The organism is Stagnimonas sp. FW305-C-60, from assembly GCF_058782965.1.
The window spans coordinates 837112-893175 of record NZ_JBYSYF010000001.1 but is presented as its reverse complement, the minus strand read 5'-3'; the positions used below and the strand labels follow the sequence as shown (position 1 = coordinate 893175).

Below are 56064 nucleotides of genomic sequence, written 5' to 3'. Positions count from 1 at the left end.
TGCCCAGGGTCTTGTAGAGCTGCGCGGCCACCAGCGGCGGCACGCTGAGGTCGGTCGCCAGCACCTTTTCGGTGTTGGCGAGAAAGCCTTCCAGCGTGCGCGGCGCGCCCGGGCTGGCGAGCATCGGGTCGGGCGTGGCGAGCGCGTCTTCCAGAAACTGGTTGACCGCACGCAGCTCGGCGGAGCGGCTCTCGGCCTGGCTGCGCGCCTCGGCCTCCTGCAGGCGCGCCGCCTGCTCGCTGAAGGCAAAGCGGGTGCTGACCACGCTCGCCGCCACCAGCGACAGCAGCGCCACGCCCAGGGCGGCGGACAGGCCGCGATGCCGGCGCATGAAGCGCGACATCACATAGGTCGCGGTCGGCGGCCGCGCCTCGATGGGGCGGAAGTCGAGATAGCGTTGCAGATCGCCGGCGAGATCGGCGGCCGACTCGTAGCGGTCGCGCGCCTCGAAGGCCATGGCCTTGTGCAGGATGGTTTCGAGATCGCCGCGCGCCTCCGGCAGATGGCTGGACAGCCGCTGCGGCGCGCTCTTGCGGCGCTGCTCCAGCACCGCCGTCAGCGAGGGCAGCGCCGGCATCGGGTAGGGGCGCGTGCCGGCCACCAGCTCGTAGCCGATCACGCCGAGCGCGAACACGTCGCTGCGCGGGTCCAGCGCCGCCGCCTCGCCGCCGAGCTGCTCCCAGCTCATGTAGGGCAGCGTGCCCAGCACCTCGCCGGCGCGGGTCAGCGAGGTCTGGCCTTCGCTATCCATGACGTGGGCAATGCCGAAGTCCAGCACCTTGGGCTGGCCGTGGGCATCCACCAGCAGGTTGGCGGGCTTGAGGTCGCGGTGGATCACGCCGCGTGTGTGCGCAAAGTGCACCGCCCTGCAAACCGTCACCAGCAGCGCCAGCTTGTCGCGCAGCGGCAGCGCGCGGGCGTGGCTGAGCAGGTCGGCGCCCGGCACGTACTCCATCGCCAGGTACGGCTGCGGCCCCAGCGGAGTGTCGGCGACATCGGCGGCGTACAGGCGCGCGATGTTGGGGTGCTCCAGCAGCGCCAGCAGGCGCGCCTCGCGGGCAAAGCGGGCGCGCACGTCCGGCAGCGCCAACGCGCCGCGCAGCAGCTTGAGCGCCACCGCGCGCTCCGGCTGCTGCTGCTGCGCCAGCACCACCCGGCCCATCGCGCCCTCGCCCAGCAGGCGCTGCACGCGGTAGGGGCCGATCTGCTCGGGCAAGGCGGTATCGGTGGACATGGGGACGCGGCGGCTGGCGGTGGGGTGGCGCGGCAGTTTCCGGTGCCGGGCGGGATTCGGCTAGCCTGCGGCGATGGAACACCCGATCGCCATCCCCCGATTGGCCCTGGTCATGGACGACCATGCCGGCGCCCGCGCCTGGCTGACCGCCGCCGTGACCGAGGCCTTCCCCAGCGCCAGCGTGGTCGCCTGCGCCAGCGTCGCCGAGGCACGCGCCGAGGTCGCCGCCCGGCGCTTTGACCTGGCCCTGCTCGACCTGAAGCTGCCGGATGGCAGCGGCCTGGAGCTGCTGGCGCCGCTGCAAGCCCAGCCCGAACCGGCCCTGTGCGTGGTGGCCACCATCTACGACGACGACGAGAACCTGTTCGCCGCCCTCAAGCGCGGCGCCCAGGGCTATGTGCTGAAGGAGCAGTCCCGGGACCAGCTTGCCGACATGCTGCGCGCCATGGTCGGCGGCCAGCCGCCGCTGTCACCGGCGATCGCGCGGCGCCTGCTGCGGCAGTTCAGCGCGCCACCGGCCGCCACCAAGGCCCCCGCCCCCGACAACCCGCTGAGCCCTCGCGAACGCGAGGTGCTGTCGCTGATCGGCAAGGGCTACTCGGTGGCCCAGGCCGCGAGCGCCCTGGAGATGAGCCACCACACCGCCCACGACCACGTGCGCGCCATCTACCGCAAGCTGGCGATTGCCAGCCGCGCGGAGGCGGCGATTGCGGCTAGGGATTTGGGGTTGGCTTGAGGGGGCTTGTAGTCCCAGCATGACAGTCGCGTACCAGCCCATTGCGGTCATTCGGATGCGATGCGATTTCATGAACCCTCTTAAGCTTTCACAAAGAGAGTGCCTACGCCGACAGGCAGCTCATGGCGAACGGTCAATGCTCGTGAATACATCCCAGCTTCAAGATGTCGGGCACCAATGCAGCAGATGGTCACCAACCTCCGCGCAACGCAGCAACTTGGGGAAGAAATCACACGAATGCACTTTGTAGATCCGCAAGAGGCCTGCCGAAGTTACAAACGGGCGGCATATCGACTCCGTTTTCTCAACCCACGTGGCCATTACCTGGGTGGAAATATCAGTTCGCAAGATTGTCTTTATTCGGCGAACACGAACATCGCCTTCACGGTAGTGAGATGTCAGCCGTTCGATCAGCTGGACTCGGATTTCCCGCATTCCGAGATGGATTGGGCAGCTCCTGATGAGCTGCGCTTCTGGGCCTCAATACTTTTATGCGAGGTCCAGTTTGGTCCGCAGCTATCGCTATATCCGTCTTCACAGTTCTATGTGCTTGATGCGGTTTGGCTCGACCTGAGCAGCCCAGAGTCATTGGCGCAGATTTCGACTCTAGTCGAGGAATTGTTCAATGAAGCAACCCCGTTCTGGGGCGCTGACGTTAAGGCTTACCGCACGGACGAATACAGTCTGTTCTATGCGGACTACAGCGTCGAACGACAGCCGGCCTTTTGGAGCGCAATCGATCTAAATAATCATTGCCTACTCCGCGGCATGGCCTGTTTGATCAAGGCTGGCATGCTCGCCTCTCACCGAGAGTTCTGTGAAGAGGCAGGGCTCGTCATGTTCATCGCGCTGGATGCTTCTCACAGCTTGGTGCTCGATGTATTGAAACAGGAAGGAATCAAGAGCCCGACGACACACGATGCCGGCGATTGGGTTGATCGGACCTTCAACGAAACTCTAGGCCAGCCTACCGAGCCTTGGAGATATTTTGAGCAGGATTACGAAAAGAGAATTATGAGTTTCCACCCCCGCAGCAGGTTTGGTGATGCGCTGTATGCACCTTTCATCAATGATGACTGGATACATCTTCGAAGCAATCTGTTGCAAATCTTCGCCTACCTAGTATTGCGATCCGATAGCCCTGAGAAGTCCAAGTCCGCTACAGCAAGGTTGATCTGAAGGAGCTGAGTGCAAGCGGCACATTGTGTCGGTCGATGACCAGCCCAAAGCGACCGATCGCCGTTGCTTGGCTCTTGACGGCAAAAATGAGGCGGGTGTGAAGTCTTGATCATCCGCGGAGGGGTCTGCGGCATAACTCGGCGAGCCCTCGATGCCGGCTCGCTCAAACGGACTGATGCCAATGAAGAATTCTTTTTCGCCAACAGCTTTGCAGCAATCAATCGCCGCACTTCGGCGGTCTAATTATTGTTGGGCGACACGGGAGCGTCACGATGTCTAGTCAGCCAGAACGTTTATTGGTGCGGATTCCGTTTGCGCCGAGCGACGACGAAGATCTTCAGGCACTTTCCATTAGGCTCATTCAGAAGCACGAGTCCGATTTTCGTCCATTCCTAGATCGTCACATTCAGGAGGATGCACGCTACACATATATCGAAGGGTCGCTCGAAGTGACTGATATAGAAATCGATAGCAACGGTGGGGGCGCATCGATAACCTTCATGTCCGATTTCTACGCTGGATGCAGAGACCAAAACGGCACAGAGGACCACGACGCTTTTCTCCCGTTTGAATGTCGAGACGGGCACATGCTTTTCGATCTCGAATTGCCACCGCGATGGTTGATTCAAGACTAGCTTTCCCGTGAGAGCACGAATGTCGCCCAACCATGTCTTCCAGCCGACGTATTTGCCGCCGCCTCGCGTCGTCAAATCCGCGGCTGAAGGCGGGCGTTTGGCGTCATGAGAGGCTTCGTTCACATCTTCGACCGGATTTTCCGAAGGTCCCCAATGCGACCAGCCCAGCCTTGGCATCCGCTTCCGAAGGCGCCGAGCGTTTCCGCGCTGCGGAAGAACGCACGAGACACTTTCGCAAGTTTGAGCATGGCTTCGCTGATCGGAGGCGGCATCGGCTCGATGCCCGCAGTTGGCTTGCTCCGCAACATGGTCCGCCTGCTCGTAAGAGCAGCAGATGAATACGAGGCAGCGATCTCACTGCACAAACAGGCGGTAAAAGATGGATCCCCAATCGGTCTCATCTTGGTGTCGACGCACTGGGAGGGCTGCATCGAGGCATTGCATCGATGCATGCTCATCGCTGAGACGTTTCGCACGCAACTAGGCCGATGGGCACCGGAGGATCACAATCTCCGGATCAACAAGGCCGCTCGGTTCACGGTGGACGAGCAGACACCGATTCGCGAAATTCGCCATGCAGTGCAGCACATCGACCAGGAACTCGGCCGATACGTCAAGCCGGAGGGAAGCACTGATCGGGGCGACGGAATTTTCATCGCGTGCGACGCAGACGGCATTCGGTTCCACGCGTATTCCGTCACGTACGCGGAGATGGCCGACTACATCAAGCGTCTAGCTGAACTGAGCCACTGGCTCAACATGCAAGAACTGTCGGTCGGACATCCGCTCGCCGACCCTGAGCGAAAAGCCGAGGTGAAATTCGAAGGATCCGAGGCCTATCGTAGGCCTTTTGGGTAGGCGCCAATGACGCCAAACAACCTGCACCCGACGTCCCAGCCTCCGCGGCTTTGCCGCTCCGGCAGTGCCGCCGGTGGGCGACGGTGTTCCGGCCGTCCGCTTCTGGCACTGAGCCGTCCCTCACAGAAAGCGCCAATCGCCCCCCATCCACCACGTTCATGGGATAGGCCCCACTAGCGAAGCGCCCCACCCTGCACGCACCCCAAGAGCCTCACCCGGAGTGCGCATGAACCTCAACCTCAGCCTCAGTCCCCGTCTCGTCTCCTTCCATCGACAGTTGCGGCTGGCCGCGCTGGCGGCGGCGGTTGTTGCGGCTCCGTTGGGGATGGCGGCGACGACGACGGGGGCGGAGTTCCGGGTGAATACCGACACCACCAATGCTCAGAGCCCCATCGGCGTGGCGGTGGCGGCGGATGGCGGCGCGGTGGTGGCCTGGACCTCCGGCAGCCCGAGCGGCACCGGGCTCTACGGGCAGCGCTATGCCAACGACGGCACGGCCATCGGTAACGCCTTTCGGCTGGATACCGGCAACAGCGCGGCCAGCTTGCAGACGCCGCAGTCGAGCCTGGCGCCCACGCCCGGCGGCTTCGCGATGGCCTGGAACGGCCAGAAGCTCGGCCTGAGCGGACGGCAGGCGGGCGTGTATCTGCGGCTGTTCGCGGCGGATGGCGCGGCGCTCACCGACGCCATCAACGTCAACACCGCCAACGGCGGCAACTTCGGCTTTGCCAATGCGCGGGTGAGCAGCGATGCCGACGGCAATCTGGTGGTGGCCTACACCGCCAACAGCCGCAGCGCCGACAGCACGCTGTCGCCAACGGTGCGCTTCCAGCGCTTCAATGCCGAGGGCCTGCCGCAGGGCGGCGAGGTGACGGTGAGTGCCAGCGACGACAGCAATCTGGCGGGCTTGAGCCACCAGCCCGGCGGTGGCTTTGGCGTGGTGTTCAGCTCGTCGAGCAGCGGCCAGTCGAGCCTGCAGCGGTACTCGGCGGAGGGCGCGCCGGTGGGCGAGCGGGTGACGCTGACGGGCGTGGTCAATGGCAACAACCCGCTCTGGCTCAGCGACAACGAATATCTCTACGGCGAATACCGGCAGGACCCGACCGGCCAGGGCAACACCACGGCACCGCACTTCACCCTCGGCCGCTATGGCAGCGATGGCGTGCTGATCGGCGAGCGTGTCGAGGTCTCGGCCTGCGGGCCGCTGTATGGCGAGGGCGAGTTGCGCCTGGCCCGCCTCGCCGACGGCCGGCTGCTGACCGCCTACCACTGCCCGCTCGATGGCGGCACGAGCAGCAGCAGCAACCCGTTTCAGCAGATGCGCGCGCCGGAAGGCGTGTACCTGCGCGAGTTCAGCAGCGCCCTGGTTGCGGTTGGGCCGGAGGTGCAACTCAACAGCTACATCAACGACGTGCAGGATCTGCCCAGCCTCGGGCTCGATGCCAGCGGCAATGGCTTTGTGGTCTGGCGCAGCGAGGGCCAGGACGGCAGCGACCTCGGCGTCTACGCGCGGCGGGTGGCGCTGGAGGGCGGCGCGCCGGTCGCCGACACCACGCCGGAGGCCTTCACCTTCACCGATGTCAGCGACGCGGCGCTCAATACCGAGTCGCGCTCCAACAGCATCACCGTGGCCGGCATCAATGCCCTGGCGCCGATCAGCGTGCTGGGCGGTGAGTACTCGATTGGCTGCGGCGGCAACTTCACCAGCGCCGCTGGCAGCATCGGCAACGGCGCGACGGTCTGCGTGCGCCACACCACGGCGGGCAGCGGGCGCACCCGCACCGACACCACGCTGAGCATCGGCGGCATCAGCGACACCTTTACGACCGTGACCCGGGAAGACCAGCAAGGCGCGGCGGCGGACCTGAGCCTCAGCGTCACCGACGACCCCGATCCGGTCACCGCCAGCACGCTGCTGAGCTATGCGGTGCGGCTGCGCAATGCCTCGGCGCAGACCGCCTCGGCGCCGGACACGGTGGTGGAGCTGCGACTGAGCAGCGCCGCCAGCGATTTCCGCGCCTCGGCGGACGGCTTTGTTTGCTCGGGCGACTCGCAGGAAATCCGCTGCGTGAAGGCGGCAGGCTTCAGCGGTGGCGAGCAGGCCTTCCTCAGCGTGCTGCTCACCGCGCCGGCGCAGGCCGGCAGCATCAGCCTGACGGCCACGGTGATCGAGCCGCGCGACCCGGTGCCAGACAACAACACGCAGACCCAGACCACCACCATCAATGCCGGCGGCGGCAATACCGGCAGCGGCGGCACCGTCACCGACCCCAGCGGCCGCAGCGTGGCGGTGCAGTTGAGCGCCGGCCGCCTGGAGAACCTGCGGGCGGTGAGCACGCCGGGCAGCGCGCCGGTGGCGAGCTACGGCCTGGGCTTCTTCGCCTTCGAGGCCAGCGCGGTCACGCCCGGAGGCAGCCTCACCGTTACCGTCACGCTGCCCAGCGGCACGGCGGCGAGCGGACTGGTGAAGTGTGTGGCCGGCACCTGCGCGATCTTCCCGGCCACCGTGAATGGTCAGACGCTGCAATTCACCCTGGTGGACAACGGCGCCGGTGATGCCGACCCGACGCCGGGGCAGATCAGCGACCCCTTCGGCGTCGTGACCTCGGCGCCGACACCGACCACGCCGGTGGTGGTCACCACCAGCCAGGGTGGCGCGCTCAACCTGGCACTGCTGCTGCCGCTGCTGCTACTCGGCGTCCGGCGGCGGACCCCCCCCATGTCCGTGGGATACGCGGCGGCGCGGCCGGCCGGGACACTGCGCTCCTCACCCCGCCGCCCGCTTGCCGCCATGAACAAAGCCCATTCGCTCTGCCTCGCCGGTCTCGCCCTTGCGTTCAGCGCCTCGGCGCAGGAGACCGCCCCCACTCCGCCGCCGGCAGTCTCGGCCGCCGAGGCCAAGGAGGTTCTCAAGCCCACCAACGCCGGTTCGGCGGCCAGCATCGGCAAGCTCGCCATCACCAGTTGCAACGTGCTGTTCGGCACCGAGACCAGCGCCAACTCGGAAACGCAGGCCGGCTTCGGCGAGCCCAGCCAGGGCCGGGTCGACGCCTTCGTGTCCAGCACCTACGAGCTGCTGGGTGTGGATGCCAACGCCCTGCAGACGATGACCGAGGCGATCTGCGCCGACGCCGAGGCGCAGTTGGCGGCCCGCTACCCGGTGATCCCCGCCGCCGAGCTGGCGGCGCACCCGGCCTTTCAACGCCTGCACGCGGGCGGCAAGCCCACCCCCTTCGCCTTGCAGCGCGCGGATGCCAAGTACGCGGTCTATGCGCCGGCCGGCCAGTCGATCGTCGACCTGATGTACCAGAACTCCACCGACACGGCAGCCGGCGCGCTGGCGATGTTCGGCTCCATCGCCAAGACCATCGCCAGCGGCGGCGGCAGCGAGGCCGACGAGGGCGTGCTGCTGAGCGAGCTGGGTGCCTCGGGCGCGCGCATCAACGTGATGGTGGACTTCGCCAAGCAGAAATCGAACAAGGTGAAGGGCTTTCTCGGCAAGATCACCGGCAACGACAGCGCCAAGGTCGAGACCCTGTTGCAGCTCAGCGTCTCCGGCTTCGTGCGGATGACCCCCCACGACAAGCTCAAGACCTACGCCGGCGGCAAGGTGCTGATCGATGGCGACCAGTTCGTGCGCTTCACCACCGTCAAGCCGCTGCTGGCCAATAGCAACGCGGTGCTGGCGGTGCGTGACATCCAGAGCCGGGGCAGCAAGGCCGGCGAGATCGGCGCCAACGTGCTGGCGGGTGCCATGGCGCTCTCCGGCATCAGCACCAGCACGACCAGCATCGAGCGCAATGGCGTGGACGTGGACCCGGCGCTGTACGCCACCGAGGTGCGCGCCCAGGCGCAGCGGCTGGTGGCGATGGCGGCGGTGCTGGCCAAGCCCTGAGCGGCGGAAGGCCGCGTTCCGTCAGGGCGGCGAAGCTAGCGGTAGTGCGCCGCCGCGCGCACCACCAGGCCCTGGGCGTCGAAGTGGAAGGTTTCCACCGCCGGGCCGCGCGCGCCCTGGTAGTGCAGGCTTACGCTGTCGGCACCGAGGTAGCAGTCGATCAGCGTGAAGTGCAGCTCCGGCATCAGCGCCAGCGCCTTGGCCCAGTAGGCGCCCACCGCCGCCTTGCCGCGCAGACGACCGCTGGGCTCGCCGGCGAGATCGACGATGCGCGGCGAACTCATCTCGAAGTCCTCGTGATAGTGGCTGAGGATGCGTGACAGGTCGTGGCTGTTCCAGGCGGCGATCCACTCCGCCGCGAAGTGCTCGGCGAAGGCGCGGCTGAGCGGCAGCACCGGCTCCTCCAGAGTCTGCCAATGGTCGTGGCGCTCGCGCCGCTCCTGCCGGTAGTTGGTCAGCTCCAGATGCAGACCATCGGGGTCGTGGAGATGGCTGGCCCAGTAGTCCGGCGCGTAGTCGGGGTAGCAGACCGGCTCGCTGGCCTCGATGCCGGCGGCGAGCAACGCGTCCACTGCCGCGCGCAGCTCGTGCACCGTATCGAGGCGCAGGCAGAGATGGTGCAGGCCGGGCGCGTAGGGATCGTGCTCCGGCCCGCCACGCGCCGGCCGCAGCACATAGCCGAAGTGGCGGTTGTAGTACTGCACATGCCGTTCCTCGCCGATCAGGAACTCGTTGCGGCGAAAGCCCAGGGCGGTCATCGCCCGGTCGTACCAGACGCAGGAGCGGTCCAGGTCGCGGACGGCGATGTAGAGATGGTCGATGCCGGTGATCTCGTGCATGCCGACATTGTCCCTCCTCGCCGGCGCCGGCGACAGCGGTCGGCGACTGCCACTTAATTAGCCGACCAGCCGGTACACTAATTGCTACTGCATCCTAAGCCGGCGCGGCGCGCTTCCCCGCGCCGCCGGCCGCTTCCGCCAGCCACCGCCATGCCCGCCAAACCCGCCACCCGAGGCCGCCCCAGTTCCCGCGATGCCATGCTCGAGGCCGCCATTGCGGTGGTCACCGAGCAGGGCGCGGCGCGGCTGACGCTGGACGCGGTGGCGCGCGCCGCGAAAGTGAGCAAGGGCGGGCTGATGTACCACTTCCCGACCAAGGAAAGCCTGTTGCAGGCGCTGGTGACGCGCGCCATCGAGCACACCCAGCAAAGCTGGGAGCAGGCGCAGCAGCGTCTGCCCGATCGGCCCGGCCGCGGTCTGCGCGCCTATGTGCAGGCCTCCACCGCCGAGCGCCCGGACCTGGACCCGTTCAGCAGCGCACTGCTGGCGGTGGTGCCGGGCGATCCGCAACTGCTGGAGCCGGTGCGCGCCTACTTCAAGGAGCGCATGCCGGCGCTGAGCGAGGGCGTGCCCTTCGAGCGCGCGGCGCTGGTGTACCTGGCCACCGAAGGACTCTGGCTGCTGGAGCTGGTCGGCGCCAGCCCCTACACCCGCAGCCAGCGCAGCAAGGTGCAAAGCCTGCTGAAGCGGCTGGCTGCCGAGGGCGGCAGCCTGCCCTGAAGAACCCTTTCCCCAACCCTTCCCCATCCGTACCGCCTCAAAGAGAACCTCATGCAGAACACCACCGGAACCCTGATCGGCGCCCTGGCGCTGGCCTTCAGCCTGGGCCTCGCCGCCTGCGGCAGCGACAAGAGCGAGAAGGTGGCCGCCGCCAACGCGGCCGCCAGCAGCGCCGCCACGATCGCGCCGGCCGACCCGGCGCTGGCGCAGATCTACGACACCAGCTGCAAGAGCTGCCACACCAGCCCCGCCTCCGGCGCGCCACTGTCCGGCAACGCCGAGGCCTGGGCGCCGCGCATCGCCCAAGGCAAGGACACCCTGCTCGACCACACCATCAACGGCTATCTGGGCATGCCGCCGATGGGCATGTGCATCCAGTGCTCGGAAGAAGAATTCCAGGCGCTGATCGAGTTCATGTCCGGCGCCAAGCTCAACTGATCGCCTCCGCGAGAACGAACCCATGAAACTCACCCGACGTCAGCTCATCCAGCAGCTCGCCGTGGCCGGCCTCGCCGGCGCCGGCGGCGGCTTTTCCGCCATTGCCCGCGCCGCCGCGCCGCGCATCATCCCCTGGCGCAACTGGTCCGGCGGTCAGTCCTGCATCCCGCTCGCGCGGCTGGCGCCGAAGAGCGAGGACGAACTCGCGCAGATCATCCGCAACGCGCCCTCGGCAATTCGGCCGGTCGGCTCCTCGCATTCCTTCAGCGGCCTGGTGCCCACCGACGGCACCCTGGTGTCGCTGGCGCATCTGCACGGCATGCTCGGCCACGACGCCGGCAAGCTGCAGTCGGAATGGGCCGCCGGCACGCCGATGACGCAGATGGGCGCGCCGCTCAAGGCCGCGGGCCTGGCGCTGTCCAACATGGCCGACATCGACTACCAGACTCTGGCCGGCGCGATCTCCACCGCCACCCACGGCACCGGCGTCAATTTCGGCTCCTACTCGGGCCAGGTGATCGGCCTGCGCCTGGTCACCGCCAAGGGCGAGGTAATCGACTGCGACGCCGAGCACAGCCCGGAAATCTTCCGCGCCGCGCAGGTCTCGCTGGGCGCGCTGGGCGTCATCAGCCGGGTGCGGATGCAAAACCGCAAGGCCTTCCGCCTGCGCGAGAAGATGTGGATCGCCAAGACCGAGGAGTTGCTGGAGCAGGTGCCGCAGCTCACCCGCGACAACCAGCACTGGGAGATGCAGGTCATCACCCACTCCGACTACGCGGCGGCCATCGCGCTCAACGAGACCACCGATCCGCTGACGCCGCCGCTGGACCCGGCCGAGGAGGGCGGCAACGAGTACGTCAAGGCCATCGAGAAGCTCGACAAGTACGGCAGCGACTGGCCGGCGGCGCGCAGCGCCATCCTCAACCTGATCGGCAAGACCGCCAGCTTCGAGGACCGCGTCGGCGACTCTTATGAAATCTTCGCCAACGTCCGCAACATCCGCTTCAACGAGATGGAGTACTCGGTGCCGGCCGAGCAGGGCCCGGCCTGCCTGCGCGAGATCCTGAAGCTGATCCACGACAAGCAGCTGCCGACCTGGTTCCCCATCGAGTACCGCTACGTCCACGAGGAGGCGATCCCGCTGAGCATGTTCGAGGGTGGGCCGCGTTGCGCGATCTCCGTCCACCAGCACTACACGATGGACCACCACAACTACTTCGCGGCGGTGGAGCCGATCTTCTGGAAGCACGGCGGCCGCCCGCACTGGGGCAAGCTGCACAACCTCGGCGCGCGCCAGTTGTCGGCGCTGTATCCGCGCTGGAAGGAGTTCACCGAGGTGCGCGCGGCGCTGGACCCGCAGGGCAAGTTCCTGAACGGCCATCTGCGCACGGTGTTCGGGGTCTGAGACTCCGCGCGCGGAAGCGGTACTGCGCGACTCTGCGGAGCGGCTGGCTGGTCTCCTTCCCTGCGTAGCGGGGGAAGGCCGGGATGGGGGCGTCGGCCGTGGCGGGAACGCCCCCACCCTAGCCCTCCCCCGCAAGCGGGGGAGGGGACTCCAGGCCTGAGACGGCGCCGCTAAGCAGCGCCGCGCACCAGGGCGTCCAGCGCCTCCGGCTGGCGGATCAGCACCCGGCCGTAGTCGAGGCGGATCCAGCCGCGCGCCTCCAGGGCGTTGAGCTCCTTGCTCACCGTCTGCCGCGAGGTGCTGAGCATGCGGCCCAGCTCCTCCTGCGGCAGGTGCAGGGCGATCAGCACACTGCCATCGGCCTGGGTTTCGCCGTAGTCCTGCGCCAGCTCCAGCAGGCGCGCGGCCAGCCGTGCCGACATCGGCAGAAAGGCGGCGTACTCGATCCAGGCAAAGCTGCGCCGCAGCTTGCGGCAAAGCATGCGCATGAAGTGCGGATACAGCACCGGCTGCGCCGCCAGCAGAGCGTGGAAACGCGCACGCGGAATCAGCAGCAGCTCGCTGGCGCCGACCGCGCGGGCGTTGTGGGTGCGCGGCAGGCCGTCGAACATCGAAATCTCGCCGAACCAGTCGCCGGGCTCGAACAGGTTCACCACCAGATCGCGACCATCGCTGGTGGTGGCGCTGATGCGGATGCGGCCGGAGAGCAGACCGTACAGACCGTCGGCGGCATCGCCCTTGGCGAACAGCAAGGCGCCGTCGGCGAGCTGACGCCGCTGCGCCAGCGCCGCCAACTGGCTCACCAGCTCCGCCGGCAGCTCGCGGAACCATTCGCTGGCGGCGATGGCCTGGTGCAGCTCGGGTGTACTCATGGGCGGCGGAAGAATGTCGGCAAGTTGACAGAGTCAGGAGCCGGGGCTGGCAACAATGGCCGCACCTTAACCGACCGGAGTCCGCCATGCGCAGCCTGCAAAGCTATCTCGACGAGTACCGTTCCCACCACAGCAATCCGGTGAACGAGCTGATCCATTTCATCTGCGTGCCACTGATCACCTTCACCACGCTGGCCATGCTCTGGCTGGTGCCGGTGGGCCGCTGGCTGGGTCTGCCGGAAGCGATCGCGCCCTATGTCAACGCCAGCACCCTGGCGGCACTACCGATCTTCGCGTTCTATCTGCGCCTGTCGCTCAAGGGCGCGCTGCTGATGGCCCTTTGGTTCGCCGCCACCGTCGCCGGCATCCTGGCGATGCAGGCGGCCGGCTGGCCGCTGCTGGGTCTCTGCGCCACGGCCTGGCTCATCGCTTGGGCGGTGCAGCTCTACGGCCACAAGCTGGAAGGTCACAAGCCGTCCTTTTTCGGCGACCTGCTGTTCCTGCTGATCGGCCCGCTGTTCGTCAACGACAAGCTGGTGCTGCGCCTGGCGCGCTGAGGGCCGCGCTCCGGCAGCGAAAGGGCTTGAAGTCCAGGAGGCGCCAAAATCGCGGCGACTGTCGCTACAGTGGCTACTACCAGCCCCGTGCCGTCGGAGACCGCCTTGACCACCGCGATTGATCTGGACTTCGTCCGCGCCCAGTTCCCCGCCTTCGCCGAGCCCAGCCTGCAAGGCCAGGCTTTCTTCGAGAATGCCGGTGGCTCCTATGCCTGCGCGCCGGTGATCGCGCGCCTTACCGAGTACTACCGGCGGCTCAAGCTGCAACCCTACTACCCCACCGCCGCCTCCACCGAGGCCGGCGAGTGGATGGACGCCAGCTATGCGCGCCTGGCCGAGTACCTGGGCGTGCCGGCAGACTGGCTGCACCTGGGCCCGTCCACCTCGCAGAACAGCTATGTGCTGGCGCAGGCCTTTGGCAAATGGTTGCAGGCCGGTGACGAGATCATCGTCACCGACCAGGATCACGAGGCCAACAGCGGCGTCTGGCGGCGGCTGGCGGCGCTGGGCGTGAAAGTGCGCGAGTGGCAGGTGGACCCGGACAGCGGCGCCCTGCATCCCGAGCAGCTCTGGCCGCTGCTCAACGAGCGCACCCGGCTGGTGGCGTTCACGCACTGCTCCAACATCGTCGGCGCGATCAATCCGGTGGCGGCAATCACCGCGCGGCTACGCGCGGCCGGCGTGCTCAGCGTGGTGGATGGCGTCTCCTACGCGCCGCACGGCTTCCCTGAGTTGGGCTCACTCGGCGCCGACATCTACCTGTTCTCGTTGTACAAGACCTTCGGCCCGCACCTGGGCCTGATGGCGCTGAACCCGGCGCTGGTGCAGCGTCTGCCCAACGAGGGCCATTTCTTCAACGAGGGCGTGCTGCGCAAGCGCCTGCTGCCGGCCGGCCCCGACCACGCGCAGATCGCGGCGGCGCGCGGCATCGCCGAGTACTTCGACGCGCTGGACGCCCATCATCATGCCGGTGCCACGCTGAGCAGCCGGCCGGGCCGGGTGCGGCAGCTGCTGCGTGGCGCCGAGCTGGCGCTGCTGGAGCAGCTGCTCGACTACCTGGCGCAGCGCAAGAACCTGCGCCTGATCGGGCCCAGCGTTGCCGGCGAGCGCGCCGCTACCGTCTCCTTCGTGCCGCTCAAGCAGGAGCCGGACGCGCTGGTGCGCGCGCTGGCGGCGCGCGGGGTGATGGCCGCCAGCGGTCATTTCTACGCGCTGCGCCTGCTCCAGGCTCTAGGCCTGGACCCGGCGCGCGGCGTGGTGCGGCTGTCGTTTGTGCACTACACCAGCGCCGCCGATCTGCAGCAGCTGCTGCGGGCGCTGGACGCGGTCCTGAGCGTCGACTGAGCCGCGCTGGCGCACCGCCTTGGAGAAGAGCGCATGAAGGTGGAAGGCAGGATCGAATTCGAGCTGCTGGAGCAGAGCGCCAACAAGGTGGTGGGACGCATGCCGGTGCAGGCCGGCATCCTCAACCCCTTTGGCACCGTGCACGCCGGCGCCACCCTGTGGTTCGCCGATGTCTGCGCCACCGTGCTGGCCTTCGGTGGCAGCGAGATCCAGACCGGGCAGGCCGGCTTTCCGCTGGCGATCAACCTCAACGCAAGTTTGCTCGGCAACCAGACCAGCGGCCACTTCGAGGCCACCGCGGTCTACGTGAAGAAGGGCAAGCGCCTGAGCGTGGTGCGCACCACCGTGGTCGGCAGCGACGGCCGGCTGATCGCCGAGGTCACTACCAGCCACGTCCCTGCGGGTTAGGCCTCGTACAGCAGGCCCGGCAGCAGCTGCCGCAGCCGGGAGATGCGCTCGGCCGCCGCCGCTGGCTCGTAGGCCTGCGCCGGAAACTTGCCCCAGACCGGCGCCGGCCAGGCCGGGTCACCGCGATAGCGCGCGATGTGGTGCACGTGCAGCTGCGGCACCATGTTGCCGAGCGCGGCGACGTTCATCTTGTGCGGCGTGAACGCCGCTTCCATCGCCCGCGCCAGGGCGGTGGACTCGCGCAGCAGCTGCAACTGGTCGGCGTCGTCGAGCCGGTGCAGCTCCTTGGCGCCGCTTCGGCGCGGAACCAGGATGCACCAGGGATAGCGCGACTCGTTCATCAGCAGCAGTCGGCAAAGCGGAAAGTCGCCAACCAGCAGGGTGTCGGCGGCAAGTTGGGAATGCAGGGTCCAGGTCATGCTGGCTATTGTGCGGCTTGGAACAGGTCGATGACAGGCCGTCCATGTCGCGCCGGAAAGCGCCGCCGCCGAGGCCAGCACGAGTCGCCAATTGGGTGCCGAGCCATCCAGTCACGGCCGCGGATCGCAGGCCGCGTCCGGCGTTCAAGGATGATATTCTTAGCGGCAACCCAGGGCGGCGCGGCTACGATCCTGCTCTCGAAAATCGCCAGACAGGAGCAGGCATGACAACCTCGTTGGTCACCGGCGGCAGCGGCTTTATCGCCAGCCATGTGATCGCCCATCTGCTCGCGGCGGGAGAGCAGGTGCATGCCAGCGTCCGCGACCTGCGCCGGCAGGACAAGCTGGCGCCGCTGCTGGCGCTGCAAGCCCAGTATCCGGGGATGCTGCGGCTGTTCGAGGCCGACCTGCTCAAACCCGGCAGCTTCGACGCCGCGATGGCCGGCTGCGAGGTGGTGCATCACGTCGCCTCGCCGTTCCTGATGCCGGAGAAGATCCGCGACGGTCGCAGGCAGATGCTGGAGCCGGCGCTGAACGGCACCCGCAATGTGCTCGACAGCGTCAATCGCTGCCCCTCGGTGCGGCGGGTGGTGATGACCTCGACAGTGGGCGCGATCTTCGGCGACTACAGCGACGTGCTGGCGATGGAAGACCAGGTGCTGTCGGAGCGCTACTTCAACGAAAGCAGCACGGTGGACTACAACCCCTACCACTACTCGAAAGTGCAGGCCGAGAAGCTGGCCTGGGCGATGTGTGCCGAGCAGTCGCGCTGGGATCTGGTGTGCATCAACCCTGGCCTGGTCTTAGGGCCCAGCCTGTCCACGGCCTCGGATTCCGGCAGCTTGTTCCTGCTCGACGAGATCCTCGGCGGCAAGCTGTTCTTCGGCGTGCCCGACATCAGCGTCGCGACGGTGGACGTGCGCGAGGTGGCCGCCGCGCATCTGGCGGCGGCCCGCAATCCCGCCGCCCACGGCCGCTACATCGTGGCGGAGCGGGAGATGGCGCACTTCCTGGACATCGCGAGGATGTGCCGCGAGTACCACAGACGCCCCTGGCTGCTGCCGAGGACGCGAATCCCCGGCTGGCTGCTGCGTCTGCTCGGGCCGCTGTTTGGCCTGTCGCGCAAATACCAGGACAACCACGTCGGCATCCGCTTCCAGGTCGACAACCGGCGCGGCATCGAAGAGCTGGGCATCCGCTACCGCCCGCTGCGTGAGACTCTGGCCGACCACTACCGCAGCTGGCAGACCGCCCGCGACGCGGCTGCCTAGCGATCCAGCGCTTCGCGAATCCAGCGCTGACTGTTGGCGGCGGCGTCGATCGCCGTCGGCAGTGCGCGCAGCTCGGCAGGTGCGGCCTGGCAGCCGTGGTAGAAATTCAGGTGATGGCTCTGGCCGTCCAGGGTCCAGTCGATGCGGCTGCTAGGCATGTCGGTAGCCACCGCGCCGCAGCCGGGCTGGCCAGGGCGGTAGATGTCCTTGAGTCCGGCAATGACGGGTGAGCGCAGGCGCTCCAGCAACTGCGCCAAGGCCGGCGCATCCACCGGACCCTGCACGGTTTCCAGCACCGCGACATTGCGCTCGCCGACGAACTCCACCAGCCCATCGGCGATGCGCAGCCGGTATTGCGGGCAGCGGCCAAAGCAGGCGCCGCGCTGTAGGCGGATGTCGTAGTGGCTCGTCATCGTCGGCGTGGGGTCGGGCGTCGCGGACATCGGCGTCGACTTGGGCTCAGGCACCGTCACGGTCAGCGCCGGCGGCGGTTCCGCGGCGGCACAGGCGCTCAGCACCAGGGCAAGTAAAGGTGGCAGTACACGGCCTGCGGCGGTCTGGAACATGGCGGCCTCCTTGGTGGCGGAGATACGAACAAAAAGTCCCGGAGCGGCATCCGCCGCTCCGGGACACGGAGCTCAATGCCCGGACTCAGTGCTGCCGCTTGCGGCGCAGCAGACCAAGGCCCAGTGCCGGCAGCAGCAGCCAGATTCCGAGGGCACCACCGCCGCCGCTGGAAGCCACCTCTACCGGCTTCACCGTAACCATGACGGTATCGGTGCTGCTCGCTCCCCGGGCATCGGTGACCGTCAGCGTATAGACGTAGGCACCAATCACCGTCGGCGTCACAGTCGCCGTCGCCTGGCTGGCATTGGTGATGGTACTGGCCGCCGGACCCGAGGTCTGGACCCAGACGTAGGTCAGCGCATCGCCATCCGGATCACTGGACGCGGTGCCGTTGAGACTGCCTGTCGCGCCAAGCAGGACCAAGCCGTCAGCACCGGCATTTGCCACCGGCGGCTGGTTGACCACCAGGGTCACGGTGTCGGTGCTACTCACCTCGCGCACATCGGTGACCGTCAGCGTATAGACATAAGTACCGGCCACCGTTGGAGTCACCGTCGCGGTCGCCTGATTCGCATTGGTGATGGCGCTGGCCGCCGGACCCGAGGTCTGCGTCCAGGCATAGGTCAGCGCATCGCCATCCGGATCGTTGGACGCGGCGCCGTTGAGCGTGGCGGTCGCACCGAGCAGGATCAGGCCATCGGCACCGGCATTGGCAACCGGGGCGCGATTGTCGGGGATGCCATCTTCTTCCACGACGTCACTGAACGGCAGGTTGGTGATGCCGGCAAAGCTGACGTTGTCCACCGCCCAACCAAAGTCGCCAACCCCGCTGTCGCTGACCTGGCGGAAGCGTAGCTGCACGGTCTTGCCGGCGTAGGCGGTGCCGAAGCTGAGCGTCACCGGCTCAAGGAAGCCGTCGTTGGCAGCGTAGTTGTCGCCCACGAAGCCGACATGCGCACCGCTGTCGTCCGGAGTCGGTGTGCCGTCCGGTGCCATGGCGATGAAGTAGCCGTTGTAGCCGTTGCCAATGGTGAAGGTTCCACCGGCATCAACCACGTCGGTCCAGGTCGCACCGCCGTCTTCGCTGATCTCGATAATGCCGCCGTCGTACCCCACCGGGGTTTCGCCGTCGAAACCAGCGAACTCGAACTGGAAGTAGTGCTCGAAATTAATCGAGAACGCACTGCTCGCCACCACCAACGGCGGCGTGGTCAGACGGACATCGGCAAAGCCGCTGTTGTTGGGCGTGAACCACAGCAAGCCGGAAGCGAACAGGAACGGCGCCGGCTCACCATCGACAACGGTCCAACCCTGCCCGCTACCGATCAGCTCCGTACCCCAGTCCTTAACGGCCGCCAGCGGCTGCTCCATGTTGTCGCCGGTTCGCTGACCAGCCGCCAAATCGTAGTTGACGACGATCTGGATCTGCTCGGAACCCGCTTCCAGCACCTCGCCGGCAGTGTCACCGACCTGCGGGAAGTCGATGGTCAGCGTCAGCACCTCGGCGGTCGTGGTCGACGCGTTGAGCTTGACGGTGATGGTGCCGGTGGCGACGTCGCCATAGCCAATCGGCGCCGAAGCGGAGGCCGGGAAGCTGATATCGCCGCCATTGCCGAAAGTCACGTCGCCGTCGGAAGTCAGCTTGGCAACCACCGGAGTGGTCAGATCCTTGGTGCCGTTGCTACGGATCTTCAGCGTCAGCAGCGCAGTTTCACCCGGATCGAGTTCGCCATCGTTGTCGAGATAGCCTTCAGCACCGCTGAAGTAACCAAAGTCCAGCGAGGCATCAACCACCTCGAAGCTGCCGGCCTCGGCGACATAGCTCTCGACCACGCCGCTGTTGGTGCTGTCATTGCGATCCGGAGCCACCGCGCCGACACCCATGCCGCGCTTGGCAAAGGCCTGGGCGGCCAGCGTGAAGTCGTCGGCATCGCTGGCGTAGATCGCAGCCAGCAGGCCGTCACGCGCTTCCAACATGGTCGGCATGTTGGGCGTCATCTTCAGCCCGGCGATGACATAGGCCTTCATCCGGCTCTGCGCATCCAGGAAGCTGCGTCCCGGCACGTTGAGCAGGCTGGCGTAGACCTCCCAGAGCACGTTGGCCCAGACCTCGCCCGCGTTATGCACCTCGGAGTTACTGGCGCCGTTGGCGCCGAAGGCGATCGGCGCCGTGGTGGGCAAAGGCACACCGTCCTCGATGTGCTGGAAGGTCAGCGGGAAGATCGCGAAGTCGGTCGAGTACGGCGCGCGGCGGATGCCGAAGTAGGCATCGCTGGTGGAGTAGATCGACTGCGGGTAGGCGCCCTGGTAGGCCTCGTTGCCCGCCACCGAGCGGTCTTCCGGACGCACCGTCAGCAGCATGCCGCTGAAGTCGCTCCAGCCCTCGCCCATGCCGCGACCCTGCTGCCCGGACAGGCCCAACGCGTTGCCGACCAGACGATTGCTGGTGTAGTGGAACCATTCGTGGGCGACAATCTGGGCATCGACGGCGCTATCGACATCGGCCGCCGGCTCGCGCACCAGATGCGCGCTCACCGTCGTGCTGCCGACGTCGGTATGGATGGTCTGCCCATCGGTCACCGACACCGACAGCGTGCCGATGGTGATGGCGTCGGTGATGCTGGCATCGTCGCCCAGGCCCGGCGCCACGCCGGGCTGGTTGTTGGCGAGGATCACGCCCACCGCACCGGCATTCTGCGCATTGAGCGTCTTGGTCTTGAAGCTACAGGCACCGCGATCGACGAGCACGATCTTGCCGCTGACCGCAGCCGCGTTGTTGAAAGGAATGCAGCCATTCAGCGGATCACTTGCAACCACATCGGCAGTCACATCGAACGTGCTGGGCCCGAAAGCCGCAGTGTTGACACCCACCGAGTAGGGAGACCCGCCGGTCGGGCTCAGCGTCAGAGCTCCCGCGGTGCCATCGAACAGGTACTGCTGCATGCGCGGGCTGCCACCATCCGGCGGCGTGCTCATGTTGGCGTTGTTGCGGCCGCTGAAGTCCTGCGCCTCGGCCAGCAGCACATCGCCTTCCTCGCCACCACGGCCGTAGTTGCTGGCCTGGGCGTTGCCGGCGGCTTCATCGAAGCCGGAGTCATACCACCAGTCGTGCAGCCAGTTGTTGAGGTAGAACAGATCCACCACCGCGAACTGCCGCTGGCTGGCGGTGGTCGGATCGGTATCCGGGGTATAGGCGTAGTCGAAACTGTTGGCACCGCTGGTGCTGGCGCGCAGGTCGGTGGTGCCTTCGTCAAAGCCCTGGCCCGAGGTCACGGTGCCGTCCGGCAGGGCGGTGCCGAACAGATCGAGATAGGCATCGACGTTGTTGCCGGTGGTCTCGGTCGCACCCGCCGCCATCCAGGGATCATTGGTGGAGATCGGACCATGATCCAGCGTGATCAGACTGGTCGCCACCGGAACCCGCGCCGCGCTGCCGTTGCCCGGCGTGCCCACGAAGGGCGCGTAACCGTTACCCAGCGGGCCATCGAAGGGCTGATTGATGCCGCTGGCATCGGCGTAGACGCGGTAACTGAAGGCTTCGTATTCGATCAGGCTCTTGCGGAACAGCACGCGGCCATCGTCCGCGGAGATCAGGTAGCCGTAGGCATACTGGTCGGCGAAGTCGACGCTGTGGGCCTGCACCTCGGCGTAGTAGGCCGGCACCAGCTTGCCTTCCAGCGGGTACCAATACTTGCGGGCGCGCAGATCACCGGAGGGGCGAATCTCGCCGAACGAGGGGCCCGCGCTGAACAGGCTGTAGTCACCCTTGCTGCCCTTGCGGGCCAGGATGAGCGAGGATGCCGGCTCGCCACTGAAATCGGCGAACGCGATGGCGAGCGCCTGCTCCGGCTGCAGGCGGAAGCCCTTGGCGGAGAGCTTGCTGGCACTGGCGGAATCGACGGCAGCGAAGTTGCCCGAGGTCGCGACCAGCTTCATGCCGCGGTCCATCAGCACATTGACCTGCTTGCCAAACACCGGCACGCCCTGCAGACGCTGCTGGTAGCGGGCAATGATCGGCCCCTTGCCGTTGTCCTGGAGGTCAAGCAGTTGCGCGTTCTCAAGGTCGCGCTTTCCGAGGTTGAGCTGGTCAGCCTGGCGACCGAGATAGTCCAGCGCCGCCGACTTCGCCATTAGTTCCGACTTCAGCGGGGCCAGTGTCGCGCCCGCAAGGCCAGGCTCGGCCCAGAGGAAGGTGGTAGCCCCCTGCCGGGCGTCGCGTTGGGAGCGGTAACCCCCGAGCGAAGGCAAGGTCTTGGCAGGCAGCTTGATGCTGGCGCTGTAACGACCGGAGGTCTGTGGCTCCGCCAGTTTTCGTCCGAGCGCCTGTGGACTCAGCACTCCGGCAGAGCGGGCAAGGTCGATCCCGGCGAGCCGACTGGAGGGGTCACTCTGTACCGCCGCCGCAGCGGCGCTGGCACTGAGCACGAGGGAAAAAAGCGCGACAACGAGCTTCTGCGACATTCATGTCTCCCTGCTGGCGGCAACACATCCGGCGCTGCCTATGGCACTGATTGCGAAATCGGCCGTCCAAGTCGATGACGACCGCCACCCTTGTATGTCCGGAGAGTAGAGCGGCTCGCGGCGAGTTACAAACCGGGGAGTGGCGGCTAGCAAAAGGTCCGCCAACTGCGACCCGATTCGAGTCGGAACCGAAACCTACGGCCTTAGACCTTGGTCTTGCTCACCACCGCAATGGTCAGCCGCGAGATGCAGGCCAGCTCGCCAGCCTCGTTCTCGATGCGGATTTCCCAGACCTGGGTGCTGCGGCCAATGTGCACTGGCCGCGCGGTGCCGGTGACCGTGCCACTGGTGACGCCACGCAGGTGATTGGCATTGATCTCCAGCCCCACCGCGAAGGCCTCGTTGGGGTCCAGGCACATGTTGGCGCCGAAGCTGCCCAGCTCCTCCGCCAGCACCACATTGGCACCACCATGCAGGCGTCCATAGGGCTGCTTGGTGCGCTGGTCCACGGGCATGGTGCCGCGCACATAGTCCGGGCCGATCTCGGTGATCTTGAGCCCGATGTGCCCACTCATCGAGTTGGCTGCCATCTGTTGCATCTGCTCCGGGGTCGTCTGCCACTTCCAGATACTCATGCCGCTCTTCTTCCTCGTTAGGGTGGTTTTGCTAGGGCGGGCATCGTAACGCGGCACGCGAATTGCTCGGCTAAACTCGGCCCCACATCAGAACTGACGCCGCACTCATGCCGCGCGACACCTCACTCACCGCCCTGGTAGCCGGGCCCACCGGCGCCGTCGGCCAGGCCCTGCTGGCCCAGCTCCTGGCCAACCCGCGCTATGCCCGGGTCAAGGCACTGAGCCGCCGGCCGCTGCCGCTGCAACACCCCAAGCTGGAAGAACTGCGTTTCGACGGCGAAAGCCTCGCCGGCCTGGACAGCGCACTGGCCGCCGACGAGGTGTACTGCTGTCTCGGCACCACCCAGAAGCAGGCCGGCAGCAAGGCCGCCTTCGAGCGCGTCGACTACCACCTGGTGCTGGCCGTGGCCCGCGCCGCCAAGGCCCAGGGCGCGGAGAAGTTCCTGGTGGTATCGGCGGTCGGCGCCTCGCTGCGCTCGCCTTCGTTCTATTCGCGGGTGAAGGGGCGCATGGAACAGGCGCTGCGCGAAGTCGGCTTCGAGACCCTGCACATTGTCCGGCCCTCCCTGCTGATCGCCCAGCGGGACGATCTACGCCCGGCCGAGTGGCTGGCGATGCAGGCGGCCCCGCTGCTCAACCCTCTGCTCAGCGGCAAACTCGAGCGCTATCGGGCGGTGCCGGTGGAAGCGGTGGCGGCGGCGATGATCGCGCTCGCCGCCCGCGAAAGCCGTGGCGCTCAGGTGCATCATCTGCCGCTGGCGGAATGATGCTCCGGGTTGGTGGGGGTAGTGGCGCGCCTGGGGCGGCATTGGCGCTGCTGTTGCTGCTCGGCGCCGGCTCCAGCGCAATGGCAGACACGCTGCCGAACATCGATGCCTTTGCAGAGCAACTGGGGACGAAGCTGTCGAATCTGGGTGGCGACCCCTTCGATCCGGAGCTGCAGGCCGCGAGACGACAGAATCTTCTCGCCAGCTACGCCGGGCAGGAGTTGCGCATCCCGGCGCCGCCCCGGGTCATGGATCGCAATGGCGCAGGCCAGGGCTTGTGGCCGCTCCGCTATCAGGACGGTCGCCTGCGGCTTGAGTTCTCTACCGGCAACGCCCTCGCCTATGGGCAGATGCTGGCAGATACCCCCTGGAACTACTGGACCTCCGACTTCACCCGTCCCGCCCGGGGCGAGACCGCTACCGACGGCCGCGCCTGCCGCCAGTATTCGCGGCGCACCGGCTACGGGCTGTTTGTGGAGTCGCCCCGTGGGGCGCGCTACTTCGTCGACGATCAGTACCGGACCCCGGGCAGCAGCCCAAGCTGGAGCTTTCAGTCGGCCCTGTCGGAGCTGGCCTTCGACAGCCGCCTGGAGCAGGCCAAGGCGCTGGCCGGCCGCCTGGAAACCCGGATCCGGCTGGCCTCACTGAGCGGCGTCGAGCACATCGATGGCAACGAGGTGCGAGCCACCCAGAGTCGGCACTGCTATTCCGGCGCGCAGACCATGCTGCAGGGACGCATCGATCAACTGCGCCTGATCGACCGGGCCAGCGGCGAAGATGTGGTACGGATTCGCTTTAGCTACTAGGCACTTGCAACCCGTAGGCGCCGCTCAGTCCTGCGCCGTGGTGCGCGGGTGCGGATGGCGATGGGTCGCACCACTGCCGCAAGGTTCCGGCGTGCGCAGGGCCGCCAGTACCGGCGCGGTTTCCGGGCGCAGGCCGCGCCAGATCTCGAAGGCGGCGGCGGCCTGCTCGACCAGCATGCCCAGGCCGTCGGCGCTGAGCGCCGCACCCTGCGCCCGCGCCCAGGCGCCGAACGGCTCGGCGGCGGCACCATAGGAAAGGTCGTAGCAGACACCACCCTCGGCGACGATCTGCCCCGGCAGGCGCGGCAGCGTTCCGGCGTGGCCGGCGCTGGTGGCATTGATGACCAGATCGTAGCGATCACCCTTCAGCGACAGATGGGTGCGCGGCACGATGGGGCCGAGCGCCTTGAACTGCTCGGCCAGCTCTTCGGGCTTCCAGGGATTGCGGTTGGACACCGCCAGCTCGGCCGGCCGTTCGGCCAGGATCGGGGCGATCAAGCCGCGCGCGGCGCCGCCGGCACCCAGCAGCAGCACGCGCTTGCCGGCGAGCGCGACCCCGAGGTTCACCGTCAGATCGCGGATGAAGCCGACGCCGTCGGTGTTGTCGCCGGTCCAGCCGCCGGCGGTGCGCACCAGGGTGTTGACCGCGCCGGCGAGCTTCGCGCGCTCGCTCACCGATTCGCACAGCGCCGCCACCGCCAGCTTGTGCGGCAGGGTGACGTTGAGGCCCTGATAGGGCTCGGCGTGCAACTGCCCCAGCACCTCGGCGAGCAGCTCCGGCGCCACTTCCACCGCGTCATAGCTGAGCTTCTGGCCGGTCTGGCGCGCGAAGGCGGCGTGGATGAAGGGCGACTTCGAGTGGGCGACGGGGTGGCCGATAACGGCGTAGCGATCCATGCGTGGTTTTTTATGCTCGGTTCAGTTCGGGAAAGCAGCGCGCCTGCAAGCGCGTGCAATAGGCCTTGAGGTTGGCGTGACGCTCGGCCAGTTCGGTCAGCGGCGTGCGCAGTTCGGAGCCCAGGATGTTGCCCAGCAGGCCGTAGACGCAGGCATCGACCGTGCGCGGCGCGGCACCCAGGAAATACGCCTGCCCGCCGAGTAGCGCAGCCAGCGTGGCGAGATCCTGCTCGGCGCGGTGCAGGATCTGCTCGCGCGACAACAGCCCCAGACCATGCCCGCGCGCGTCCCGGCGCAGCTTGCGTCGGATCAGCCCGCCCACCAGCTGACGCGGCCCCGGCGGCAGGGCCCCGAAGAAGGCCTTCAGCGTCGCCGGCCAGCCGGCGGGGTCGATCCAGCGCATCCACAGCAGAGCCCAGTAGAGGTGCTCCTCGACCAGCCGCTGGATGGCGAGACCCTGGGCGCGCTCGCTTTCGCTCAGGCCGGCATCGAGCGCCCGCTCGCCCAGGCTGGCTTCCAGGTGGGCGAGGATGGCGCTGGAATCGGGGATGCGCTGGCCGTCGTCATCCAGCATCGGCAGCTTGCCGGTGGGACTCTTGAACGGCGGCACGCCGAGGCAGCGGTACTCCAGACCCGCGAGGCGCAGATAGGCCTGTACCTTGAGACAGAACGGACTGTCGTTAGGCAGTCGTCCGGTCTGCGGAAACTGGTAGAGGGTCAGCGCCATGGTCCGGCTACTCGGCCAGCCAGACCGCCGCCTGCTTGGCGTAGTAGCTCAGCACCAGATCGGCGCCAGCGCGGCGGAAGCAGAACAGCGCCTCCATCAGTGCCTTCTTCTCGTCCAGCCAGCCGTTGGCGATGGCGGCTTTCAGCATCGCGTACTCGCCACTCACTTGGTAGGCGGCGGTCGGCACCCGGAACTCGTCCTTCACCCGGCGCACGATGTCGAGGTAGGGCATGCCCGGCTTGACCATCACCAGGTCGGCGCCTTCTTCCAGATCGAAGGCGACTTCGCGGATCGCCTCGTCGCTGTTTGCCGGGTCCATCTGGTAGTTGCGCTTGTCGCCCTTGAGCGCGCCGCTGGAGCCCACCGCGTCGCGGAACGGGCCGTAGAAAGCGCTGGCGTACTTGGCGGCGTAGCTGAGGATCAGGGTGTTCTTGTAGCCATCGCGTTCCAGCACCTGGCGGATGTCGCCGATGCGGCCATCCATCATGTCGCTGGGCGCGATCACGTCGCAGCCGGCGCGGGCATAGACCAGGGCCATGCGGCGCAGGATGCCGCTGGTGGAATCGTTGTCGACATTGCCGCGCTCGTCGAGCAGGCCGTCGTGCCCGTGGGTGGTGTAGGGGTCGAGCGCGACATCGCACATCACGCCCAGCTCCGGCACCGCCTGCTTGATCGCCTTCACCGCGCGCGGCACCAGGCCTTCGGGGTTGAGCGCCTCGCGACCGTCGTCGGTCTTCAGCGCCGCCGGAATCACCGGGAACAGCGCCACCAGGCGAATGCCCAGGGCGTAGAGTTCGCGGCACTCGGCCACCAGTTGTTCCAGGCTCAGGCGGCTGATGCCGGGCATGGAGGCTATCGGCCCGATCAGCTCGCCTTCGGCGACGAACAGCGGCTGGATCAGATGCTCCGGAGCAAGCTGCGTCTCGCGCACCAGGTCACGAATGAAAGTCGACTGGCGGGTGCGGCGCAGGCGGGTGGTGGGAAAGCGGCCCAGACTCACGGCGGAAGACTCCTCAAAAACAGGGCGCCGCAAGGCTTGCGGCGCGCAATTATAGGTGCGCCGCGCCCCGGAGCCGGCCATGCGCACGTAGGGCCTGTTAACGCTACGGGGATCGCTGCGGCGTTAACAGGCTCCGAGGCGTCATCCGCCTGTCGCCTGCACGCAATACATTGATCGGCTCGAAGCCAACCCGCCCCGTAAAGTCGATGACCCCAAACACCTTGCGCGCCGGCCTGCTGGCCCTGGCCGCCCTGCTCGCCGCCTGCGGCCAAAGCCTGCCGCCGACCCTGACCGAAGCGCCGGGGAATCCGCCGGTCGATCCCGATCTGCCGCTGCCGCCGAAGATGCGCTGCGCGCCCGGAGTCAGCACGACCACGACGCTGGCCCAGGCCGACGACTGCGCAAGCACCACCGGGGGCCGGTCATGAGCGAACTCGACCGGCGCCAGTTCCTGCGGCTGGCCGGCGTGGCGGCGGCGGGCGCCGCCTTGCCGCTGTCGATCCAGAAGGCCCTGGCAATCCCTGCCAACAACCGCACCGGCACGATCAAGGACGTCGAGCATGTAGTGATCCTGATGCAGGAGAACCGCAGCTTCGACCACTACTTCGGAACCATGAAGGGCGTGCGCGGCTTCGGCGACCGCTTCCCGATTCCGCTCGCTGGCGGCAAGCCGGTCTGGTACCAGCGCGACAGCCAGCTCAAGGAGGTGCTGCCCTACTACCTCGACTCCAGCAAGGGCAACGCCCAGCGGGTCAGCGGCACGCCGCACGGCTGGGAGGACGGCCACTTCGCCTGGAACGACGGCCGCTACGGGCTCTGGCCGGCGATCAAGGAATCGCAGTCGATGAGCTACTACAAGGAGGCCGAGCTGCCGTTCCAGTTCGCGCTGGCCAATGCCTTCACGCTCTGCGATCACTACCACTGCGCAATGCTGACCAGCACCAATCCCAATCGCTTGTTCCTGTGGACCGGCATGAATGATCCGGCCGGCGAGCACGGCGGGCCGGTGACCAGCAACCAGTACGACGCACTGGGCCCGTCCAGCGAAGGATATAGCTGGACCACCTATCCGGAGCGCCTGCAGGAAGCCGGCGTGAGCTGGAAGGTCTACCAGTTCCTGCCCGACAACTTCACCGACAACTCCCTGCACGGCTTCGTCAACTACCGCCTACAGAACGAGGCGGCCGGCAACAACAGCGACGGCTCGCGCAGCAAGCCGGACGGCTCGACCTATTTCCCCGCCTACGACCCGGCACTGGACGCGCAATACCCCTTGCTCAAAGGCTGCTCGAACACCCTGCCCGACGGCGGCCCGGACAGCCCGGACCTGCTCGCCTCGCTGCGCGCCGACGTACTCGCCGGCAAGCTGCCGCAGGTGTCCTGGGTGGTGGCGCCAGCGGCGTACTCCGAACACACCGGGCCGTCGAGCCCGGTGCAGGGCGGCCACTACACCCAGCAGGTGATCGAGGCATTGACCGCCAACCCCGAGGTCTGGAGCAAGACCGTGCTGATCGTCAATTTCGACGAGAACGACGGCATGTTCGACCACCTGCCGCCGCCCTGCGCGCCCTCCATCGGCCTCGATGGCCAGCCGATCGGCGGCTCGACCATGGACGACAGCAGCGAGCGCCGCGGCATCGGCTATCTCTACGACGCCAACTGGGTCTACGGCCCCGGCATTCGCGTGCCCTGCTACGTGGTCTCGCCCTGGAGCCGCGGCGGCTGGGTGTGCTCGCAGGTGTTCGATCACACCTCGGTGATCCAGTTCCTGGAGAAGCGCTTCGGGGTGATGGAACCCAACATCAGCGCCTACCGGCGTGCCATCTGCGGCGATCTGACCAGCGCCTTCAACTTCGCCAACCCCAACGACGAACCCTTCCCGGCCCTGCCGGAGATCAGCAAGGCCGAGGCCGACGCCCTGCGCGCCGCGCAGGAGCAGCTCGCCCAGCTCAGCAACGAGGCCACCACACTGCCGGTGCAGGAGCCGGGTGCGCGGCCTTCGCGAGCCCTGCCCTACGAGTTGTTCGTCACTGCGAGCGTCGGCACCGGCACCGTCGAACTGCGCTTCGACAACACCGGCGCGCAGGGCGCGGTGTTCCACGTCTACGACAAGACCAATCTGCTGGCGACCCCGCGCCGCTACGCGGTGGAGGCCGGCAAGTCGCTGACCGGCACCTGGGTGGCGCTCGGCAGCTACGACCTCTGGGTGCTGGGGCCGAACGGCTTCCACCGCCACTTCCAGGGCAGCGCGCTGAATCTGCCCACCGGCGGCGCGCCGGAGATCGACGTCTGCTACGACAGCGCCAACGGCGATGTCTACGTGAAGCTGCACAACTCGGGCTCGGCGACGCTGAGCTACCAGTTGGCGGCCAATGCCTATTTCAGCTCCCAGCCGGAGACCGTCGAGGTGCCTGCCGGCGCCAGCGCCGAGCGGCATTGGGTGCTGAAGGCCGTGGGCGGCTGGTACGACTTCACGGTCAGCGCCGACAACGGCTTTCTGCGCCGTTTCGCGGGCCGGGTGGAAACCGGCCGGCACACGATCAGCGATCCGGCGCTGGGCCTGGTCTAGGCGCTGGCGGCCAACTCGCGCGCGGAGTAGCGTCCACGCATGCCCGATGCCGCCCTGCTGCGCCTGCTTGCCGCCCTGCTGAGTCTGGCCCTGTTGCTGCTGGCCGAGCGGCGCTGGCCATTCCAGGTGCTGCCGTCTGGTCGCTGGGGGCCCAATCTGGGACTCGCCGCGCTCAGCGCCGGCCTGGTGGCGCTGCTGCCTTTGCTGTCGGCGCTGGTCGCCGCCGGATGGGCGGCCAGCCAGCACTTCGGCTTGCTGCACTGGCTGCGGTTGCCGGCCTGGCTGGCGCTGCCGCTGGCCTTCCTGGCCCTGGACGCCGCCGTCTACGCCCAGCACCGCGCCATGCACCACTGGCCGCTGCTCTGGCGCCTGCACCAGGTCCACCACGCCGACCCGGCGCTGGACGTGACCAGTGGCCTGCGCTTCCACCCCGCTGAAGCCCTGGTCTCGGCCGCCTACAAGGCGGCGGTGACGGCGCTGCTGGGCGCTTCGCCGGCGGCGGTACTGGCCTTCACCCTGGCGCTCAATCTCGGCGCCCTGTTCAGCCACGCCAACCTGCGACTGCCGGCCGGCGCCGAGCGGCGCCTGCGCTGGCTGCTGGTGACGCCGGGCATGCACCGCATCCACCATTCCCAGCGGATGGACGAACAGCAGCGCAACTACGGCTTCTTCTCACCCTGGTGGGATCGTGCCTTTGGCAGCTATCAGGCGGAGCCGGAAGGCGGCGAGGCGGCCCTGCGCATCGGTCTCGCCAGCGAACCGCCGGGGGCCTCCGGCCTGCTGCGGCTGTTGCGGCTGCCGTTCCGGGCTGACGACGGCGCCCCGGCTTCCGATACCATGCCGGCCACATGCAAGACGCCGCCCGACTCGAAGCCCTGATCCTGGCCACCGCCGGCGGCGACGCGCGGGCGTTCCGCGAACTCTATGAGGCCAGCAGCTCGCATCTGTTCGCACTGCTGCTGCGTATGCTCAAGCGTCGGGACTGGGCCGAAGAGGCGTTGCAGGACAGTCTGCTGAAAGTCTGGCGCAAGTCGGAATCCTATTCCCCCGACAAGGGTTCGCCTGCCACCTGGCTGTACACCATCGCCCGTCACCGCGCGCTCGATCTGCTGCGCGCGCAGCGGCCGGAGGACAGTCTGGAGATGGGCGAAGACGAGGACGGCGCGACCATCACCATGGATGTCGCCGACGAAAGCGAGAACCCGGAGGCCCGCGCGGTGGAAAGCGAGGGCGTCGGGCAGTTGGAGCGCTGCATGAAGGGCCTGCTGGAGCCGGAGCGCAAGAGCGTGATGCTGGCCTACTACGAGGGCTATACGCATCCCGAGCTGGCGAGCACGCTGGGCGCCCCCCTGGGCACGGTGAAGAGCTGGGTGCGACGCGGCCTGGCCAAGCTGCGCAGCTGCCTGGAGGGCTAAGGGCCATGCGCTACCGCACCCCCGAACTCCGCTCCCAGCTCGCCGCCGAGTACGCGCTCGGCCTGCTGGTGGGGCGAGCGCGCCGCCGTTTCGAGCGCCAGCTCGCCCGCGAGCCAGAGTTGCGCGAGGAACTGCGGTTCTGGAACGAGCGCTTCGCCGAGATCCCCGCCAGCCTCAAGCCGGTGCCACCGCGCGAACTGGTCTGGACGTCGCTGGCGCAGGAAATCCTTAAGGACCAGAACAAGATTCAGCCCCTGGTGGCGCCAAAGAGAGCCGCCCCACCGGCGGCCCGCGAACCCATCGGCCTGTACCGCAGCTGGGCGCTGGTGGCGACGGTGGTGACCGTGCTGATGGGCGTGGCGCTCTGGCGCGAGCAGGCTCGCAACAGCAGCCTGCTGGCGCTGCTGGAAGTCGCCCAGAACCAGCCCATGCCCTACGTCGCCGCCATCCACTTCGACGGCAGCGAGGCGCGCTGGGCGGTGTCGCTGCACCCGGACAAGAAGCTGATGCGCATCACCATCGCTCCGGGCAGCCTGCCGGTCGATGTCGCCCAGCGCGATCTGGAGCTCTGGATGCTCGACAGCCAGGGCCAGCCGCACGCCCTGGGCCTGCTGCCCACTGCTGCCGGTGTGCCGCTGGAGCTGCCGATGCCGGACATGCCCCGCTCCGAGCTGAGCGCCATGACCATCACCCTGGCGGTCAGCGAAGAGCCCAAGGGCGGCTCGCCCACTGGTCTGCCCACCGGCAAGGTGCTGGGCGCGATGCCCGCGGCCCGGGCGCTCTGAGCGGTGAGGGCGGCCCGCTGCGCGGGCCTGTGAGGGCGCTGCCGCTGCGCGGCTCGCTGTGAGGTCGGCGGCTGCGCCGCCTGTGAGGGAAAAGCGTCGCAAAGACTTTGCGGCCAGCGAGCCTGCGCCTGGCGGCTGTTGCCCCTCACAACGAGCGTAGCGAGTGCCCTCACAGCGGGCGGCGCAGCCAGCCGCGCGCCCTCACAGGCCCACGCAGTGGGCCGACCTCACTGCGCGGGCGCAGGCAGCGCTCCCAGGATGGTCGCCGCCAGCTTGTCGTAGTCGCCATCGAAGTGATGCCCGCCCGGCAGCTTGGCGACCAGCGCGTTGGAGCCCTGCAACTGCGGACAGATGCTGTCGTCCTCTTCGGCGCCGTAGATGCACAGGAAGCGCACACCGCGCATGCGCCGCACCTCCGGCAGGGTCTCAGGACCGTTGTTGTTGTCGGCCACCCAGTTGCTGAGCTGGAACTCGAACACCGCGTGGTCGGACAGGCCCATGCCGGCCGCCAGCAGCACCTTGGCGCGGGTCTCGGCCGGCAGGCCGTTAACGGCAAAGGGCAGCACGTCGGCGCCCTGCGAGTAGCCGATCAGGATCACCTCGCGCTTGTTCCAGGCGGCCAGGTAGTGGCGGATAATCTTGTCGACATCGGCGGCGATGCCGGCCGGGGTGCGCGAAGTCCAGAAGTAGCGCAGGGAGTCAACGCCAACCACCGAGATGCCCTGCGCCTGCAAGGCCGCCGAGACCTCCTTGTCGAGCCCGGCCCAGCCGCCGTCGCCGCTCCAGAGCACCGCGAAGCGCGGGTTGTCCTTGCCGCTGGCGGCGGGCTCCTCGATCACCGGCAAGTCGCCGAGATCGGTAGGCGCGGCGGCGACGCTGCCCTGGCGATGCGCCAGGCGGTGGTAGGCGGCGACGAAGGCGGCGCGCGCGCGGGGACTGGCGGCGTAGTCGTGACCGACGCCGGCCAGCAGCACCTGGCGGGCAGCGGGAATCTGCGCGAGGAACCGGCCGGTGGCCGGCGCGTCGCAGACCGGATCGGCGCTGCCGAGCAGGTTCAACAGCGGCACCGCCAGCTTCGGCGCGGGCAGGAAGTCCACGCCCTTGCCGTCCTTGCGGCGCTGGAAGCGCAGGCCCTCGCCGGGACAGACCGCCTTCTTCAGTTCGAGGTCGGGGCAGAAGCCCAGCAGCAGGCCGGCGGCGAAGGTCTCGGCCGGCGCCTGCGCCAGGGTGGCATAGCCGAGGGTGGCCCCGGCCGAGTAGCCGACCAGCACCGGCGGCCGGTAACCCGGCGCCTTGGCATAGGCCTGGACGAAGTGCGAGAGGTTTTCCAGGTCGCCGTCGGGGAATACGCAGTCACCACCATCGGCTTCGAGATCGGCCATGAACTGGGCGCTGTCGATACCCGCCACCAGCGCGCCCTCGGCGACCAGGGTCTGCGCCAGCTGGCTCATCGCCGGCTGCCAGCCGCCGTCGCCGGACAGCAGCAAGGCAAAGCTCTTCGGGCTGCCCGCAGGGCTAAACACATGCACCTGCCGGAAGCGGCCGTGGTCGAGCACTTGCTCGTTCGCGGCGAGCACCGGCTTGGCGACGGCCGGCTTGGCCGGAGCCGCGGCCAGCAGACCCGGCGCGAACAGGGCCAGCACAACAGTCAGAAGGGCGCCACACAAGACGTGGCGGCGATCCAGGCTCATTTCGTCAGCACTCCCTTGAGGCCGCCGCTGACCAGGGCGGCGATGTCGGTAAAGGCCAGGATCGGCTTCAAGCCGCCCTCGGCGCAGAGATAGCGCGCCTCCCAGGTCGGGTCGAATTTTTCCTTGAAGCTGCGCAGGCCCTGGAAGTTGTAGAAGTTCTCGCCGTGGCGGTAGATCAGCCGCGCCAAGCGCTGCCAGCGTGGCGCGTTGTAATGCTCGGACATGCCCGACATCGGCGCCATGCCCAGGCCAAACTGCGCGTAGCCCTTGGCCTGGCAGTGCAGCATCAGCTGCACGAACAGATAGTCCATCACCCCGCGCGGCGCCTCCGGGGTGTAGCGCATCAGGTCGATGGTCGCCTCGGTCTTGAGCTCGGTGGTCATCACGTTGGCGAAGGCCACCGGCTTGCCGTTTTTGCTGGCGATCGCCACCGGCGTGCGGCTCAGGTAGGCGGGCTCGAAGGAGCCCAGCGAGAATGCCTTCTCGCGGGTCGCATGCTGAGCCAGCCAGGCGTCGGAGATCGCCCGCAACTGCGGCAGCAGCGGCTCCACCTCGGCGGCGGGAATCACCTGGAAGCTCAGGCCGTCGCGCTCGCCCTTGCTGATCGCCTGGCGCAGATGGGCACGCTTGGAGCCCTTGAGGCTGAAGTCCTTGAGCGGCACGAAGGCGTATTCGCCCAGCTTGTAGGCCGACATGCCGACATCGACATAGAGCGCCAGATTGCGGCCGCTGGCCTGGTAGAAGCAGGCGCGGCCGCCGTGCTGGTGAGCCAGCTCGACGAAGCGCCAGATCAGCTCCACCGCCTCGCTTTCGAGACCCACCGGGTCGTACAGCGCCGCCCAGGTGCGGGCGCGCTTGCCGTACATCAGGAAGCTCTTGCCGGACTCGGAGAACAGCAGGCTCTTGTCGCCCATCAGCGCCAGCATGGCGTCGGCCCGGCCCTGGCCGCGGATGATGGCGGCGGCGCGCTCCAGATCTTCCGGCCCGGCCTCCTCGACCTCGCCGCTGGCCGGACGGAACGCCTGCCAGAGCGCAAAGGCGAAGCCGAGCAGCACCACGCTCAGGATCGCGCGCAGGCTGCGCGGCGCATGGGCGTCGAAGGCGAACTGCCACCAGAGGTCGTTGGTGTAGTCGACATCGCGGTAGACGAAGAACATCAGCCAGACGATGGCGCCGAGCACCGCGCCGACCATCAGCAGCCAGTTGAGCGAGAACGGCTGCGCGAACAGCGAGGCGCGGCGGTCGAACTCCTGGCGACCGGCGACCAGGAGCAGCACCAGCACCGACAGCGCACCCAGCTCACCGAGTGCCACGCCCTTGGGCAGGGCGAACACCGCACTGACCATGGCCAGCACCACCGCCGCCCACCAGGCGGCATCCAGGCGCAGCAGCAGGCCACGGGCGACAAACAGCAGGCCCAGGCCGGCAATGCTGCCGAGAAAATGCGCGCCTTCGACAAACACCAGCGGGATGCGCAGCGCCAGGAGCTCGGTGGCTTCGTCGGTAGACGGCGTCACTCCCGACACCAGCAGCATCACGCCGACCGTGAAGGTGGCCACCGACAGGAACAGCGGCGACAGCTCCGCCGCCTGCTGGCGCACCCGGCTCTGGCTGATGGTGCGCCATTCGCGGATCACCAGGAGCAGCACCGCCAGCGCCAGCGGCGCGCCGTAGTAGATGGCGCGATACAGCACCAGGGCACCGGCGATCTGCTCGGCCGGCAGGGCACCGCGGAAGGCGAGCAGCATCACCGCCTCGAACACGCCGATGCCGCCCGGCACATGCGAGATCACGCCCAGAGCGATGGCCAGGGCGAAGAAGGCCAGGAACACTCCGAAGCTGACGCTGGAGGCCGGCAGCAGCAGCCAGAGCACGGCGGCGGTGCAGAGGATGTCCAGCGCCGAGACCAGCAACTGGGCGGCGGCCAGGCGCCAGGACGGCAGCACCAGACTGCGGCCGGCCAGCCGCAGCGGCTCTCCGCGCGCGCAAAGCAGCAGCAGCGCGCCGATGCCGATCAGCACCAGCAGCGCCAACGCCCGCAGCAGCCCGGCCGGCAGTGGCAGCAGGCTGTAGGCGGCCTCCGCGCCCCAGAGCAGACCCAGGGCGCCGATCGCGGTGATACCCAGGCCGAAGCCCCCCGCGACAAAGGCCATCAGCCGCGCCACCTGACCGGGCTCCATGCCGGCGGCACCGTAGACCCGCAGGCGCACCGCGCCGCCGGTGAGCACGCCCAGGCCGACGGTATTGCCCAGGGCATAGCCGGCGAACGAGCCCAGCGCCAGGGTGCGCAGCGGCAGGCGCACGCCCAGATAGGCGAGGCCCGAGGCGTCGTAGCCCGCCAGCGCGACGAAGGACAACAGCGTGAACAGGCCGGCGGCCCAGAGCGCGCTGGCCGGCGTCCGATGAATCTCCGCCAGCACGTCGGCATAGCGGATTTCCTGGGTCAGCCGCTGCAGGGCGAAGAACGCCAGGGCCAGCAAACCGAGCACCAGCAGCGTCGAAAGCCAGGGGCGCAGGGCGGTCAGGAGGGCCTTGAGGCGAGTCAGCATGTAGGGCGGCGGCGGCAGCGGGAGCGAGATTCTACGTCGCCGACAGCCCGCGCCAGCGGCGCAGCTCCGCCATCGCCAACCAGGCCAGCGCCAGCGTCAAAGGCAGCAGGTAGTAGAGGGCGCGAAAGGCCAGCGCCGCACCCAACAGCTCGGACTTGGGCGCCGCCGGCAGCGCCAGCAACAGCACCGACTCGAACACGCCCAGGCCGCCAGGCACGCTGCTGGCGATCGCCGCCGCCATCGCCAGGGCATAGAGGCCCAGAAAGGCGATGTACCCGACGTCCGGCAAGGCCGGCATCAGCAGGTAGAGCGCGGCCGCCGAGCAGGCGAGATCGGCGACGCTCACCGCCAGCTGGCCGGCGGCCTGCGACCAGCCCGGGGCCACCAGGCTGGCGCCGCCGAGCCGAAACGGCCGGCCGGCGCGGCCGGCGGTCAGCCACAGATAGCCCAGCAGCAGCGCCAGATTGACCACGGCGATGGCGCGCACCCAGGGTTCGGCGAGGTGCAGGATCCGCGCCGCCTGGGCGGTCTGCAGCAGCAGCGCGGCATCCAGCACCAGATTCACTCCCAGGGCGAAGGTGATGGCGCACAAGGCGGCAATGCCGGCGATCTGGGCAGCCGAGAGGCCCAGCCGGGAATAGGCGCGCAGCCGCAAGGCGCCGCCGGAGAGCGCCGAAAAGCCCAGGTTGTGGCCCACCGCATAGGCGCTGACCGAAATCGGCCCGACCTGGGCATAGGGCAGCCGGCTGCCGACCAGGCGCACCGCCAGGAGGTCGTAATAGCTGAGCATCCAGTAGCTGCCGGCGACACAGGCCAGGGCGGCGGCCAGTCGCCAGCCGGGCAGGCCCAACAGATGAGCCCGCACCTCGGCCCAGCGCACCTGACCCAGGCTGTCGCTCAGCACCCAGAGGGCGAAGCCGAAAACCGCCAGACTCAGGGCGGCAAGCAAGCGGGATTTCAAGCGCGGGGACATAGGCCGTTGGTCTTAGTGACTCTAGGGAATGCCCGGATTTCGTGTAGTCTGCGGGCTGTGAATCAAATGCTCGTTCAAGTTACTCGGCCCGGGCGCAATGCCCGCGAGCGGCCGCCAGCATAAGCCAGAGCCCGCGAACGGCATGTCAAAAAAACTCATCGCCAGCCGCCTGAAGGATCTCGACCGGGCCGAAAGCTATGGGCAATGGCGCGAGATCGCGCTGGAGCTGGACCGCCTGGAAGGCGCGGACGCCTGGAAGCAGGACGAAACCAGCGACGACTACGACTACCTGCTGATCCGCGAACGCCTGGGGCTGATGCGCGAACTGCGCCGGCGCGGCGATGTCCGCGAGCTGACCTTCCATCTCGCCGAAGGCCTGCACGGCAACCTCGGCAACACTTCCAACCCGCTGCTCTACGGCTATGCGCGCATCGGCAGCAAGCGGCTGATCGAGGAGTACGTCGAGGAGGCCGCGCGCTGCCTGGACTACATCTGCGTCGGCGACTTCCCCAACTTCAGCGACGACGAAAAGGTTCTGTTCTTCAAGCGCACCGGCGCCTCCTTCGGGCGCTCGGCGCTGCTCTTGTCGGGTGGCGCCACCCTGGGCATGTTCCACCTGGGCGTGATCAAGGCGCTGTGGGAAAACGGCCTGTTGCCCAGGGTGCTGTCCGGCTCCTCGGCGGGCTCGATCATCGCCGCCATGGTCGCCACCCGCAGCGACGCCCAGCTGCCGGCGATCTTCGACCCGCACGGCCTCAATCTCGCCGCCTTCCAGCGGGTCAGCTTCGTGAAGATGTTCCGCCACGGCTCGACGCTGATGGACTCGGAGCGGCTGGAAGACTGCCTCACCGCCAACATCGGCGAGGAGAGCTTCGTGCAGGCCTTCGAGCGCACCCGCCGCATCCTCGGGGTGACCGTCTCGCCGGCCGAGCTGCACCAGCAACCGCGCCTGCTCAACTACCTCACCGCGCCCAATGTGCTGGTGCGCAAGGCGGTGCAGGCCAGCTGCGCGATCCCCGGCGTGTTCGACCCGGTGACCCTGCTGGCACGCGACTTCAACGGCGAGGCGGTGCCCTATATGCGCTCCAAGCTGTGGATCGACGGCAGCCTCGCCAACGACCTGCCGCTGCTGCGGCTGGCGCGCCTGCACAACGTCAATCACTACATCGTCAGCCAGACCAATCCGCATGTGGTGCCCTTCCTGCGCGACAACGTCGGCCGCCGGCGCGGTCTGTCCAACCTCACCACCGAACTGGTGAAGGTCGCCGGCCGCGACGTGGTGAAGGTGGCGCGCGAGCATCTCAACTCCTATGCCGCCGGGCGGGTGGTGGACAAGCTCAACGACATCCTCCAGCAGCGCTATTCGGGGGACGTCACCATCTTCCCAGCGCATACGCCAAGGCAGTTGATGCGGATGCTCTCCAACCCCAGCGCCGAGGACATCCGCCAGTACATCCAGGCTGGCGAACGCGCGACTTGGCCGAAAATCGAGCGGGTGCGGATGCAGACCCGCATCTCGCGCGCCTTCGAAGACTGCCTGCAATGGCTGAAGGACCGGGCCGAGGAACGCCAGCTCGCGAAGCTGCGTCCCCGCATCAAGTCCGTTCAGCCCGCCAGAACGACCGCCGAACTGGAAATCAGTGCGCGGACGCATAGCTAGCGAAGAAAATCAGATGGCTGATTTACCCCTCATGGCGGCATGGACGCCCCTTTCCACTCACACTCTCGAACAAGCGCAATGGACAAAGACGCACTCCGTAAAGAGCCCCTGAAAGAACTCATCCCGGCGACCGCCCGTGGTGAAGCCACTCGCCGCAAGCTGCTCGACTCCGCCGAAGCGGAATTCGGCGGCAAGGGTTTCCACACCGCCTCGGTCAGTTCGATCACCCAGCGCGCTGGCGTCGGTCAGGGCACCTTCTATCTGTACTTCCGCACCAAGGAAGAGATCTTCTCCACCCTGGTGAAGGAAATCGGCCGCAATCTGCGCAAGGAGATGGGCGTGGCGGTAGCCGCCGGCAGCAACCGGCTGGATGCCGAGCGCCGCGGCCTGGAAGCCTTCTTCGCCTTTGCCCAGGCCCACCCCGGCCTGTACCGCATCGTGCAGGAAGCCCAGTTCGTCGATGAGCCGGTGTTCCGTGACTACTACGAGCGTCTGGCCAAGGGCTACAGCTCCGGCCTGACCGCCGCCTCGGCGCAGGGCGAGCTCTCGCCGGGTGATGCCGAAGTGCGTGCCTGGGCGATCATGGGCGTCGGTCACATGCTCGGCCTCAAGCACTGCCTCTGGCAGGGCAAGGCGCCGGACAAGGCCCTGCTCGACGAGATCATGCGCTTCGTCGCCGACGGCATCGCGCCACATCCGAAGCTCGGCAAGTAAGAGCACGACCATGGCCGTGCTCCGGACGCTGGGGCTGTACGTCCCCGCGCCACGCCAGACGGCTGCGGAGATCGCCACGGCTTCGGGGCTGCCCGAAGCCGTGATCCGCGACAAGATGGGCATCGTCGAGAAGCCCGTCCCTGGTCCCGACGATCACCCCAACGAGATGGCCTTGCGCGCCGCCCGCGTGGCTTTGTCGCGCGCCGGAATGACGCCTGAGTCGGTCGATGTGGTCATCAGCATCACCGAGGAATACCAGGACTATCTGCTGCAATCGGCCGGCATCGCCGCCGCCCATGCCCTGGGCTGCCATCGCGCCTGGGCTTACGACCTCGGCCAGAAATGCGGCGCCGCGGTGCTGGCCCTCAAGCAGGCGCGCGAGCTGCTGGTCACCGATCCCGAGGTCAACACCGTGCTGATCCTCGGCGGCTATCGCAATGGCGATCTGGTCGACTACCAGGATCACTCCACCCGCTTCCTGTTCAACCTCTCGGCCGGTGGCGCGGCGGCACTGGTGACCCGCGAGGGCGCCGGCTTCGAAATCCTGGGCTCGGCCATCGAGGTGGACGGCTCCTTTGCCGGCGACGTGCGCATCCCGGTGGGCGGCACCCGCGAGCCGGCGACGCCGGAGAACCTGCACAACGTCCGCTTCCGGGTGGCCGACTACGCGGATCTCAAGCGGCGCCTGGAAGCGCGCTCGATGGATCACTTCGAGCGGGTGATCCGCCAGGCCTGCGCACGCTCCGGCTTCGCCCTGGACGGCGTCGCGCATCTGGCGCTGCCGCATTTCAAGCCGGCCGCGCACCGGGCGGTGCTGGACCGCCTGGGGCTCTCGCCCGAGCGCTCGCTGCATCTTTCCCACCACGGCCACATGGGGCAGCTCGACCCCTTGCTGTCGCTGCAACTGGCCTGCGACCGGCGGCGGTTCGCCGCGGGCGAGACGGTGGTGCTGGCGGGTGCGGGAATCGGCTATGTCTGGAATGCTATCGGCTGCCGCAAGACCGCCGACTTCCAGACCCTTGATCCTTGACCTGATTCACTGGCGCAGCCTGCAGAGCCCAGACGCCCCGGCGCTGTTCTTCGCCGGCCGCTGGTACTGCTACCGGGACCTCGAACAGCGCGCCAACCGTCTGGCCCAGCGCCTGCGCGAGCTGGGCGTGCGGCCCGGGGAGCGGGTGGGCATCCTCGCCCACAACCATCTCGCCCATTTCGATCTGATGCTGGCGGCGCCCAAGCTGGGCTTTATCTATACCGCCTACAACTACCGGCTGCCGGCCGCCGAGCTGGCACCCCTGGTGGCGCAGGTGCAGCCCCGCTGGCTGTTTGCCGACCTTCCGCTGTGGCCGCTGGCGGAAACCCTGGGAGCCCCCCTGCGTCCGCTGGCCGACTACGAGGGCTGGCTGGCCGGCGGCGACCCGACGCGCCCCGACGCGCCCGCGCTGACGCCGGAAGACATCCACATGCTGCTGTACACCGGCGGCAGCACCGGCCTGCCGAAGGCGGCACAGCTGCCCTACCGGCAGACGCTCGGCAATGCCCGCGCCACAGTCGCGGCCTGGGGCTTGAGCGCCGAGGATTGCGCGCTGCAGTGCACGCCCTGCTTTCATGCCGCGATTCAGGTCCTGTCGCTGCCGCTGCTGGCTTGCGGCGGCCGGGTGGTGCTGATGCCGGTGTTCGAGCCTGGCGAATATCTGGAGCAGATCGCCCGGCAGCGGGCAACGCTGCTGTTCATGGTGCCGACCATGTACCAGATGCTCATCGACCATCCGACCTTCGCGACCACCGACTTCGGCTCGGTGCGCTGGGCAATCAGCGGCGGCGCGCCCTGCCCGGAGCCGGTGCGCGCGGCCTTTGTCGCGCGCGGGCTGCGCTTCAAGCAGGGCTATGGCCTGACCGAGGCGGGGGTGAACTGCTTCACCATCGACCTTGACGAAGCCGAGCGCTGGCCCGACTGCGTCGGCCGGCCGATGCCGGGCCTGGAGGCGGTGGTACGCAGCGCCGACGGCCAGCCGCGGCAAACCGATGAGGTCGGCGAGCTGACGCTGGCCGGACCGCAGGTGTTTAGCGGCTACTGGCAGCAGCCTGCAGAAACCGCGCAGGCGCTGCGCGCGGGCTGGTTGTGGACCGGCGATCTGGCGCGCGTCGACTCCGCCGGCCGCTTCCGCATCGTCGGCCGCCGCAAGGAGATGTATCTGAGCGGTGGCGAGAACGTCTATCCGAGCGAGGTCGAGGCAGCACTCTTTCGCTGCACCGGAGTCGCCGACTGCGCGGTGCTGGGCCTGCCCGATCCGCTCTGGGGCGAGTCCGGCCTGGCGGCGGTGGTACTGAAAGACGGCCAGCTTGAGGACGGCGAGTCACTGCGTCGCGAACTGCGCCGGCAGCTGGCCGCCTACAAGCTGCCGCGCTGGTTCCAGTTCCTGCCCGCCCTGCCCAAGACCGGCACCGGCAAGATCGACAAGAACGAGATCCGTCGGCGCTACCTCGCCGGCCAGGGCCAAGCACTGCCTTAGCCGGGTCCGGGGCGATCGCGTCAGCGCGGCAAGCCCCCCTGCCAGCAAAAAGTTGCCGCCGGCCGCGACGCTTTGTTTGCGCCCTGCATCCGGGTAAGACCTCCACCACGGCAAGGCTTGCTCATGCGCGCGTCCCTGATCCCCCTAGGCCTGCTGGCCACCTCCCTGCTGACCGCCTGCGGCGGCAGTGGCGACGACAGCAGCAGCGATTACAGCGCCTACAGCGCGTTCGGCGTGATCGGCCAGGCCGACTACGTCAGCGGCAGCGCCAATCGCGGCAGCACCGCCAGCGCCAAGTCGCTGGCGCAGCCGCTCGGCGGCGTGGCCAGCAATGGCACGCTGCTCTACATCGCCGACTACGGCAACAGCCGCGTGCTCGGCTACAGCACGGTGCCGACCAGCCCGGCGACCGACGCCGGCTTCGTGCTCGGGCAACCGGACGCCGTCACCTCGCTGCCTTCGCCGGCCGCCAACAACCGGCTGGCGTTGCCGTCCAAGGCCGCGGTCGGCGACGGCAAGCTGGCGGTGGCCGACTCCGGCAACAACCGGGTGCTGATCTGGAACAGCCTGCCCACCGCCGCCACCCCGGCCGATGTGGTGATCGGCCAGGCCGACTTCAGCAGCGACGACCCGGGCCTGAGTGCGACCGCGCTCAACAACCCGACCAGCGTGGCGATCGCCAACGGCAAACTGATCGTGGTCGACCAGGGCAACAACCGGGTGCTGATCTGGAACAGCCTGCCCACCGCCAGCAACACCGCCGCCGACGTGGTGATCGGCCAGAGCAGCTTCGTCACCAACGCCAGCGACGACGAAGACACCGGCCTCAACAAGCCCACCGATGTCTGGACCGACGGTTACCGCCTGCTAGTCGCCGACACCAGCAACAACCGCGTGCTCTATTACTCGCAGCTGCCGCGCAGCAGCGGTGCGGCGGCGACCTATGTCATCGGCCAGAGCGATTTCTCGCGCACCGTCGCCGGCATCAGCCAGACCTCGCTGAACGCGCCCACCGGCGTCGCCTCCGACAGCACCCGCATCTACATCGCCGACGCCAGCAACAACCGGGTGGTGAAGCTGGACAGCTTCCCGATCGCCAACGGCGCCGCCTACAGCGCGGTCTACGGCCAGGACAGCGACACCTACACCACCCGCCTGGCCAATGACACCGACCACGACGGCGATGTCGACAGCGCGCCCAGCAGGGAAACCCTGTCGACGCCGACCGGCGTCGCGGTAGTCAGCGGCACGCTCTACATCACCGACCGCAACAACCACCGGGTGCTGGAGTTCCAGCCGTGAGACCAGGCCTCGCGGCGCTAGTCGCCGCTCTGCTGTTGGCGGCCTGTGATGGCACCAGCGTCAGCGAGGGCACGCAACCGGTGGCGCTGACCGTGAACCTGGCCGGGGCCACCGGCACGGTCGCGGTCAGCGAGTGCATCCTCAGCCAGGCGACCGCGACGCTGTACTTCGACGGCAACCTGGGCCTGAGCAGCGGCGACTTCAGCGCGCGGGCGGTGTGGACTTCCAGCGATCCCGGTGTGGTGGCGGTCAGCAATGGCGAGCTGCCGGCGGCCGGCGGCAGCGGCTATTACGCCGCCGGGGTGTTGCTGCCCCGGCGCACCGGCATAGCCCAGGTCACCGCCAAGTACCTGGACTTCACCTCGACCATGACCGTCGAGGTGCAGCCGGTGCTGATGACGCTGGAACCGCAGCTGAGCGAGATTGCCGAACGCAGCAGCCAGAGCTTTGAGCTGAAGCTGACCTCCAGCAGTGGCCTGGTGGTGGGCGCGGCGGAGGGCATCGGCTGGTCGATTGACCAGGCGGTGACCAATGCCAATGTCGATAGCGGCGGCAAGCTCACCGCCAATGCCGCAGGCGATGCACACTTCACCCTGCGCGCGCAGCCAGTCGGTTGTGATCGCAGCGCCAGCATGAGCCTGAAGGTGAGCGCCATCGACCACCTGAGCTATAGCCGCGAACAGCCGGAGGCGCTGCTGCCGGTGGGCTATAGCGATCTGCTCAAGGTGTACGCCCACTTCGCCGACGCAGGCAGCCCGCCGCAGAACCTCACCGCGCAGCTGAGCTATGAGGCCGACGACGACGAGATCATCGGGCTGTCGCTGGGCAGCGACTACCTGCTGGTGACGGCGCTGGATACCGGCAGCAGCGGTGCCAGCGCCCGCTTCGAGCCGGATAACGGCAGCGCGCTGAGCCTGACGCTGCCGAGCTATGGCACCGAGGACCTGGAACCTAGCGATCTGCGTCTGACTCCGGACTCGCAGCGCCTGGTCTATCCGGCCACCGGCTTGGTCAGCGCGCTGGCGCTGTTCGAGGACGGCATCGAGCGGCCGGTATCGCGGCATGTGGTCTGGAGCAGCTCCGACAGCAACCTGCTGACGGTCAATGGCTCCGGCGATTCGGCCGGCGAGATCAGCACCGCCAACGTCGACTACAGCGGCCAGGTGTATGCCGCGCTGGGCAGCCATACCGCCTCCAGCGCCGTGCTGGTCTACAAGAACGATGGCTCCTGAGACCTGAGCGCGCGGAGACTGTCTGTGCGGCCATTGCGGCCATACTGATTCGTGAATATGGTGTCATCATTCGTCTGTCGAATGCGGTCCCATTATCTGGAGTCGGTCATGTCCATCCTCCGCAAGCTGCCGGCCCTGGTGGCGCTGAGCCTCGCTTCTGGCGCCTACGCGCAGACCAGCCTGGAGTTGCCGCATGCGCTGCAGCCGCTGCTGCCGCTGCCCAGCGTCACGATCCCGCCGCTGCCGCCGATCCCGCCGCCTTGGCTGACCCTGCCCTCGGTGCCGCCGCTGCCGGTCATCCCGATCGGACCGCGCCTGCAGGGAGACATCCCGATCCAGTACAAGGCCACCAAGCTCACCATCCATTACGACACCCAGTCGCCCTACCCGGTCAGCTACACCCTGACCGGCATCGTCGGCTCGCCCTAGAACGCCACACCGCCAAACCCGCCGCCCCGGCCGCCGCCAGGGCGGCTTTTTTGTGCCCGGCAAGCACCCGCAAACCTGACTGACAATTCACGTAAAACCACGATAAGCGTCAGATTCAGAAGATATTTCTCCCGACGAACGGTCATTATTTGGATTGCCTGCGGCAGCGGCCGCGCTTACGGTATCAGCCATCGCCCCTCGCGGCGCACAGCGTGCACAACCCTCCCCGCGGGGAGGGTCGACTCAGGGACGAGTCACCCGGCCCACCGCAAGGTGGGCCGTTTTTATTGGCGCGCTGGGCGAGCGCGGTCCAAGGCCGCACAAAGCTGCTCGGCGCCATCGATCAGGCGCGGCCCGGCACGGGTCAGCAGGTCGGCGTTGACCGCGTAGATCCGCCCCTGCGCCTGCACCGGCGCCTGCGGAAAGCGCGCCCAATAGGCCCGCACCGCCGCCACATCGCGCTCGCCGTGGATCACCACCTCCGGCCGAGCCGCCAGCACCGCCTCGTCGCTGACCGGCGCCGCCAGGGTCGGCAGACCGGCAAAGACGTTGATGCCGCCGCAGAGCGTGATTGCCTGGCTGATCGGGCTGGCGCGGTTGACCGTGTAGGGCGGCGCGGTTTCGATCTGGAAGAACACCCGCAGCGGCGGGGCCTCGGCGTAGCGCTGTTGCAGGCGCGCCAGCCGGCGCCGGTAGTCGGCCGCCGCGGCTTCAGCCTCGGCACCGCGACCCAGCCAGGCGCCGATGCGCTCCAGCGCGTCCGCCACTTGCGTGAGGCTCTCAACCCGCACCGGCTCCACCCGCAAGCCCAGCCGGCGCAGGCGGGCAATGGTGGTCGGCGAAGTGCCGCCGTCCCAGGCCAGCACCAGGCTGGGACGCAGGCCCAGCAGCACTTCCAGATTGACCTGGCTGGCGTCGCCGACCACCGGCAGCCGGCGCACGGCTTCCGGGAAATCGCTGTAGGCGATCACGCCCACCAGTTGCTCGCAGCCGCCAACCGCGCAAACCAGTTCGGCCAGATGCGGCCCCAGGGCCACCACCCGCTCGCCGGCGCTGGCAACACCGGCAGACAGCAGCAACCCCAGCGCCAGCGCGGCGCGCCGCACCACCGACCTCACAGCAGGGTGCCGGTGGTGAATACCGCGAAGCCGGCCAGCAGGATCAACAGCGCGCGGGTCTGCATGCGCAGCACCTCGCGCAAGGCGGACTCCAGATTGGGCGCCACCACGCGGCTGCCGTCGGCCTCCTCCGCCGCCAGCGCGCCGGAAGCGACTTCGGCCAGCACCGCCCAGCTGTGACTGCGCCAGCCGTGCTGGTAGTCCAGCTCGCCGACCCGCCGCCAGGCGGTGAGGGCGTCATCCATGCTGCCGGCCAGGGCGAACAGCGCCGCGCACAGGCGCACCGGCAGCCAGGCGGCGAGACCGTGCAGCTGCGCCGCCGCGTTGGCGGCGGCGGTCTGCGGCTCCAGCGCCTCGACCTGCGCCGGCAGGCGGCTGGCAACACGGTAGAACACCGCGCCCGCCGGCCCCACCGCGACAAACCAGAGCAGCACGCCGAACAGCCGCTCGTGACTCTGGATGAACAGCGCACCCAGCAGACTGCGGTGGCTGGCCTCCGGCTCCGGGCCGTGCTGCAGCCGCCGCGCCAGCCGCGCCACCTCGGGCTGATCGCCGGCGGCGCGCGCCGCCAGCAAGGCCTGCACGTCGTCGGCGAGATCGCGTGGCCCCAGGCAGAGGAACAGCACCAGCCCGCCGAACAAGCCCTGCAGGAACAGCCCCGGCAGCAGGCTTTGCACCAAGGCGGTGGCTGCCACCGCCAGCGCGGTCAAGAGCCAGGGTAGCGCGGCGCTGCGCGCCAGCAGGGCACCGAGGCGGACCTTATCCAGCGTGCGCAGGATCGCCCGCAGCAGCACCGGCTGACCAAAACCCAGGCCGTGCGGCACCAGCCGCTCGGCGGCGAGCGCCAGCAGCACCGCGAGGAAATTCATCGCGGGAACTCCACCAGCGCCAGCAGGCGCGGCCAGTCGAACCAGGGGCCGGGGTCGGTCTTGCGCCCCGGCGCGATGTCGCTGTGGCCGACGATGCGTTCGGGCTTCAGCGCCGGGTAAGCGCGCATGGCCGCCACCACCAGCCGCGCCAGCGCCACGTACTGGGCGTCGGTGAACGGCCCCTGCTCGTCGCCTTCCAGCTCGATGCCGATGGAAAAATCATTGCAGCGCTCGCGGCCGTCGAAGCAGCTCTCGCCGGCATGCCAGGCGCGCTGCGTGGTCGGCACGTACTGATGCACCCGGCCGTCGCGGAACACGCAGGCGTGGGCCGAGACCTTGAGCCCGGCGATGCTGGCGAAGTAGGGATGCGCCGTCGGTTCCAGGGTGCCGGCGAAGAACTGGTCGATGTAGGCGCCGCCGTACTCGCCCGGCGGCAGCGAGATGTGGTGCACCACCAACAGGCTCACCAGCTCGCCCTCGGGCCGCGCATCGCAATGCGGCGACGGCCATTGCAGGGTGTGCGACCAGCGGCCGGTGGCCGGATCGAGCGCCGGCAGCGGCAGCAGCATCTCCGGCGGCGGACCGGAACTTGCCGGGCGGGCGATGTTCATAGCGGAGCAGTGCGGCCGGCGACGCGCCGGGCATCCCACGTATGCTGCGCACCTTTCACGACACTCTCTTCGACGGCAGTCATGCCCTATCCGATTCCTGTGTTTCCGCGCCTGAAGCAATGGTCCTTCCGTGGCGCCGTCGGCGCCACGCTGCTCGTCCTCAGCGGTTGTGCCGCACTGGCCCAGCCGCAAACGCCTACGCCATCTCCACCGGCGCCAATCGGCGCTCCGGTTGCCGCCCCGCTGCCGGATGCGCCGCTGAGCTACCGCAAGCATATCTTGGCGAACGGCCTGACGCTGCTGGTGCACGAGGACCACAAGGCGCCGCTGGTGTCGGTGCAGGTCTGGTACCACGTCGGCAGCAAGGACGAGAAGCCCGGCAAGACCGGCTTCGCGCACCTGTTCGAGCACCTGATGTTCAACGGCTCGGCGCATCACGACGACGAGTTCTTCCGGCCTCTGGAGGCCGCCGGCGCCAGCCTGATCAATGGCACCACCAATAGCGACCGCACCAATTTCTACGAGACCGTGCCCACCGAGGCGCTGGACCTGGCGCTGTGGCTGGAATCCGACCGCATGGGCCAGCTGCTGCCGGCGGTCACCCAGGCCAAGCTCGACGAACAGCGCGGCGTGGTGAAAAACGAAAAGCGCCAGCGCGAGAACCAGCCCTACGGCAAGGTCGACGAGCTGCTGACCCAGGCGCTCTATCCGGTCGGCCATCCCTATTCCTGGACCACCATCGGTTCGATGGAGGATCTCGACCGCGCCTCGCTGGCAGACGTCCACGACTGGTTCCGCCGCTACTACGGCCCCAACAACGCGACGCTGGTGCTGGCCGGCGACATCGGCTTCGACGACGCGGTAGCGCGGGTGGAGCAGGCCTTCGGCAGCATCCCGCCCGGACCGGCGGTGACCCGCCAGGACGAATGGGTGGCGCCACTGACCGAGGAGCGCCGGCTGACCCTGCCCGACCAGGTCACCCAGCCGCGCCTGTACCGTGCCTGGAACGTCGCCCGTCGCGGCAGCGCCGACAGCCTGATGCTCGGCTTTGCCGGCGACCTGCTGGCCGGCGACAAGGCCAGCCGCCTGTACCGGCGCCTGGTCACCCGCGACGGCCTGGCCACCGCGGTGTCGGCCGACATCGACCCCGGCGAGCTGAGCTCGCAGTTCGTCATCACCGTCAGCCTCAAGCCGGACGCCGACCGCGTCGCCGCCGAGGCTGCGCTGGACGAGGAGCTGGCGAAGTTCGCGCAGCAGGCCTTTCCCGCCAGCGAGCTGGAGCGGATCAAGACCCGGCTCTACGTGATGCGCCTGGCCGGCCGCGAGAGTGTCGCTTCCAAGGCCTCCGAGCTGGCCTCCTGCCAGGTATTCCTGGGCTCGCCGGAAGCCTGCGAGCGGCAGTGGCAGACCCAGCGCGAAGCCACGCCCGAAGCGGTGCGCGCCGCCGTGCAGCGCTGGCTGACCCCGGGGCAGATCCGCCTCGCGGTGTTGCCGTCACCGGCCCTTGCGGCCGGTAGCGGCGGCGACCTCGACCGTCGGCAGCTACCGGCGGTGGGCGAGCCGGCCGGCATCAAGCTGCCGCCCTTGTCGCGCTTTCGCCTGAGCAATGGCATCGAGGTGCTGCTCGCCGAGCGCCACGAGGTGCCGCTGGTGCGGCTGGCGCTGCTGTTCCCCTGGGGCACGGCGGCGCAGCCGGAGGCCGGCAACGTCGAGATGCTGCTGGGCATGCTCAGCGAGGGCGCGGCCGGCCTGAGCGCCGAGCGGCTCACCGAAGCCTATGGCGACCTCGGCGCCAGCTTCGGCGTCGATACCGATGCCGACTCGGTGGCGATCACTCTCGGCGCCACCCGCGCGCGCCTGCCGGAATCCTTGCAGCTGTTCCTGCGCAATCTGCGCGAGCCGAGCTTCCCAGCCGACGCCCTGGCGCGCCGCCAGCAGCGCAAGCTGGCCGGGCTGCGCGCCAATACCGCCAGCCCCGGCGGCATCCTCGGCCTCAACCAGTACCGGCTGATGTACGGCGAGCATCCCTACGGCCGCTTCAACAGCCTGCCGCGCCTGGAAGCGGCGACCCTGGCGCTGAACACCGACAGCCTGCGCAGCCTGGCGGCGCGCTTCCTGCGTCCGGAGGGCGCGCGTCTGCTGGTGGTCGGCGATGTCGATGTCGCCAGCCTGCAGCCACTGCTGGAAGCGCAGTTCGGCAGCTGGCAGGGCGACTCCACGGTAGCGGCGGCGATCAGCGCCCTGCCGCCGGTGAGCGCGCCGGCGCCCAGGATCTATCTGTTCGACAAGCCGGGCGCCGAGCAGACCCTGATCGCCGCCGCCGACCTGGCGCCGACCCTGAACGATCCCCAGCGCGAGGCGATGGAACTGGCCAATGCGGTGCTCGGCGGCCTGTTCACCTCGCGGCTGAACATGAATCTGCGCGAGGACAAGCACTGGAGCTATGGCGCCTCCAGCGGACTCGGCGAGGCGGTGGGGCCGCCACTGTTCTACGTGCAGGCGGCGGTGGAACGCGAACACAGCGCCGACGCCCTGCGCGAGGCGCGCGCGGAAATCGCCGCGCTCGGCGGACCGCGCCCGCCCAGCGCCGAGGAGCTGGACGCGGCGCGCAAATCCCTGGTGCGCACCCTGCCCGGCGCGGCGGAAACCGCCGACGGTGTGCTCGATCTCTACCGGCGCCTGCTGGTCTACGGCCTGCCCGAGGATCACTACAGCGGCTACGCGGCGCGGCTCTCGGCGCTGGACGCGAAGGCGGTGACCGCGGCGGCGCGGCGGCTGGCGCGGCCGGAGGCGCTGAGCTGGTTCGTGGTCGGCGACCTCGCCAGGATCGAGGCCTCGGTGCGGGCGCTGAAGCTGGCGCCGGTGACGGTGCTGGCGGCGGACGGGACGGTGTTGCGCTAAGGCGAGGGCTCGCGTCCACTCGGTGCGCGAGTGCCCAGCGACTTTCGGAGGGGCCGCGGACGAGCGCTGCTACGCGGCGCGGCCTTCGGCCCCGGACCGAATCTGGCGGCCTTACTCGGTGCTGCCCAGCTCGCGCACGAAGGTGTAGCGCGCCGGCTCGGCGACCAGGGTGTCGAAGGCCTTGCTCCCGCTGTTCTCGCTACCGAGATCGAACGGCAGCTGCAGGATGAAGATGCCGGTGCCCAACACCGTGGTGACCAGGCCCAGCGGCCGCACCAACAGCAGATCGAAAGCCATGGCGCCAGCCGAGGGCGCTTCGTCGACCTGGCTCAGGCTGCTGTCGGAGGCCTGGGCAGCACCACCGGCGAGCAAGGCGGCGAGCAGCATCGGGGCGAGCTTGTTCATGGGCACTCCACAGGGGGTTGATCTGTGAGGGCAGGCTAGTAATGGCCTATGGCGCTGTCAATCCAGCGGCGACAATGGCGGCATGATCCATCTCGTTCTGCACCAGCCGGAAATCCCGCCCAACACCGGCAATCTCATCCGCCTCGCCGCCAACACCGGCGTGGCGCTGCACCTGATCCATCCGCTCGGCTTCTACCTGCGCGACAAGGATCTGCAGCGCGCCGGCCTCGATTACCACGAGTGGGCCAGAGTGCAGGAGCACGCCGACTTCGCCGCCTTCCGCGCCGCGCTGCCGCAGGCGCGCATCTGGGCCTTCAGCACCCGCGCCGAACGCCTCTACAGCGAGGCCAGCTTCTTCGACGGCGACGCCCTGCTGTTCGGCAGCGAGACTCGCGGCCTGCCGCAGGCGCTGCTCGACAGCCTGCCCGCCGAGCAATGCCTGCGCCTGCCCATGCTGCCCGGCTCGCGCTCGCTCAACCTCGCCAATGCGGCGGCGGTGGCGGTCTACGAGGCCTGGCGGCAGCTGGGTTTTGCCGGCGCGAACTAGAGGGTGAGGGCTACTGGCAGAAGCTCGCCAGCTGCTCCAGCGTGTAGGTGCTCTGCTGGCCCTTGAAGTTGAACGTGATCGCGCCGCCGCTGAGAAATTCCACCTCGTAGCGCGTGTTGCTGCCATCGGTAATCGCCACCCGGCCGCTGGTGCTGACGCCGCTGCCGTTGATGGTGACCGGCTGCAGCGTCTGCAGGTTCAGCTTGCCGGCAAAGCAGCGGCGGGTGTTGCTGGCGAAACCCAGGCCGCCATCCAGGCGCAGGCTCTCGACTCCGGAGCTGAAGCTGCTTCGCTGCTGCAACTGGTCGAACAGCAGGGTGCCGCTGAGCTGCGCCCGGTGGTCGACCACCGTCAGCGTGCCCGCCAGGGTTTCGCTGTCGCCGTTGGCGTCGCTGATGCTGAGAAAGTTGAACAGCCCGCTGCTGGTGCTGTCTTCGCCGCCCTGCGCGGCTTCCTTGTAGGTCAGGCTGAACGGCGTCGTGCCCTGACCGACGGCGCCCTCGTACCGCGCGCAGCTGCTGGCGGTCTGGGCGGTGTCGGTGCAGCGCTCGAGCAGACGGCCGTTGACAGTGGTGCGGCTGATTTCCTGGTTGGCGTTGTCGCGACTGATGTCCACGCACTGGTTGGCGAGCGTGGTGCCGTCCTCGGCATACAGCGTGCCGTCGTCGGTGGTGAAGCTGGCGTTGCCGCCACCATTGCAGGCGCGGGTGCTGGTGCCCTTGGGCTGCGCCGCCTTGGCCTGGCCAGCGTTCTGCTGACGCGCGTTCAAGGCCTTCGCGCTGGCCATCAGGGCGGGACTGGCGCTGGCGGTGCTGGCTTCCAGGCTGCCGCTGCCGCTCAGGCCGGGCAGGCTGCCGGCGATCACCACCACCGCCGCCACCTCGTCGGCGGACTTGAGCGTGACGGGCGTGGAGGCATCCGGCGTGCCCTGCAAATCGCCGCCGCCACCGCAGGCCAGCAGCTGCATGCCCAGAAAGCCCGCGATAGGCAGATGAAGCCAGTGTTTCATTTGGGTTCTCCCTCGAATCGGTTGGAATGATGCGGCGGCAGCAGCCACTTCCCAGTGCCTGCGCTGCGGCAGCTTAGCGGCAGCGGATGCGGCGGTCGATCAGTGCTGCTCGGAACGCAGCGGCCGCTGCGCCAGGGTGGAAACCGCTTCCACCGGCTTGATCTCGCCGGCGATCACCTTGGCGATCTCGCGGGTGATCGGCGTATCGACGCCCAGGCGGTCGGCCAGCCGCAGGACCTCGGCGGCGGCCTTGGCGCCCTCGACCACCTGGCCGATGGTGGCGGCGGCCTCGGCCGGGGTCTTGCCCTCGGCCAGCAGCAGGCCGAAACGGCGGTTGCGCGACTGGTTGTCGGTGCAGGTCAGCACCAGGTCGCCGAGGCCGGCGAGCCCCATGAAGGTCTCCGGCTTGGCGCCGGCGGCGACGCCCAGGCGCATCAGCTCGCTCAGGCTGCGGGCGATGAAACCGGCGCGGGTGTTGGCGCCCAGGCCCAGGCCGTCGGCGATGCCGACGCCGATCGCCATGACGTTCTTGGCGGCACCGCCGATCTCGACCCCGATCACGTCGTCGGAGGGGTAGGCGCGGAAGCCGTCACCATGGAACTCGTGCGCGATCTTCTCGGCAAAGGCCTTGTCGCTGGAGGCGATCACCACCGCCGTCGGCAGGCCCATGGCCAGCTCCTTGGCGAAGGTCGGGCCGGAAAGGATGGCCACCGGATGGCTCTCGGGCAGACCGGCCGCGATCACCTCGTGGGCCATGCGCGCGCTGCCCGGCTCCAGGCCCTTGCAGGCGCAGACGATGCCCTGCCCCGGCCGCAGCAGCGGCGCCACCGCCCGCACGGTGCTGGCCAGGGCGCTGCTGGGCGTGGCAATCAGCAGGTCTTCGGATTCCGCCACCGTGTAATGGAGGTCGGAGAGCGCGCGCAGCTTGGCCGGGAACGGCAGGCCGGGCAGGTAGTCGGCGTTTTCGCGCGCCGACTCCATCACCGCCATGCTGCCGTGGCTGCGTCCCCAGAGCAGGGTCGGGTGGCCGCGGCGGGCAAGATGGATGGCCAACGCGGTTCCGAACGAACCGGCGCCGAGCACTGCCAGCCGCGCCTGCACCGGAGTCGCCCCTTAGTGGGCGACCACCGCCGGCGCGGGAGCGGCGGCGGCGCGGCGGTTGCGGTGTTCGAGGAACAGCGCTTCAAAGTTCACCGGCTGCAGCAGCACCGGCGAGAAACCGGCGCGCTGCATCAGGTCGGCGACGCTCTCGCGGGCGAAGGGGAAGATGGTGTTGGGGCAGAACACGCCCAGCACGCCTTCGACGTCGGCCGGGTTCTCGAAGCCGCGGATGGTGAAAATGCCGGCCTGGTGCGCCTCGATCAGAAAGGCGGTTTCGCCGGTCGGCAGCTTGGCGGTGACGGTCACCGACAGCGTCACCTGGAAGTTGTCATTGCCGACGTTCTGCGCATTGGTGTTGAGCGCGATGTCGATGGCCGGCTGCTCGGTGCGGGCGAAGATCGCCGGCGCCTGGGGGATCTCGATGGAAGCGTCCTTGAGGTAGATCTTCTGCAGCAGCACCTGCGGTCCGGTGGCGGGCGCGGTCTGGGGAGCGGCGGTATCGGTCATGGGAATTCAAAAGGTGGAAAAACAAACGGCGCGCCAGCCCAAAGGGGCGGCGCGCTAGGGCGCACAGTCTAGCGTCTGGGCGCCGGACTAGTCTTTCAGCAGCGGGTCCAGCCCGCCGGCGCGCTCCAGCGCGGCCAGATCGTCGAAGCCGCCGACGTGGGTATCGCCCACGTAGATCTGCGGCACCGTGCGACGGCCGGTACGTTCCATCATCTCCTGGCGGACGGTGGGGTCGCGGTCGACCTGTACCTCCTCCGGCGTCACACCCTTGCTGGCCAGCAGGCGCTTGGCCAGCGTGCAATACGGGCAGTAGCCGGCGGTGTACATCCGCACCGGTTTCATCGTTACTTGGCCGTCACCGGCAGGCTGGCGCCGACCCAGGCGTTGAGGCCGCCGGCCAGCGGATAGACCTCGGCGAAGCCGGCCTGCTTGAGCAGCAGCACCGACTCGCGGGCGGTGCCGCCCAGCGCGCAGTAGACGATCAGGGGCTTGGATTTGTCCTTCTCCAGCTCGGTGAGCCGGGCCTTGAGCTTGTCGTGCGGGATGTTCACCGCGCCCAGCAGATGGCCCTTCTTGAAGTCGGCCACCGGGCGTACGTCGATGACGCGGGCATCGCGGTCGTTGATCAGACGCACCGCCTCGGCGGGCGGCAGCTTCTTGCCCCCGGTGAACGAGCCGTGGACTTCATTGGCGATCATCGCCAGCACGGCGGCGCCCAGTGCGGCCATCAGCAGCGGGTGGGCGGCGGCAAACTGCAGGAGCTCTTGCATCGAATCCATCGGGAATTGAGGTAGATTGGATTATCTCACTGCTGATACCGCCTCGAAAGGCGCCTGCCAACTTGCGTGTTCCGTTTGCCCTGCTGATGTTTGCCGCCGGACTGGCCGTCTCGGCAAGCGGCCCGGTCTCTGCTGGAGACAGCAAAACCGGGGCCAAGCCGGCCGCCAGCCAGAAGGAACTGGACCGGGTGCGCAACCGCATCGAGGCCCTGGGCCGCTCCCTGGACAAGGACCGCGGCCAGCGCGACGCCCTGGACGACCAGATCGAATCCGCCGAGAAGAGCCTGGCCGCCAGCCAGGCGACCCTGAACCGGCTGACCGAGGAGTTGGCCGCTCGTCAGGCCGAGCTGACCCGCGCCCAGACCGCCCGCGACCTCGCCCAGCAAAGGCTGGGCAGCGAGCGTCTGGCCCTGGCCCAGCAGCTGCGCGCCGCCTTCGTCAGCGGCCAGCGCGACCAGATCAAGCTGCTGCTGTCGCAGGACAGCGCGCTGCCGGTGGGCCGGCTGCTGACCTATCACGACTACCTGGGCCGCGCCCGCGCCGACCGGGTGCGCGGCATCGAGGCCGACCTCAAGACCCTGGACGAGGCAGAAGCGCGCATCCGCAGTGAAACCGCGCGCATGGCCGAGGCCAAGGCCCAGCACGAAATGGCGCTGAAGGAAGAGCTGCGCCTGAAGCGCGAGCGCGAGCAATTGCTGGCGCGCCTCAACGAGCGCATCGGCGACGAGGAAGACCAGCTCAAGCGCCTGCAGCGCGGCGAGCAGGAACTGGTGAAGCTGCTCAGCACCGTCCGCGACGTGCTTGCCGACGCGCCGGTGACCACGCCCAAGACCCTCGACCGCGACGGCCAGCCGGCGCGCCCCTTCGGCCAGGCGCGCGGCCGCATGGGCTGGCCGGTGCGCGGCCCGCTGCTGGCCAACTACGGCGACCCCAAGGTCGGCGGCAAGCTGAGCTGGAAGGGTTTATGGATCGCCGCCGAGCGCGGCACTCCGGTAGCCGCCTCGGCGCGCGGCCGGGTCGCCTATGTCGGCTACATGCACCGTTATGGCCTGATCGTGATCCTCGAACACGAAGACGGCCACTTCACGCTCTACGGACATCTCGACGGCACGGCGGTGAAGGCCGGAGACAATGTCCCAGCCGGCGCCAACCTGGGCAGCGTCGGTGATTCCGGCGGACACGACCGCACCGGCCTGTACTTCGAGGTGCGCAAGGGCACCGAGCCGTTGGACCCGCGACTCTGGCTGGCGCCCTGATCCGGGTTTCTGTCCGGCGCACCAGCCGCCACCACAACCGAACCGCCTGTCTGTCACTTTCGGCGGCCGCACGAAAACGCTGTGGTATTGTCCAACCCCTCGGTTTCCGTCCTACCTTCGTCATTGATTTCCATGTCTTCCAGAGTCCGTCTCACCCTCGCCCTGGCCACCGGTGCGGTCCTCGGCATCGGCGTCACCCTGACCCACGGCGTGTTCGCCGAGAAGCAGGCGCCCAGCAGCGACACGCTGCCGTTGAAGGACTTGCAGGCCTTCGTCGAAATCCTCAACCGGGTGAAAAACGACTACGTCGAACCGGTCAGTGACGACAAGCTGCTGGAAAACGCGGTGCGCGGCATGCTCGCCGGGCTCGACCCGCACTCGTCCTATCTGGACAAGGACGAGTTCAAGGACATGAACACCACCACCACCGGCAAGTTCGGTGGCCTGGGCATCGAAGTGCAG

The 56064-nt window shown here is 68.2% G+C and carries 52 protein-coding genes (2 of these 52 cut by a window edge); 30 read left to right on the top strand and 22 right to left on the bottom strand.

Annotated features, from left to right (window positions below):
• Window positions 1–1234 carry the 5' portion of a serine/threonine-protein kinase gene (locus tag AC3WT6_RS04075; protein ID WP_492652285.1) on the bottom strand. The gene continues 1178 nt to the left of window position 1, outside the view, so only the first 1234 of its 2412 coding nucleotides appear in the window; its start codon is at window positions 1232–1234; its stop codon lies beyond the left edge, outside the window.
• A gap of 73 nt (window positions 1235–1307) precedes the next feature.
• Between AC3WT6_RS04075 and AC3WT6_RS04070 the strand changes: the two genes are divergently transcribed.
• From AC3WT6_RS04070 to AC3WT6_RS04050, 5 genes are all read left to right on the top strand, one after another.
• Window positions 1308–1970 carry a response regulator gene (locus AC3WT6_RS04070; RefSeq protein ID WP_492652284.1) on the top strand — a complete coding sequence of 221 codons (663 nt, stop codon included), beginning with the start codon at window positions 1308–1310 and terminating at the stop codon, window positions 1968–1970.
• Window positions 1971–2147: 177 nt separating this feature from the next.
• Window positions 2148–3149 (top strand): hypothetical protein, encoded by a 1002-nt coding sequence (locus AC3WT6_RS04065; protein WP_492652283.1) that lies wholly within the window; start codon window positions 2148–2150, stop codon window positions 3147–3149.
• Between the two features lie 272 nt (window positions 3150–3421).
• Window positions 3422–3784: a hypothetical protein gene (locus AC3WT6_RS04060; RefSeq protein WP_492652282.1), complete on the top strand. Its 363-nt coding sequence runs from the start codon at window positions 3422–3424 to the stop codon at window positions 3782–3784.
• Window positions 3785–4030: 246 nt separating this feature from the next.
• Entirely contained in the window at window positions 4031–4642 is a 612-nt protein-coding gene (locus AC3WT6_RS04055) for a hypothetical protein (protein ID WP_492652281.1), read from the top strand.
• A 226-nt stretch (window positions 4643–4868) separates the two neighbouring features.
• The gene (locus AC3WT6_RS04050) at window positions 4869–8537 is read left to right on the top strand and encodes a choice-of-anchor U domain-containing protein (RefSeq protein ID WP_492652280.1); all 3669 of its coding nucleotides are present in this window, start codon (window positions 4869–4871) and stop codon (window positions 8535–8537) included.
• 35 nt (window positions 8538–8572) lie between these two features.
• On the opposite strand, the gene AC3WT6_RS04045 is transcribed toward AC3WT6_RS04050, so the two are convergent.
• The gene (locus AC3WT6_RS04045; RefSeq protein ID WP_492652279.1) at window positions 8573–9376 is read right to left on the bottom strand and encodes a nuclear transport factor 2 family protein; all 804 of its coding nucleotides are present in this window, start codon (window positions 9374–9376) and stop codon (window positions 8573–8575) included.
• A gap of 150 nt (window positions 9377–9526) precedes the next feature.
• Between AC3WT6_RS04045 and AC3WT6_RS04040 the strand changes: the two genes are divergently transcribed.
• The 3 genes from AC3WT6_RS04040 to AC3WT6_RS04030 are packed head-to-tail and all read left to right on the top strand — an operon-like array spanning window position 9527 to window position 11939.
• Window positions 9527–10096: a TetR/AcrR family transcriptional regulator gene (locus AC3WT6_RS04040; RefSeq protein WP_492652278.1), complete on the top strand. Its 570-nt coding sequence runs from the start codon at window positions 9527–9529 to the stop codon at window positions 10094–10096.
• Window positions 10097–10147: 51 nt separating this feature from the next.
• Window positions 10148–10534 carry a c-type cytochrome gene (locus AC3WT6_RS04035; RefSeq protein ID WP_492652277.1) on the top strand — a complete coding sequence of 129 codons (387 nt, stop codon included), beginning with the start codon at window positions 10148–10150 and terminating at the stop codon, window positions 10532–10534.
• Window positions 10535–10556: 22 nt separating this feature from the next.
• Window positions 10557–11939: a D-arabinono-1,4-lactone oxidase gene (locus tag AC3WT6_RS04030; protein WP_492652276.1), complete on the top strand. Its 1383-nt coding sequence runs from the start codon at window positions 10557–10559 to the stop codon at window positions 11937–11939.
• A gap of 170 nt (window positions 11940–12109) precedes the next feature.
• Here the strand turns inward: AC3WT6_RS04030 and AC3WT6_RS04025 are convergent, their stop codons facing one another.
• Window positions 12110–12811, bottom strand: a complete 702-nt coding sequence (locus AC3WT6_RS04025; RefSeq protein WP_492652275.1) for a Crp/Fnr family transcriptional regulator — start codon at window positions 12809–12811, stop codon at window positions 12110–12112.
• Window positions 12812–12897: 86 nt separating this feature from the next.
• On the opposite strand from AC3WT6_RS04025, the gene AC3WT6_RS04020 reads away from it, so the two are divergent.
• The 3 genes from AC3WT6_RS04020 (at window position 12898) to AC3WT6_RS04010 (ending at window position 15120) form a co-directional block, all read left to right on the top strand.
• A complete protein-coding gene (locus AC3WT6_RS04020; RefSeq protein ID WP_492652274.1) occupies window positions 12898–13368 on the top strand; it encodes an Mpo1 family 2-hydroxy fatty acid dioxygenase in 471 nt (156 codons plus the stop codon).
• Between the two features lie 105 nt (window positions 13369–13473).
• Window positions 13474–14712, top strand: a complete 1239-nt coding sequence (locus AC3WT6_RS04015) for an aminotransferase class V-fold PLP-dependent enzyme (RefSeq protein WP_492652273.1) — start codon at window positions 13474–13476, stop codon at window positions 14710–14712.
• Window positions 14713–14745: 33 nt separating this feature from the next.
• The gene (locus AC3WT6_RS04010; RefSeq protein ID WP_492652272.1) at window positions 14746–15120 is read left to right on the top strand and encodes a PaaI family thioesterase; all 375 of its coding nucleotides are present in this window, start codon (window positions 14746–14748) and stop codon (window positions 15118–15120) included.
• Here the strand turns inward: AC3WT6_RS04010 and AC3WT6_RS04005 are convergent.
• Window positions 15117–15539, bottom strand: coding sequence for an HIT domain-containing protein (locus AC3WT6_RS04005; RefSeq protein WP_492652271.1), 423 nt, complete (start codon window positions 15537–15539; stop codon window positions 15117–15119). The genes AC3WT6_RS04010 and AC3WT6_RS04005 overlap by 4 nt on opposite strands.
• A gap of 224 nt (window positions 15540–15763) precedes the next feature.
• Here AC3WT6_RS04005 and AC3WT6_RS04000 point away from each other — a divergent pair, with 224 nt between their 5' ends.
• Window positions 15764–16810: an NAD-dependent epimerase/dehydratase family protein gene (locus AC3WT6_RS04000; protein ID WP_492652270.1), complete on the top strand. Its 1047-nt coding sequence runs from the start codon at window positions 15764–15766 to the stop codon at window positions 16808–16810.
• On the opposite strand, the gene AC3WT6_RS03995 is transcribed toward AC3WT6_RS04000, so the two are convergent.
• The 3 genes from AC3WT6_RS03995 to AC3WT6_RS03985 all read right to left on the bottom strand — a co-directional run bounded on the left by AC3WT6_RS03995 (window position 16807) and on the right by AC3WT6_RS03985 (window position 22473).
• On the bottom strand, window positions 16807–17376 hold the full coding sequence (locus AC3WT6_RS03995; RefSeq protein WP_492652269.1) for a DUF6438 domain-containing protein: 570 nt from the start codon (window positions 17374–17376) through the stop codon (window positions 16807–16809). The genes AC3WT6_RS04000 and AC3WT6_RS03995 overlap by 4 nt on opposite strands.
• A gap of 85 nt (window positions 17377–17461) precedes the next feature.
• A complete protein-coding gene (locus AC3WT6_RS03990) occupies window positions 17462–21838 on the bottom strand; it encodes a M36 family metallopeptidase (RefSeq protein WP_492652268.1) in 4377 nt (1458 codons plus the stop codon).
• Between the two features lie 203 nt (window positions 21839–22041).
• A complete protein-coding gene (locus tag AC3WT6_RS03985; protein WP_492652267.1) occupies window positions 22042–22473 on the bottom strand; it encodes a hotdog fold thioesterase in 432 nt (143 codons plus the stop codon).
• Between the two features lie 107 nt (window positions 22474–22580).
• Between AC3WT6_RS03985 and AC3WT6_RS03980 the strand changes: the two genes are divergently transcribed.
• Both AC3WT6_RS03980 and AC3WT6_RS03975 read left to right on the top strand, forming a co-directional pair.
• Window positions 22581–23240 (top strand): NAD(P)H-binding protein, encoded by a 660-nt coding sequence (locus tag AC3WT6_RS03980; RefSeq protein WP_492652266.1) that lies wholly within the window; start codon window positions 22581–22583, stop codon window positions 23238–23240.
• Window positions 23241–23281: 41 nt separating this feature from the next.
• Window positions 23282–24046, top strand: a complete 765-nt coding sequence (locus tag AC3WT6_RS03975; protein WP_492652265.1) for a hypothetical protein — start codon at window positions 23282–23284, stop codon at window positions 24044–24046.
• Window positions 24047–24070: 24 nt separating this feature from the next.
• Here AC3WT6_RS03975 and aroE read toward each other — a convergent pair whose 3' ends face one another.
• The 3 genes from aroE to hemB are packed head-to-tail and all read right to left on the bottom strand — an operon-like array spanning window position 24071 to window position 26670.
• Complete coding sequence (aroE, locus tag AC3WT6_RS03970) at window positions 24071–24943, bottom strand: shikimate dehydrogenase (RefSeq protein WP_492652264.1); 873 nt, start codon at window positions 24941–24943, stop codon at window positions 24071–24073.
• Between the two features lie 10 nt (window positions 24944–24953).
• The gene (locus tag AC3WT6_RS03965; RefSeq protein WP_492652263.1) at window positions 24954–25670 is read right to left on the bottom strand and encodes a glutathione S-transferase family protein; all 717 of its coding nucleotides are present in this window, start codon (window positions 25668–25670) and stop codon (window positions 24954–24956) included.
• A gap of 7 nt (window positions 25671–25677) precedes the next feature.
• On the bottom strand, window positions 25678–26670 hold the full coding sequence (gene hemB, locus AC3WT6_RS03960) for a porphobilinogen synthase (protein ID WP_492652262.1): 993 nt from the start codon (window positions 26668–26670) through the stop codon (window positions 25678–25680).
• A 206-nt stretch (window positions 26671–26876) separates the two neighbouring features.
• On the opposite strand from hemB, the gene AC3WT6_RS03955 reads away from it, so the two are divergent.
• The 5 genes from AC3WT6_RS03955 to AC3WT6_RS03935 are packed head-to-tail and all read left to right on the top strand — an operon-like array spanning window position 26877 to window position 31439.
• Window positions 26877–27098, top strand: coding sequence for a hypothetical protein (locus AC3WT6_RS03955; RefSeq protein WP_492652261.1), 222 nt, complete (start codon window positions 26877–26879; stop codon window positions 27096–27098).
• A complete protein-coding gene (locus AC3WT6_RS03950; protein ID WP_492652260.1) occupies window positions 27095–29239 on the top strand; it encodes a phosphocholine-specific phospholipase C in 2145 nt (714 codons plus the stop codon). Before AC3WT6_RS03955 ends, AC3WT6_RS03950 begins: the two co-directional genes overlap by 4 nt.
• Window positions 29240–29278: 39 nt before the next feature.
• The gene (locus AC3WT6_RS03945; RefSeq protein ID WP_492652259.1) at window positions 29279–30118 is read left to right on the top strand and encodes a sterol desaturase family protein; all 840 of its coding nucleotides are present in this window, start codon (window positions 29279–29281) and stop codon (window positions 30116–30118) included.
• Window positions 30088–30654, top strand: coding sequence for a sigma-70 family RNA polymerase sigma factor (locus AC3WT6_RS03940; protein WP_492652258.1), 567 nt, complete (start codon window positions 30088–30090; stop codon window positions 30652–30654). Before AC3WT6_RS03945 ends, AC3WT6_RS03940 begins: the two co-directional genes overlap by 31 nt.
• 5 nt (window positions 30655–30659) lie before the next feature.
• On the top strand, window positions 30660–31439 hold the full coding sequence (locus tag AC3WT6_RS03935; protein WP_492652257.1) for an anti-sigma factor: 780 nt from the start codon (window positions 30660–30662) through the stop codon (window positions 31437–31439).
• A gap of 227 nt (window positions 31440–31666) precedes the next feature.
• Here the strand turns inward: AC3WT6_RS03935 and AC3WT6_RS03930 are convergent, their stop codons facing one another.
• Genes AC3WT6_RS03930 through AC3WT6_RS03920 form a run of 3 tightly spaced genes read right to left on the bottom strand, consistent with a single transcriptional unit; the run spans window position 31667 to window position 36640 of the window.
• A complete protein-coding gene (locus AC3WT6_RS03930; RefSeq protein ID WP_492652256.1) occupies window positions 31667–33130 on the bottom strand; it encodes an AcvB/VirJ family lysyl-phosphatidylglycerol hydrolase in 1464 nt (487 codons plus the stop codon).
• Window positions 33127–35679 (bottom strand): bifunctional lysylphosphatidylglycerol flippase/synthetase MprF, encoded by a 2553-nt coding sequence (gene mprF, locus AC3WT6_RS03925; protein WP_492652255.1) that lies wholly within the window; start codon window positions 35677–35679, stop codon window positions 33127–33129. Before mprF ends, AC3WT6_RS03930 begins: the two co-directional genes overlap by 4 nt.
• A 31-nt stretch (window positions 35680–35710) precedes the next feature.
• Window positions 35711–36640, bottom strand: a complete 930-nt coding sequence (locus AC3WT6_RS03920; protein ID WP_492652254.1) for a lysylphosphatidylglycerol synthase domain-containing protein — start codon at window positions 36638–36640, stop codon at window positions 35711–35713.
• Window positions 36641–36794: 154 nt separating this feature from the next.
• Between AC3WT6_RS03920 and AC3WT6_RS03915 the strand changes: the two genes are divergently transcribed.
• The 7 genes from AC3WT6_RS03915 (at window position 36795) to AC3WT6_RS03885 (ending at window position 44499) form a co-directional block, all read left to right on the top strand.
• Window positions 36795–38312: a DUF3336 domain-containing protein gene (locus AC3WT6_RS03915; protein WP_492652253.1), complete on the top strand. Its 1518-nt coding sequence runs from the start codon at window positions 36795–36797 to the stop codon at window positions 38310–38312.
• A gap of 78 nt (window positions 38313–38390) precedes the next feature.
• Window positions 38391–39026 carry a TetR/AcrR family transcriptional regulator gene (locus tag AC3WT6_RS03910; protein WP_492652252.1) on the top strand — a complete coding sequence of 212 codons (636 nt, stop codon included), beginning with the start codon at window positions 38391–38393 and terminating at the stop codon, window positions 39024–39026.
• 10 nt (window positions 39027–39036) lie between these two features.
• Window positions 39037–40056 (top strand): 3-oxoacyl-ACP synthase, encoded by a 1020-nt coding sequence (locus tag AC3WT6_RS03905; protein WP_492652251.1) that lies wholly within the window; start codon window positions 39037–39039, stop codon window positions 40054–40056.
• Complete coding sequence (locus tag AC3WT6_RS03900) at window positions 40046–41536, top strand: class I adenylate-forming enzyme family protein (RefSeq protein WP_492652250.1); 1491 nt, start codon at window positions 40046–40048, stop codon at window positions 41534–41536. Before AC3WT6_RS03905 ends, AC3WT6_RS03900 begins: the two co-directional genes overlap by 11 nt.
• A gap of 123 nt (window positions 41537–41659) precedes the next feature.
• A complete protein-coding gene (locus AC3WT6_RS03895; protein WP_492652249.1) occupies window positions 41660–42838 on the top strand; it encodes an NHL repeat-containing protein in 1179 nt (392 codons plus the stop codon).
• On the top strand, window positions 42835–44070 hold the full coding sequence (locus AC3WT6_RS03890) for a hypothetical protein (RefSeq protein WP_492652248.1): 1236 nt from the start codon (window positions 42835–42837) through the stop codon (window positions 44068–44070). Before AC3WT6_RS03895 ends, AC3WT6_RS03890 begins: the two co-directional genes overlap by 4 nt.
• Window positions 44071–44178: 108 nt before the next feature.
• Complete coding sequence (locus AC3WT6_RS03885) at window positions 44179–44499, top strand: hypothetical protein (RefSeq protein WP_492652247.1); 321 nt, start codon at window positions 44179–44181, stop codon at window positions 44497–44499.
• Window positions 44500–44783: 284 nt separating this feature from the next.
• Here the strand turns inward: AC3WT6_RS03885 and AC3WT6_RS03880 are convergent, their stop codons facing one another.
• From AC3WT6_RS03880 to ampD, 3 genes are read right to left on the bottom strand one after another with little or no spacing between them, the layout of a single operon-like run.
• Complete coding sequence (locus AC3WT6_RS03880) at window positions 44784–45617, bottom strand: ABC transporter substrate-binding protein (protein WP_492652246.1); 834 nt, start codon at window positions 45615–45617, stop codon at window positions 44784–44786.
• On the bottom strand, window positions 45614–46486 hold the full coding sequence (gene ampE / locus AC3WT6_RS03875) for a regulatory signaling modulator protein AmpE (RefSeq protein ID WP_492652245.1): 873 nt from the start codon (window positions 46484–46486) through the stop codon (window positions 45614–45616). The genes AC3WT6_RS03880 and ampE overlap by 4 nt, the downstream gene beginning before the upstream one ends.
• On the bottom strand, window positions 46483–47097 hold the full coding sequence (gene ampD / locus AC3WT6_RS03870; RefSeq protein WP_492652244.1) for a 1,6-anhydro-N-acetylmuramyl-L-alanine amidase AmpD: 615 nt from the start codon (window positions 47095–47097) through the stop codon (window positions 46483–46485). The genes ampE and ampD overlap by 4 nt, the downstream gene beginning before the upstream one ends.
• A gap of 81 nt (window positions 47098–47178) precedes the next feature.
• Between ampD and AC3WT6_RS03865 the strand changes: the two genes are divergently transcribed.
• Entirely contained in the window at window positions 47179–49998 is a 2820-nt protein-coding gene (locus AC3WT6_RS03865; RefSeq protein WP_492652243.1) for a M16 family metallopeptidase, read from the top strand.
• A gap of 111 nt (window positions 49999–50109) precedes the next feature.
• Here AC3WT6_RS03865 and AC3WT6_RS03860 read toward each other — a convergent pair whose 3' ends face one another.
• A complete protein-coding gene (locus tag AC3WT6_RS03860; protein ID WP_492652242.1) occupies window positions 50110–50403 on the bottom strand; it encodes a hypothetical protein in 294 nt (97 codons plus the stop codon).
• A gap of 82 nt (window positions 50404–50485) precedes the next feature.
• Between AC3WT6_RS03860 and AC3WT6_RS03855 the strand changes: the two genes are divergently transcribed.
• Complete coding sequence (locus AC3WT6_RS03855; RefSeq protein ID WP_492652241.1) at window positions 50486–50950, top strand: tRNA (cytidine(34)-2'-O)-methyltransferase; 465 nt, start codon at window positions 50486–50488, stop codon at window positions 50948–50950.
• A gap of 10 nt (window positions 50951–50960) precedes the next feature.
• Here the strand turns inward: AC3WT6_RS03855 and AC3WT6_RS03850 are convergent, their stop codons facing one another.
• The 5 genes from AC3WT6_RS03850 to AC3WT6_RS03830 all read right to left on the bottom strand — a co-directional run bounded on the left by AC3WT6_RS03850 (window position 50961) and on the right by AC3WT6_RS03830 (window position 54346).
• Window positions 50961–51959, bottom strand: coding sequence for a hypothetical protein (locus AC3WT6_RS03850; protein ID WP_492652240.1), 999 nt, complete (start codon window positions 51957–51959; stop codon window positions 50961–50963).
• 99 nt (window positions 51960–52058) lie between these two features.
• Window positions 52059–53060, bottom strand: a complete 1002-nt coding sequence (locus tag AC3WT6_RS03845; protein WP_492652239.1) for an NAD(P)H-dependent glycerol-3-phosphate dehydrogenase — start codon at window positions 53058–53060, stop codon at window positions 52059–52061.
• 12 nt (window positions 53061–53072) lie between these two features.
• Complete coding sequence (gene secB, locus AC3WT6_RS03840; protein ID WP_492652238.1) at window positions 53073–53567, bottom strand: protein-export chaperone SecB; 495 nt, start codon at window positions 53565–53567, stop codon at window positions 53073–53075.
• A gap of 87 nt (window positions 53568–53654) precedes the next feature.
• Entirely contained in the window at window positions 53655–53909 is a 255-nt protein-coding gene (gene grxC / locus AC3WT6_RS03835) for a glutaredoxin 3 (RefSeq protein ID WP_492652237.1), read from the bottom strand.
• A 2-nt stretch (window positions 53910–53911) separates the two neighbouring features.
• On the bottom strand, window positions 53912–54346 hold the full coding sequence (locus tag AC3WT6_RS03830; protein ID WP_492652236.1) for a rhodanese-like domain-containing protein: 435 nt from the start codon (window positions 54344–54346) through the stop codon (window positions 53912–53914).
• Between the two features lie 62 nt (window positions 54347–54408).
• Here AC3WT6_RS03830 and AC3WT6_RS03825 point away from each other — a divergent pair, with 62 nt between their 5' ends.
• Together AC3WT6_RS03825 and AC3WT6_RS03820 are read left to right on the top strand one after the other, a co-directional pair.
• Window positions 54409–55602, top strand: coding sequence for a murein hydrolase activator EnvC family protein (locus tag AC3WT6_RS03825; RefSeq protein WP_492652235.1), 1194 nt, complete (start codon window positions 54409–54411; stop codon window positions 55600–55602).
• Between the two features lie 132 nt (window positions 55603–55734).
• Window positions 55735–56064, top strand: partial view of a S41 family peptidase gene (locus AC3WT6_RS03820; protein ID WP_492652234.1) — the beginning only. It continues 1008 nt past the right edge of the window; only the first 330 of its 1338 coding nucleotides appear in the window; the start codon lies at window positions 55735–55737; the stop codon falls past the right edge of the window.

Coding starts and splice junctions, on each gene's coding strand:
- AC3WT6_RS03855 (WP_492652241.1), top strand. CDS start 50,486: ATGATCCATCTCGTTCTGCACCAGCCGGAAATCCCGCCCAACACCGGC.
- AC3WT6_RS04045 (WP_492652279.1), bottom strand. CDS start 9,376: ATGCACGAGATCACCGGCATCGACCATCTCTACATCGCCGTCCGCGAC.
- AC3WT6_RS03965 (WP_492652263.1), bottom strand. CDS start 25,670: ATGGCGCTGACCCTCTACCAGTTTCCGCAGACCGGACGACTGCCTAAC.
- aroE (WP_492652264.1), bottom strand. CDS start 24,943: ATGGATCGCTACGCCGTTATCGGCCACCCCGTCGCCCACTCGAAGTCG.
- AC3WT6_RS03950 (WP_492652260.1), top strand. CDS start 27,095: ATGAGCGAACTCGACCGGCGCCAGTTCCTGCGGCTGGCCGGCGTGGCG.
- AC3WT6_RS03995 (WP_492652269.1), bottom strand. CDS start 17,376: ATGTTCCAGACCGCCGCAGGCCGTGTACTGCCACCTTTACTTGCCCTG.
- AC3WT6_RS03945 (WP_492652259.1), top strand. CDS start 29,279: ATGCCCGATGCCGCCCTGCTGCGCCTGCTTGCCGCCCTGCTGAGTCTG.
- AC3WT6_RS03980 (WP_492652266.1), top strand. CDS start 22,581: ATGCCGCGCGACACCTCACTCACCGCCCTGGTAGCCGGGCCCACCGGC.
- AC3WT6_RS03860 (WP_492652242.1), bottom strand. CDS start 50,403: ATGAACAAGCTCGCCCCGATGCTGCTCGCCGCCTTGCTCGCCGGTGGT.
- AC3WT6_RS03850 (WP_492652240.1), bottom strand. CDS start 51,959: ATGAAACACTGGCTTCATCTGCCTATCGCGGGCTTTCTGGGCATGCAG.
- ampD (WP_492652244.1), bottom strand. CDS start 47,097: ATGAACATCGCCCGCCCGGCAAGTTCCGGTCCGCCGCCGGAGATGCTG.
- AC3WT6_RS04030 (WP_492652276.1), top strand. CDS start 10,557: ATGAAACTCACCCGACGTCAGCTCATCCAGCAGCTCGCCGTGGCCGGC.
- AC3WT6_RS03865 (WP_492652243.1), top strand. CDS start 47,179: ATGCCCTATCCGATTCCTGTGTTTCCGCGCCTGAAGCAATGGTCCTTC.
- ampE (WP_492652245.1), bottom strand. CDS start 46,486: ATGAATTTCCTCGCGGTGCTGCTGGCGCTCGCCGCCGAGCGGCTGGTG.
- AC3WT6_RS04000 (WP_492652270.1), top strand. CDS start 15,764: ATGACAACCTCGTTGGTCACCGGCGGCAGCGGCTTTATCGCCAGCCAT.
- AC3WT6_RS03990 (WP_492652268.1), bottom strand. CDS start 21,838: ATGTCGCAGAAGCTCGTTGTCGCGCTTTTTTCCCTCGTGCTCAGTGCC.
- AC3WT6_RS03940 (WP_492652258.1), top strand. CDS start 30,088: ATGCAAGACGCCGCCCGACTCGAAGCCCTGATCCTGGCCACCGCCGGC.
- AC3WT6_RS03935 (WP_492652257.1), top strand. CDS start 30,660: ATGCGCTACCGCACCCCCGAACTCCGCTCCCAGCTCGCCGCCGAGTAC.
- AC3WT6_RS04070 (WP_492652284.1), top strand. CDS start 1,308: ATGGAACACCCGATCGCCATCCCCCGATTGGCCCTGGTCATGGACGAC.
- AC3WT6_RS03955 (WP_492652261.1), top strand. CDS start 26,877: ATGACCCCAAACACCTTGCGCGCCGGCCTGCTGGCCCTGGCCGCCCTG.
- AC3WT6_RS04035 (WP_492652277.1), top strand. CDS start 10,148: ATGCAGAACACCACCGGAACCCTGATCGGCGCCCTGGCGCTGGCCTTC.
- AC3WT6_RS03830 (WP_492652236.1), bottom strand. CDS start 54,346: ATGGATTCGATGCAAGAGCTCCTGCAGTTTGCCGCCGCCCACCCGCTG.
- AC3WT6_RS03930 (WP_492652256.1), bottom strand. CDS start 33,130: ATGAGCCTGGATCGCCGCCACGTCTTGTGTGGCGCCCTTCTGACTGTT.
- AC3WT6_RS04060 (WP_492652282.1), top strand. CDS start 3,422: ATGTCTAGTCAGCCAGAACGTTTATTGGTGCGGATTCCGTTTGCGCCG.
- AC3WT6_RS03910 (WP_492652252.1), top strand. CDS start 38,391: ATGGACAAAGACGCACTCCGTAAAGAGCCCCTGAAAGAACTCATCCCG.
- AC3WT6_RS04065 (WP_492652283.1), top strand. CDS start 2,148: ATGCAGCAGATGGTCACCAACCTCCGCGCAACGCAGCAACTTGGGGAA.
- AC3WT6_RS04025 (WP_492652275.1), bottom strand. CDS start 12,811: ATGAGTACACCCGAGCTGCACCAGGCCATCGCCGCCAGCGAATGGTTC.
- AC3WT6_RS04010 (WP_492652272.1), top strand. CDS start 14,746: ATGAAGGTGGAAGGCAGGATCGAATTCGAGCTGCTGGAGCAGAGCGCC.
- grxC (WP_492652237.1), bottom strand. CDS start 53,909: ATGAAACCGGTGCGGATGTACACCGCCGGCTACTGCCCGTATTGCACG.
- AC3WT6_RS03905 (WP_492652251.1), top strand. CDS start 39,037: ATGGCCGTGCTCCGGACGCTGGGGCTGTACGTCCCCGCGCCACGCCAG.
- mprF (WP_492652255.1), bottom strand. CDS start 35,679: ATGCTGACTCGCCTCAAGGCCCTCCTGACCGCCCTGCGCCCCTGGCTT.
- AC3WT6_RS03985 (WP_492652267.1), bottom strand. CDS start 22,473: ATGAGTATCTGGAAGTGGCAGACGACCCCGGAGCAGATGCAACAGATG.
- AC3WT6_RS04055 (WP_492652281.1), top strand. CDS start 4,031: ATGGCTTCGCTGATCGGAGGCGGCATCGGCTCGATGCCCGCAGTTGGC.
- AC3WT6_RS04005 (WP_492652271.1), bottom strand. CDS start 15,539: ATGACCTGGACCCTGCATTCCCAACTTGCCGCCGACACCCTGCTGGTT.
- AC3WT6_RS04050 (WP_492652280.1), top strand. CDS start 4,869: ATGAACCTCAACCTCAGCCTCAGTCCCCGTCTCGTCTCCTTCCATCGA.
- AC3WT6_RS04020 (WP_492652274.1), top strand. CDS start 12,898: ATGCGCAGCCTGCAAAGCTATCTCGACGAGTACCGTTCCCACCACAGC.
- AC3WT6_RS03895 (WP_492652249.1), top strand. CDS start 41,660: ATGCGCGCGTCCCTGATCCCCCTAGGCCTGCTGGCCACCTCCCTGCTG.
- AC3WT6_RS04040 (WP_492652278.1), top strand. CDS start 9,527: ATGCCCGCCAAACCCGCCACCCGAGGCCGCCCCAGTTCCCGCGATGCC.
- secB (WP_492652238.1), bottom strand. CDS start 53,567: ATGACCGATACCGCCGCTCCCCAGACCGCGCCCGCCACCGGACCGCAG.
- AC3WT6_RS03915 (WP_492652253.1), top strand. CDS start 36,795: ATGTCAAAAAAACTCATCGCCAGCCGCCTGAAGGATCTCGACCGGGCC.
- AC3WT6_RS03885 (WP_492652247.1), top strand. CDS start 44,179: ATGTCCATCCTCCGCAAGCTGCCGGCCCTGGTGGCGCTGAGCCTCGCT.